50 protein-coding genes and 1 pseudogene (1 of these 51 running past the window's edge) are annotated in these 57671 nt (G+C 64.2%); 22 read left to right on the top strand and 29 right to left on the bottom strand.

Annotated features, from left to right (window positions below):
* The 9 genes and pseudogenes from E5X34_RS00255 to E5X34_RS00215 form a co-directional block, all read right to left on the bottom strand.
* A pseudogene (locus tag E5X34_RS00255) lies at positions 1-198 on the bottom strand (MocE family 2Fe-2S type ferredoxin); its annotated part reaches 111 nt to the left of the window's first position; the annotation flags it as partial.
* Between the two features lie 90 nt (positions 199-288).
* The gene (locus E5X34_RS00250; protein ID WP_292559525.1) at positions 289-1299 is read right to left on the bottom strand and encodes a sterol desaturase family protein; all 1011 of its coding nucleotides are present in this window, start codon (positions 1297-1299) and stop codon (positions 289-291) included.
* 8 nt (positions 1300-1307) lie between these two features.
* Positions 1308-2099 carry a 3-methyl-2-oxobutanoate hydroxymethyltransferase gene (locus E5X34_RS00245; protein WP_292559522.1) on the bottom strand — a complete coding sequence of 264 codons (792 nt, stop codon included), beginning with the start codon at positions 2097-2099 and terminating at the stop codon, positions 1308-1310.
* 74 nt (positions 2100-2173) lie between these two features.
* On the bottom strand, positions 2174-3178 hold the full coding sequence (locus E5X34_RS00240) for a LacI family DNA-binding transcriptional regulator (RefSeq protein WP_292560715.1): 1005 nt from the start codon (positions 3176-3178) through the stop codon (positions 2174-2176).
* 289 nt (positions 3179-3467) lie between these two features.
* Positions 3468-4295: a dipeptide ABC transporter ATP-binding protein gene (locus tag E5X34_RS00235; protein WP_292559518.1), complete on the bottom strand. Its 828-nt coding sequence runs from the start codon at positions 4293-4295 to the stop codon at positions 3468-3470.
* The gene (locus E5X34_RS00230; RefSeq protein ID WP_126062930.1) at positions 4292-5143 is read right to left on the bottom strand and encodes an ABC transporter ATP-binding protein; all 852 of its coding nucleotides are present in this window, start codon (positions 5141-5143) and stop codon (positions 4292-4294) included. Before E5X34_RS00230 ends, E5X34_RS00235 begins: the two co-directional genes overlap by 4 nt.
* Positions 5143-6051, bottom strand: a complete 909-nt coding sequence (locus tag E5X34_RS00225) for an ABC transporter permease subunit (protein ID WP_292559514.1) — start codon at positions 6049-6051, stop codon at positions 5143-5145. The genes E5X34_RS00230 and E5X34_RS00225 overlap by 1 nt, the downstream gene beginning before the upstream one ends.
* Positions 6052-7059 carry an ABC transporter permease subunit gene (locus tag E5X34_RS00220; protein WP_292559512.1) on the bottom strand — a complete coding sequence of 336 codons (1008 nt, stop codon included), beginning with the start codon at positions 7057-7059 and terminating at the stop codon, positions 6052-6054.
* 51 nt (positions 7060-7110) lie between these two features.
* Entirely contained in the window at positions 7111-8709 is a 1599-nt protein-coding gene (locus E5X34_RS00215; RefSeq protein ID WP_292559495.1) for an ABC transporter substrate-binding protein, read from the bottom strand.
* Between the two features lie 459 nt (positions 8710-9168).
* Between E5X34_RS00215 and E5X34_RS00210 the strand changes: the two genes are divergently transcribed.
* Together E5X34_RS00210 and E5X34_RS00205 are read left to right on the top strand one after the other, a co-directional pair.
* The gene (locus E5X34_RS00210; protein ID WP_292559492.1) at positions 9169-11115 is read left to right on the top strand and encodes a long-chain fatty acid--CoA ligase; all 1947 of its coding nucleotides are present in this window, start codon (positions 9169-9171) and stop codon (positions 11113-11115) included.
* Positions 11116-11186: 71 nt separating this feature from the next.
* Positions 11187-11819, top strand: coding sequence for a 50S ribosomal protein L11 methyltransferase (locus E5X34_RS00205; RefSeq protein WP_292560713.1), 633 nt, complete (start codon positions 11187-11189; stop codon positions 11817-11819).
* Here E5X34_RS00205 and E5X34_RS00200 read toward each other — a convergent pair.
* Both E5X34_RS00200 and pgi read right to left on the bottom strand, forming a co-directional pair.
* Positions 11816-12541, bottom strand: a complete 726-nt coding sequence (locus E5X34_RS00200) for an HAD family hydrolase (protein ID WP_292330150.1) — start codon at positions 12539-12541, stop codon at positions 11816-11818. The two genes, E5X34_RS00205 and E5X34_RS00200, sit on opposite strands and share 4 nt — an antisense overlap.
* Before the next feature lie 5 nt (positions 12542-12546).
* Positions 12547-14190 (bottom strand): glucose-6-phosphate isomerase, encoded by a 1644-nt coding sequence (pgi, locus tag E5X34_RS00195; RefSeq protein ID WP_292559488.1) that lies wholly within the window; start codon positions 14188-14190, stop codon positions 12547-12549.
* Between the two features lie 320 nt (positions 14191-14510).
* Between pgi and E5X34_RS00190 the strand changes: the two genes are divergently transcribed.
* Both E5X34_RS00190 and E5X34_RS00185 read left to right on the top strand, forming a co-directional pair.
* A complete protein-coding gene (locus E5X34_RS00190; RefSeq protein WP_292559487.1) occupies positions 14511-16004 on the top strand; it encodes a PLP-dependent aminotransferase family protein in 1494 nt (497 codons plus the stop codon).
* A 221-nt stretch (positions 16005-16225) separates the two neighbouring features.
* Positions 16226-17815, top strand: a complete 1590-nt coding sequence (locus tag E5X34_RS00185; protein ID WP_292559484.1) for a trimethylamine methyltransferase family protein — start codon at positions 16226-16228, stop codon at positions 17813-17815.
* 178 nt (positions 17816-17993) lie between these two features.
* Here the strand turns inward: E5X34_RS00185 and E5X34_RS00180 are convergent, their stop codons facing one another.
* Positions 17994-18392 (bottom strand): hypothetical protein, encoded by a 399-nt coding sequence (locus tag E5X34_RS00180; RefSeq protein ID WP_292559482.1) that lies wholly within the window; start codon positions 18390-18392, stop codon positions 17994-17996.
* A gap of 128 nt (positions 18393-18520) precedes the next feature.
* On the bottom strand, positions 18521-20326 hold the full coding sequence (locus tag E5X34_RS00175; RefSeq protein ID WP_292559479.1) for an IlvD/Edd family dehydratase: 1806 nt from the start codon (positions 20324-20326) through the stop codon (positions 18521-18523).
* A 150-nt stretch (positions 20327-20476) separates the two neighbouring features.
* Between E5X34_RS00175 and E5X34_RS00170 the strand changes: the two genes are divergently transcribed.
* Positions 20477-20926, top strand: coding sequence for a carbon monoxide dehydrogenase subunit G (locus E5X34_RS00170; RefSeq protein WP_042647051.1), 450 nt, complete (start codon positions 20477-20479; stop codon positions 20924-20926).
* A 16-nt stretch (positions 20927-20942) separates the two neighbouring features.
* Here E5X34_RS00170 and E5X34_RS00165 read toward each other — a convergent pair whose 3' ends face one another.
* A complete protein-coding gene (locus E5X34_RS00165; protein ID WP_292559477.1) occupies positions 20943-22115 on the bottom strand; it encodes an Mrp/NBP35 family ATP-binding protein in 1173 nt (390 codons plus the stop codon).
* Between the two features lie 243 nt (positions 22116-22358).
* Here E5X34_RS00165 and E5X34_RS00160 point away from each other — a divergent pair, with 243 nt between their 5' ends.
* Positions 22359-22739 carry a VOC family protein gene (locus E5X34_RS00160; RefSeq protein ID WP_292559474.1) on the top strand — a complete coding sequence of 127 codons (381 nt, stop codon included), beginning with the start codon at positions 22359-22361 and terminating at the stop codon, positions 22737-22739.
* A gap of 22 nt (positions 22740-22761) precedes the next feature.
* On the opposite strand, the gene E5X34_RS00155 is transcribed toward E5X34_RS00160, so the two are convergent.
* Positions 22762-23766, bottom strand: a complete 1005-nt coding sequence (locus tag E5X34_RS00155; protein ID WP_292559471.1) for an inorganic phosphate transporter — start codon at positions 23764-23766, stop codon at positions 22762-22764.
* 3 nt (positions 23767-23769) lie between these two features.
* On the bottom strand, positions 23770-24411 hold the full coding sequence (locus E5X34_RS00150) for a DUF47 domain-containing protein (protein ID WP_292559468.1): 642 nt from the start codon (positions 24409-24411) through the stop codon (positions 23770-23772).
* 160 nt (positions 24412-24571) lie between these two features.
* Here E5X34_RS00150 and E5X34_RS00145 point away from each other — a divergent pair, with 160 nt between their 5' ends.
* The 10 genes from E5X34_RS00145 (at position 24572) to E5X34_RS00100 (ending at position 34795) form a co-directional block, all read left to right on the top strand.
* On the top strand, positions 24572-25471 hold the full coding sequence (locus tag E5X34_RS00145; protein WP_126062944.1) for a LysR family transcriptional regulator: 900 nt from the start codon (positions 24572-24574) through the stop codon (positions 25469-25471).
* Positions 25472-25664: 193 nt separating this feature from the next.
* Positions 25665-26144, top strand: coding sequence for a formate dehydrogenase subunit gamma (locus E5X34_RS00140; RefSeq protein ID WP_292559465.1), 480 nt, complete (start codon positions 25665-25667; stop codon positions 26142-26144).
* Positions 26141-27697: an NADH-quinone oxidoreductase subunit NuoF gene (locus E5X34_RS00135; protein ID WP_292559462.1), complete on the top strand. Its 1557-nt coding sequence runs from the start codon at positions 26141-26143 to the stop codon at positions 27695-27697. Before E5X34_RS00140 ends, E5X34_RS00135 begins: the two co-directional genes overlap by 4 nt.
* A gap of 10 nt (positions 27698-27707) precedes the next feature.
* Positions 27708-30620, top strand: coding sequence for a formate dehydrogenase subunit alpha (fdhF, locus tag E5X34_RS00130; RefSeq protein ID WP_292559459.1), 2913 nt, complete (start codon positions 27708-27710; stop codon positions 30618-30620).
* Positions 30621-30623: 3 nt separating this feature from the next.
* Positions 30624-31454 (top strand): formate dehydrogenase accessory sulfurtransferase FdhD, encoded by an 831-nt coding sequence (fdhD, locus tag E5X34_RS00125; RefSeq protein ID WP_292559454.1) that lies wholly within the window; start codon positions 30624-30626, stop codon positions 31452-31454.
* A complete protein-coding gene (locus tag E5X34_RS00120) occupies positions 31444-31755 on the top strand; it encodes a formate dehydrogenase subunit delta (protein WP_292559451.1) in 312 nt (103 codons plus the stop codon). The genes fdhD and E5X34_RS00120 overlap by 11 nt, the downstream gene beginning before the upstream one ends.
* A 114-nt stretch (positions 31756-31869) precedes the next feature.
* Positions 31870-33423 (top strand): alpha/beta fold hydrolase, encoded by a 1554-nt coding sequence (locus E5X34_RS00115; protein WP_292559448.1) that lies wholly within the window; start codon positions 31870-31872, stop codon positions 33421-33423.
* 98 nt (positions 33424-33521) lie between these two features.
* The gene (locus tag E5X34_RS00110; RefSeq protein ID WP_292559446.1) at positions 33522-33995 is read left to right on the top strand and encodes a carboxymuconolactone decarboxylase family protein; all 474 of its coding nucleotides are present in this window, start codon (positions 33522-33524) and stop codon (positions 33993-33995) included.
* 79 nt (positions 33996-34074) lie between these two features.
* A complete protein-coding gene (locus E5X34_RS00105; protein WP_292559443.1) occupies positions 34075-34437 on the top strand; it encodes a nuclear transport factor 2 family protein in 363 nt (120 codons plus the stop codon).
* Between the two features lie 43 nt (positions 34438-34480).
* Positions 34481-34795 (top strand): hypothetical protein, encoded by a 315-nt coding sequence (locus tag E5X34_RS00100; RefSeq protein WP_127857839.1) that lies wholly within the window; start codon positions 34481-34483, stop codon positions 34793-34795.
* 101 nt (positions 34796-34896) lie between these two features.
* Here the strand turns inward: E5X34_RS00100 and E5X34_RS00095 are convergent, their stop codons facing one another.
* The 8 genes from E5X34_RS00095 to E5X34_RS00060 form a co-directional block, all read right to left on the bottom strand.
* Positions 34897-36324 carry a gamma-aminobutyraldehyde dehydrogenase gene (locus tag E5X34_RS00095; protein WP_292559440.1) on the bottom strand — a complete coding sequence of 476 codons (1428 nt, stop codon included), beginning with the start codon at positions 36322-36324 and terminating at the stop codon, positions 34897-34899.
* A gap of 102 nt (positions 36325-36426) precedes the next feature.
* Positions 36427-37242 carry an ABC transporter permease gene (locus E5X34_RS00090; RefSeq protein ID WP_292559437.1) on the bottom strand — a complete coding sequence of 272 codons (816 nt, stop codon included), beginning with the start codon at positions 37240-37242 and terminating at the stop codon, positions 36427-36429.
* Positions 37232-38137 (bottom strand): ABC transporter permease, encoded by a 906-nt coding sequence (locus E5X34_RS00085; RefSeq protein ID WP_292560710.1) that lies wholly within the window; start codon positions 38135-38137, stop codon positions 37232-37234. The genes E5X34_RS00090 and E5X34_RS00085 overlap by 11 nt, the downstream gene beginning before the upstream one ends.
* Positions 38138-38438: 301 nt before the next feature.
* The gene (locus tag E5X34_RS00080) at positions 38439-39437 is read right to left on the bottom strand and encodes an ABC transporter ATP-binding protein (RefSeq protein ID WP_292559434.1); all 999 of its coding nucleotides are present in this window, start codon (positions 39435-39437) and stop codon (positions 38439-38441) included.
* 174 nt (positions 39438-39611) lie between these two features.
* Positions 39612-40766, bottom strand: coding sequence for an ABC transporter substrate-binding protein (locus E5X34_RS00075; RefSeq protein WP_292559431.1), 1155 nt, complete (start codon positions 40764-40766; stop codon positions 39612-39614).
* Between the two features lie 173 nt (positions 40767-40939).
* Entirely contained in the window at positions 40940-41824 is an 885-nt protein-coding gene (locus E5X34_RS00070; RefSeq protein ID WP_292559428.1) for a class I SAM-dependent methyltransferase, read from the bottom strand.
* 89 nt (positions 41825-41913) lie between these two features.
* Complete coding sequence (locus E5X34_RS00065) at positions 41914-42819, bottom strand: LysR substrate-binding domain-containing protein (RefSeq protein WP_042645783.1); 906 nt, start codon at positions 42817-42819, stop codon at positions 41914-41916.
* 55 nt (positions 42820-42874) lie between these two features.
* Entirely contained in the window at positions 42875-43639 is a 765-nt protein-coding gene (locus E5X34_RS00060; protein WP_292559424.1) for a DeoR/GlpR family DNA-binding transcription regulator, read from the bottom strand.
* Positions 43640-44028: 389 nt separating this feature from the next.
* Between E5X34_RS00060 and E5X34_RS00055 the strand changes: the two genes are divergently transcribed.
* A complete protein-coding gene (locus E5X34_RS00055; protein WP_292559422.1) occupies positions 44029-44913 on the top strand; it encodes a phosphotransferase family protein in 885 nt (294 codons plus the stop codon).
* Positions 44910-47363, top strand: a complete 2454-nt coding sequence (locus E5X34_RS00050) for an FAD-dependent oxidoreductase (RefSeq protein WP_292559419.1) — start codon at positions 44910-44912, stop codon at positions 47361-47363. The genes E5X34_RS00055 and E5X34_RS00050 overlap by 4 nt, the downstream gene beginning before the upstream one ends.
* Positions 47364-47375: 12 nt before the next feature.
* On the opposite strand, the gene E5X34_RS00045 is transcribed toward E5X34_RS00050, so the two are convergent.
* The gene (locus E5X34_RS00045) at positions 47376-48008 is read right to left on the bottom strand and encodes a class I SAM-dependent methyltransferase (RefSeq protein ID WP_292559416.1); all 633 of its coding nucleotides are present in this window, start codon (positions 48006-48008) and stop codon (positions 47376-47378) included.
* Positions 48009-48108: 100 nt separating this feature from the next.
* Between E5X34_RS00045 and E5X34_RS00040 the strand changes: the two genes are divergently transcribed.
* On the top strand, positions 48109-49008 hold the full coding sequence (locus E5X34_RS00040) for a phosphotransferase family protein (protein WP_292559413.1): 900 nt from the start codon (positions 48109-48111) through the stop codon (positions 49006-49008).
* 15 nt (positions 49009-49023) lie between these two features.
* Here E5X34_RS00040 and E5X34_RS00035 read toward each other — a convergent pair whose 3' ends face one another.
* Positions 49024-49497: a DUF805 domain-containing protein gene (locus tag E5X34_RS00035; RefSeq protein WP_292559410.1), complete on the bottom strand. Its 474-nt coding sequence runs from the start codon at positions 49495-49497 to the stop codon at positions 49024-49026.
* 361 nt (positions 49498-49858) lie between these two features.
* On the opposite strand from E5X34_RS00035, the gene E5X34_RS00030 reads away from it, so the two are divergent.
* Positions 49859-50167 (top strand): antibiotic biosynthesis monooxygenase, encoded by a 309-nt coding sequence (locus E5X34_RS00030; RefSeq protein ID WP_127866429.1) that lies wholly within the window; start codon positions 49859-49861, stop codon positions 50165-50167.
* A 159-nt stretch (positions 50168-50326) separates the two neighbouring features.
* On the opposite strand, the gene E5X34_RS00025 is transcribed toward E5X34_RS00030, so the two are convergent.
* On the bottom strand, positions 50327-51250 hold the full coding sequence (locus tag E5X34_RS00025; protein WP_292559405.1) for a DMT family transporter: 924 nt from the start codon (positions 51248-51250) through the stop codon (positions 50327-50329).
* A gap of 391 nt (positions 51251-51641) precedes the next feature.
* On the bottom strand, positions 51642-52922 hold the full coding sequence (locus E5X34_RS00020; RefSeq protein ID WP_292559402.1) for an amidohydrolase family protein: 1281 nt from the start codon (positions 52920-52922) through the stop codon (positions 51642-51644).
* 176 nt (positions 52923-53098) lie between these two features.
* On the opposite strand from E5X34_RS00020, the gene E5X34_RS00015 reads away from it, so the two are divergent.
* Complete coding sequence (locus E5X34_RS00015; protein ID WP_292559399.1) at positions 53099-54853, top strand: ABC transporter ATP-binding protein; 1755 nt, start codon at positions 53099-53101, stop codon at positions 54851-54853.
* A gap of 193 nt (positions 54854-55046) precedes the next feature.
* On the opposite strand, the gene ilvD is transcribed toward E5X34_RS00015, so the two are convergent.
* Complete coding sequence (gene ilvD / locus E5X34_RS00010; RefSeq protein ID WP_292559398.1) at positions 55047-56891, bottom strand: dihydroxy-acid dehydratase; 1845 nt, start codon at positions 56889-56891, stop codon at positions 55047-55049.
* 246 nt (positions 56892-57137) lie between these two features.
* Between ilvD and E5X34_RS00005 the strand changes: the two genes are divergently transcribed.
* The gene (locus E5X34_RS00005) at positions 57138-57605 is read left to right on the top strand and encodes a VOC family protein (RefSeq protein WP_127303028.1); all 468 of its coding nucleotides are present in this window, start codon (positions 57138-57140) and stop codon (positions 57603-57605) included.
* Positions 57606-57671: the final 66 nt, after the last annotated feature.

The following is a 57671-nucleotide window of genomic DNA, read 5'->3' as shown; positions in this document are numbered from 1 at the left end:
TTTCGGGCATTCGACCTCGTAGTCTATGACCAGCCCATCGGCGATATGGACGGCCTCATGCGTGCAAAGGCCGTCAGTGCAGAACACCTCGTCATCGGGCGACCGGAAGACGGCGTAGGTCCGGCCTCCATGGTCGAAACGTCGGGCACCCTCCTGTTCGATGTCATCGAGGCCGCAAGCCCTGATCCAATTGGTCATTTTTCCCATCCGTAAAATTCGATCGCGGCGCAGCTCCGCATAGCCTTCATAGCCGCCCGGAGGCCCCGCACGCGGCTGTGCGTGCAGATGTCATTCGATTGCCGCCGCATTGGCGCGTGCCTTCTTCTTCTCGTAGCGCGCCTGCATGCGGGCCTCGCCTTCCTTGCTGCCGTCGTGGAAAGTGCCGAGCCAGCGGTCGAACGGAATCAGGCCGTCGCCGTAGTTCACCTCGAAATATCTGTGGTGGAGGTAGTGGATATAGGCGTGGCTATCGACGCCGGTGCCTTCGGCAAGCTCGATCTTGTCGAAGCCGACATGGCCGGGAACGGCACCGAAGCCGGCATAATGGAGCTGGTAGAGCGCCAGGAGCGGGTTCGACGGGATGATCAGGTGCCAGAAAGCGACGCCGAGATAGCCGAGCTGCTCCACCGGGTGCATCGACAGCGACGACCAGGGGGACGGGTTGACCGAATTGTGGTGCACCGAATGCACCCATTTGTAGAGGGGACCCCAATGGATTGCGCGGTGCAGCAGGAAGAAATGCGTCTCGTGGATGATCGGCACCACCAGCGTCAGGCAGAACAGGTAGACCGGATGCTCTGCGAAGGTCAGCCACGGTACATAGCCATTGGCGTAAGCGTAGAGGATCGCCACCTCGACCGCCGTCCAGATCGGCATGCCGGTGCCGAAGGTGCGCAGCATGTTGTCGATGTTCTGGTTCTCGAAGAAGAAGGCCTTGTTCTTCTGCTCCGAGGGCCATTTGCCGTTGTATTTGAAACGGTTGCCCTGGGCTCTCAGAATGTAGAGTCGAAGCTCGAACGCGCCGAAGAAAACCAGCAGCGCCACGCAGTTGACGAGGAACAGGCGCAGGATCCAGCCGGTGGAGAGCGTCTTCATCACCTCGACGTCGGGCAGCACGAAGCGCCACCATGCCACCGCCGAGAGGGCGAAAAGCAGATTATAGGGCAGGAAATAGCTCGGCAGCCATTTCAGCACCGCGAGCGGACGCGGCGGAAAGACGAACAGCGGCGCGGTACCGGCCGGTTCGTTCGGAGCCCAGTCGCCCCTTTTGTTGCGCGTGCCGAATTGCAGGTCATCCATGATGAGCCTCACAGAGACTGAGAGAGAGTGAGGAAGCGGTCATAGGCGGCATCATCCATGTCCACCTGGTGCTTGGCTTCGGGATAGCTGCCTTCGGCGACGTCGCGGCCGAAGGCGCGGAAGGCAGCGATGCGCTTTTCCTGCAGCTCGGCCTCAAGCGTGACGAAATCGGCATAGCGTTTGGCGTGGCGCGGATAGTGGCCGGTGTGGGTACCCAGCACATCGCAGGAGAACAGGTATTGTGTGTCGCAGGCGCTGCCGCAACCCATGCCCATGGTGATCAGCGGGGTCGAGCGCGTGATGTGATCGGCAAGTCGCACCGGCACCACCTCGACCTCGATGCAGGCGGCGCCCGCATTCTCGAGGTCCTTCGCCGCGCGCAGTACGTTGAGCGCTTCCTCGACGGTGCGGCCGACGGCGCGGAAATTCGTCCAGGTGGCGCGGTTAGGCACCAGGCCGACATGGCCGGTGACGGGAATGCCTTCCGCCGCCATGGCCTCGATGAAGCGCGGCGAGTGTGATGAATAGACCGCATCGGCGCCGCGCTTCATCATGGCGAAGCCCAGCCGCACTGCCTCCTCAGGCGAGGCGACCGCGCCATGCGGCATGCCGACGGAGAGGAACGCGTAAGGTGCCGCCCGTCGGATGGCTTCCAGATTGTGATCGGGCTCGCAGGAGAGGATGACGATATTGCAGGCCGCTGCGGCAGCGGCCTCGGCCGGCGTGTCGACATGGAGCTGCAGCCACTTACGGCTGCCTTTGGCGCTTTGCAGGTCGTATGTCGTCAGCCGCCTTGCCACTGGTCATCCTCCCGTTTCGCAAGGGGATAACACCGAGTGCTCGCTGGCGCCGCTTATTCCTTGATCAAATCAGATCAAACGTTTTCGGCCGTGAAGGTGATGAAGCGGATCGGCGGGTTTCCGACCGGCAGATCATGCAGGTTGAGCGCGGCGAGCACCAGGTCAATGGCGCGGCGCGCCTGCGCTTCTGGCGCCTGGTCGAGCACGACATCCATCGTGCCCTCGCGCAAGGCCTTGGTGCTGCGCTCGGTGAGTTCATGGCCGACGAAGAAGATATCGCGGCCTCTGCCGTGCTTGCGCAGCACCTTGTTCAGTGCGGTGTTGGCGCCGCCGGCATTGTAGAGGCCGGCGAGGTCGGGCCAGCGCTTCAGCGCCTCGTGCAACTGCTCGGCATTACGATCGCCATCGTCAAAGCCGAAAAGGGCCGCGACCGGTTCGAAGTCCCTGCCCTCCTTGATCAGATAGTCGAAGAAGCCGCGCACGCGGTCGCGGTGCACGCGGTAGATCTGACTATGGCAGATCGCAATCACCTTGCCCGGCCGCCGCTGCATCTTGGCCATGAGCAGCCCGGCCATGCGGCCAGCGGCGTAATTGTCGATGCCGACATAGGTGCTCTTGGTACGGGAGATCTGGGTGACGATCTGCACCGTCGGGATGTTCTCCGCCTCGAGTTTCCGCAAGGCGTCGCTGACCAGCGGATGGTCGGGCACGGCGAGAATGAGCGCCGCGCGGCGCAGATCCGGCTCCAGGATGCGTTTGGCGATCGCCGCCGGCTTCGCCTCGTCGAGAAAGGTACGGTGCACGGCGATAGAGCGGTCGAGTGTCGCGGCAATTCGCTCGAAGGCATCGGAAAGACGGGCGAAGAAGGTCGCGTCCGGCCTGACCAGGATCACCTCGATGCGAATGACGCCGCGATGCGCCTCCGGCAGCCGGCGCGGATAATCGAGCGAACGCGCCGCCGCCACCACCTTCTCGACGGTGTGCGGCCGAACCCCGCCCCTGCCGTTCAGCACGCGCTCGACCGTGGCCGTGCCAACACCGGCGCGGCGCGCAATATCAAGGAAGGTGGGCTTATGAATCTTGGTCCTCCGTTGCCTGTGCGCGGAAGCCTAGCCAGCCGCACATGCTTTTCCAAGACATGTGCCTCCCTTCGGCATCGAACGCGCGTGTGCGACCCCCAGCATAGTCAACCAAAATGTTTTCTTTCGGGGTGCGGTAACGGCCGCCTCGGTGGCCAAGATGAGGGGCGTTGCATCCCAATTTCAGACAGGCCAGTCGGTGATGCTGAGGGTGCGGCTGGATGCAGACCGGGAGCGCAGGAGGCCGCCATTCGCAGGCCGGCCTCACCTGAATCTCGACACGCCCGGCCTAAGCCGCCTTCTTCTTCGCCAGCCTCGCCTTGATCGAGGCAATGTCGGCGCGGGGCGTCGCGGCGAACAGGGTCTTGGTGTAGGCGTGCTTGGGGTCGGAGAAGACCTCGTCGCGCGGACCGTATTCGACCGCTTCGCCGAAATACATCACCATCACATCGTCGGCGATGTAGCGCACCACCGAGAGGTCGTGGCTGATGAAGACGTAGGTCAGCTGGAACTCGTCCTGCAGGTCGGCGAGCAGGTTGAGCACCTGCGCCTGCACAGAAAGGTCGAGCGCCGAAACCGGCTCGTCCAGCACCAAGAGGCTCGGGTTCAGCATCAGCGCGCGGGCGATGGCGATGCGCTGGCGCTGGCCGCCAGAGAACATGTGCGGATAGCGGTTGTAGTGCTCGGGTCCGAGGCCGACCTTCTTCAGCATCTTCATCGCCAGGTCGCGCCGTTCCTCGGCCGGCTTGTCGGTGTTGATCAGCAGCGGTTCGCCGAGCACATCGCCGATCTTCTGGCGCGGGTTGAGCGAGCCATAAGGGTTCTGGAAGACGATCTGCACCTTGCGGCGCATCTCCTTGGTGAGTCCGTCCCTGGCGATATCGACCTTGCTGCCGTCGATGAAAAGCTCGCCGGACGTGGCCGGATCGATGAGCGTGATGATGCGGGCGAGCGTGGACTTGCCGCAGCCGGACTCGCCGACGATTGCCAGCGTCTTGCCCTTCTCGACGCTGAAGGACACGCCCTTGACCGCATGCACGGTGCGCGCGCCACGGAACAGGCCGCCGCCGACATGGTAGTCGCGCTTGATGTCCTTGCCTTCGACGACCTTGGTCATGCGCCGGCTCCAGAGGGCGCAGCTTCGAACAGCATGTCGGTCACGGTCGGCAGCCGGTCGCCGACGGCGTTTTCCGGCAGTGCCGAGAGCAGCGCGCGCGTGTAGTTGCTCTTCGGCGATTCAAACAGCGACAGCACGTCGGCCTCTTCCATCTTGCGGCCCTTGTACTGGACGATGACGCGGTCGGCGGTCTCGGCCACAACGCCCATATTGTGAGTGATCATGATCAGGCCCATGCCGTATTTGGCCTGCAGCGAGACCAGCAGATCGAGGATCTGCTTCTGTATGGTGACGTCGAGCGCCGTGGTCGGTTCGTCGGCGATCAGCAGTTTCGGATTGCAGGCGATCGCCATCGCGATCATGACGCGCTGGCATTGGCCGCCCGACATCTGATGCGGGAAGGAGTTCAGCCGGTCGGCGGGATCCGGAATGCCGACCTGCTTGAAGAGCTCGATGGCGCGCGCACGGCGCTGGGCCTTGTCCATGCCCATATGGAAGCGTAGCACTTCCTCGATCTGGAAGCCGACGGTGAAGCAGGGATTGAGGCTGGCGATCGGCTCCTGGAAGATCATGGCGATGTCCTTGCCGATGATCTTGCGGCGGTCGGCCGGGCTGATCTTCAACAGGTCGCGGCCGTTGAACGTCATGCGGTCGGCGGTGACGGCGGCCGTCCATGGCAGGAGCCCCATCACGGCCAGCATCGACACCGACTTGCCGGAGCCGGATTCGCCGACGATGGCGAGCACCTCGCGCTCGTCGACATGGAGTGAGACGCCGTCGACGGCGCGGAACGGACCCGATGCGGTCTGGAATTCGACGACGAGGTTCTGGATGTCGAGCAGCGCCATCACGACCTCCTGAGCTTGGGATCTAGGGCGTCGCGCAGGCCGTCGCCGATCAGGTTGATGGCAAGCACGGTGATGAGGATGGCGAGACCCGGGAAGGTGACCACCCACCAGGCGCGCAGGATGAACTCGCGCGCCGAGGCGAGCATGGTGCCCCATTCCGGCGTCGGCGGCTGGGCGCCGAGACCGAGGAAGCCGAGCGCGGCCGCTTCGAGGATGGCGTTGGAGAAGGACAGCGTGCCCTGGACAATCAGCGGCGCCAGGCAGTTGGGCAGGATGGTGGCGAGCATCAGCCTGAGATGGCCGGCGCCGGCGACCTTCGCCGCAACGACATATTCGCGGCTCTTCTCGGCCATCACGGCGGCGCGCACCAGACGGGCGAAATGCGGCTGCAGCACCAGCGCAATCGCCAGCATGGCGTTGAACAGGCCGGGGCCGAGGATGGTGACCAGAACCAGGGCCAGCAGCAGCGACGGAAAGGCCAGGATCAGGTCCATGACGCGCATGATCGCGACGTCGACCCAGCCGCGGAAATAGCCGGCGAGCAGGCCGAGCGTGATGCCGCCGGTGAGCGCCAGCGTGACGACGACCGCGCCGATCAGCAGAGAGAAGCGCGCGCCATAGAGCAGGCGCGAGAGGATGTCGCGGCCCACCGGATCGGTGCCGAGCAGGTATTGCGTCGAGCCGCCCTCCTGCCACGCTGGAGGCCGCAGGAACGCGGTCTTGTCCTGGATGTCGGGCGCGTAGGGCGCGAGCAGCGGCGCGAACAGCGCGGCCAGCACCAGCAGGACGAAAACGAACAGGCCGATGACGGCGCCGCGGTTCACCGAGAAATAGTGCCAGAAAGTTTTCAGCCCGGTGAGGCGATCCGGACTTCCGGCGGCCATCGGAGCGATTTCGGTCTGGGTCATTTATGCCGCCCTGATGCGCGGGTTGATGACGGCATAGAGCACATCGACGATGAGGTTCACCGCCATGACGATGAGCGCGATCAAAAGCAGACCCGACTGCACGACGACATAGTCGCGCTTGAAGATGGAATCGACCATCCATTTGCCGATGCCCGGCCAGGCGAAGATGGTCTCGGTGAGGATGGCGCCGGCGAGCAGCGTGCCGACCTGCAGGCCGATGGTGGTGACGACCGGGATCAGCGCGTTGCGCAGCGCATGCACGCCGATGACGCGCGCCCCCGAAAGGCCTTTGGCGCGCGCGGTGCGGACATAATCCTCGCCCAGCACCTCAAGCATGGCCGAGCGCGTCTGGCGCGCGATCACCGCCAGCGGAATGGTGCCGAGCACGATCGCCGGCAGCACGAGATGGCTGAGCGCGGAACGGAACGCGTCCCACTTGCCGTAGAGCAGGCTGTCGATGGTCATGAAGCCGGTGATCGGCTTGAAGAAGAACTGCAGGCCGATGCGTCCCGAGACCGGCGTCCAGCCGAGATAGCCGGAAAAGAAGATGATGAGCAGAAGGCCCCACCAGAAGATCGGCATGGAGTAGCCGACAAGGGCGGTGCCCATAAGCGACTGGTCGAACCATGAGCCGCGCTTGACGGCGGCGAAGATGCCGGCGGGAATGCCGATGACCATGGCGAAGACCATGGCGAAGAAGGACAGTTCCAGCGTCGCCGGGAAGAGCGTCTTGAACTCCTCGAGCACCGGGCGCTTGGACGAGATGGAAACGCCGAAATCGCCGGTGGCGACCTCACCCACATAGCGAGCGTACTGCTCCCAGATCGGGAGATTGTAGCCGAACTGTTGCTTGAGCTCTTCGTAGCGGGCGGGGGCGACGCCATGCTCGCCGGCCATGGCCAGGATCGGATCGCCAGGCAGCAGCCGGACAAACGCGAAGGCGCAGATGGTGATGCCGACCAAGGTCGGGATCAGGAGGGCGATTTTATTGAGAAGATATCGGAGCATCGTCAAATGGAAGGGGGCGGCGCTGGAATTAGCGCCGCCCCGTTCGCAATATTATTCGGCCTTGTCAACGCCGTCGAAGCGATGAATGCCGAGCGGGTCCATCTTGAAGCCGCTGACATTATTGCGAACGACCGCATAAACCTGGCTGTGGGCCAGCAGGAAAGCCGGAGCCTGCTTGGCGAAGATCACCTGCGCCTGCTCGTAGAGCTTGCTGCGTTCGGCTTGGTCGCTGGTCTTCTTGGCCTTCTGGATCAGGTCCTCGAAGTCCTTGTCGCACCAGCTCGAATAGTTCGAGACGCCGATGGCGGAGCAGGCGAAGAGGGTGGCGAAGAAGTTGTCCGGATCGCCGTTGTCGCCGGTCCAGCCGATCTGGAAGGCGCCGGGACGGTCCTTCTTCTTGCCTTCCTCGCGATACTTCGTCCATTCGTAGTTGACGATGGTCGCCTTGACGCCGACCTTGGCCCAGTCGGCCTGGATCAGCTCGGCCGCACGCTGGAAGTTCGGGTTGTACGGGCGAACGCGGTCGGAAGCCCAGAGCTGGATTTCCTTCAGGCCGGCAGCCTCGAGCACCTTCTTGGCCTCTTCTGGATTATAGGCGTCGGTCTTCACGTCCTTGTCCCACGACCACATGGTCGGCGGGATCAGGTTTTCGGCGGGCGTCGCGCCGGCGTCCTGGAACAGCGACTTGATCAGCGCTTCCCGGTCGATCGCCTGGTTGAGCGCATGACGCACTTCAGGCTTGTCGAGCGGCGGGATCGTGGTGTTGTAGCTCATATAGCCGATGTTGAGGCCGGCCTGATCCATCAAGGTCACGTCCTTGTTGGCCTTGATGGTGGCGATGTCGGCCGGGTTCGGGTACGGAGCCACGTCGCACTCGCCGGCCAGCACCTTCTGGATGCGGGCGGTCGCGTCAGGCGTGATGGCGAAGACCAGATCGTCTATCTTTTCCTTGCCCTTGAAATAGTCCGGGTTGGCCGCATAGCGGATGACAGCATCCAGCTGATAGTCGACGAACTGGAACGGACCGGTGCCGATCGGCTTGGTCGAGAAGTCGGCCATCTTGCCGTCCTTCTCAAGCTGATCGGCATATTCCTTCGAGACGATGGAGGCGAAGTCCATGCCGAGATTGGCCAGCATCGGCGCGTTCGGCTCGGTCAGCGTCAGCTTGACGGTGAGGTCGTCGACCTTCTCCCACTTGGCGACATATTTCGGCATGTCCATGCCGGTGTAATAGTCCCAGGTGAGGTTCGGCAGATACTTGTCGCCGTTCCACGGATTCTGCTTGTTGAACTGGCGATCGAAGGAGAAGACGACGTCATCGGCGTTGAGGTCGCGCGTCGGTTTGAAATAATCGGTGGTCTGGAACTTTACACCCGGATGCAGATGGAAAGTGTAGACAAGGCCATCGTCGGAAATTTCCCACTTGTCGGCAAGACCCGGCTCGATCTCGGTGCCGCCATGCTTGAACTCGACCAGTCGCGAATAGACCGTGCGCGACGAAGCGTCGAAGTCGTTGCCGCCGGTCGTCGTGCCGGGGTCGAAATTGGCCGGCGACGCTTCCGAGCAATAAACGAGCGTCTTGGCACTGGCCATGCCGCTGAGGACGCTTGCAGCCAGCAACGCGGCTGCAAAAGTCATTGTCTTTTTCATTGAGCACTCCCTGATGTTCTCTCAAGCCCCTCTATCAGGCTCGCGAAGGGCGCATATAAGCACCGTTTCTTCGCCTTTGGAACACCTCGTATGCGTACCCCATGGGAAGCAGGAAAAGAATCTAGATTGTGCCCCAACAATAGAAAAAATGAGCATTATTTTCTGCTCACAACATTATTAACGACGGCATTTTTTTATTGATCGCCCGCTCTGGGAAACGAGCCGGTGAGGCCTCGCCGCCGGAGGTCCGCCTGCCCTCCAGGCATGACGCGGGAGGCCGTCGAGGAGTGGATTTCGACGGCAAATCTTTCCCGCCCTGCCGCAGGGGCAAGGCTTGCACGGTCGCAGATAGAGGCAATACATAGATGGTGGGCGGGATTTCCCGGAAAATCCGAACCGGCGTGGAGGACGCTTCTTGCGGAAGCGGGCGCCCAGACCGAAGGCGACAGGGAGAGACAGGTGGCAAAAGCAGCCAAGACGACAGGCCGGGCAAAAGCAAAAGCCAAGGCCGCTGAAAGCGATGCGCCCGAGGCTGCCAAGGCTGCCGCCGCGCCGAAGGTGAAGACGGCCGCGAAGGCAGCTCCCGCCAAAGCGGCAAAGCCGGCCGCCGCCAAACGCGCGGCGCCAAAGGCCAAGGCGGCAGCCGCGAAAGCAGCGGCCACGAAGCCGGCCACCGCCAAGCCTGCCTCGAAGGGCTTGCCGAAGGCAATCACCGAACTCACGGTCGGCCTGCCGGAAAAGCCGTGGCTGAAAAGCTATCCGAAGAACATGCCGGCGGAGATCGGCGCCCTACCCTACAAGTCCATCGGCGAGTTCCTGGTCGGCGCCTGCAAGCAATTCGCCGGGCAGCCGGCCTTCGTGTGCATGGGCAAGTCGATCACCTATACGGAGCTCGAGCGGCTGTCGGCCGCGTTCGGCGCCTACCTGCAGGCAAGAGGCCTGGAAAAGGGCGCGCGCGTGGCGCTGATGATGCCGAACGTGCTTCAATATCCGGTGGCGATGATGGCGGTGCTCCGCGCCGGCTACACGGTGGTGAATATCAACCCGCTCTACACGCCGCGCGAACTGGAACATCAGTTGAAGGATTCCGGCGCGCAGGCGATCGTCATCCTGGAAAACTTCGCCGGCACGCTGCAGGCGGTCATCGCCAGGACGCCTGTGAAGCATGTCATCGTCGCGTCGATGGGCGACATGCTGGGCGGCCTCAAGGGCGCCATCGTCAACCTCGTCGTGCGGCGGGTGAAGAAGATGGTTCCGGCATGGTCGCTGCCCGGCCATGTCAAGTTCAACGCCGTGCTCAAGACCGGCGGGTCCATCGCCTTCAAGCCGCCGACGGTGTCCGGCGACGACATCGCCTTCCTGCAATATACGGGCGGCACCACCGGCGTCTCGAAGGGTGCTGTGCTGCTGCATCGCAACGTGCTGTCGAACGTCGCGCAGAATTCGCTGTGGGTGGAGGACGCCTATACGGTGAAGCCCAAGCCGGCGCATCTCAACTTCATCTGCGCGCTGCCGCTCTATCATATCTTCGCGCTGACGGTGAATGCGCTGATGGGCATGCAGCAGGGGGCGCAGAACGTGCTGATCCCCAACCCGCGCGACATTCCGGGCTTCGTCAAGGAACTGGCGAAATACCCGATGCACATCTTCCCCGGCCTAAACACGCTGTTCAACGCGCTGCTCAACAATGAGGAGTTCCGCAAGCTGGACTTCAAGCCGCTGATCCTGACGCTGGGCGGCGGGATGGCGGTGCAGAAAGGCGTCGCTGAACGCTGGAAGGCGCTGACAGGCTGCCCGGTGAGCGAAGGGTACGGGCTCTCCGAAACATCGCCCGTGGCGACCGCCAACAAGTTCAGCTCCAGCGACTTCACCGGCACGATCGGGTTGCCGCTGCCTTCGACCGAGATCGCCATCCGCGACGATGACGGCAACAACGTGCCGCTCGGCGAGGTGGGCGAGATATGCATCCGCGGCCCGCAGGTGATGGCCGGCTACTGGAACCGGCCCGACGAGACCGCCAAGGTGATGACCAAGGACGGCTTCTTCAAATCCGGCGACATGGGCTTCATGGACGAGCGCGGCTACACCAAGATCGTCGACCGCAAGAAGGACATGATCCTCGTCTCCGGCTTCAACGTCTATCCCAACGAACTGGAAGAGGTGGTGGCGCATCACCCCGGCGTGCTGGAAGCAGCAGCGGTCGGCGTGCCGGACGAGCATTCCGGCGAAGTGCCGAAATTGTTCGTGGTCAGGAAGGATCCGGCGCTGACCGTCGAGGCGCTGATGGCTTATTGCCGCGAGAACCTGACCGGCTACAAGCGGCCGAGATACATCGAGTTCCGCACCGAGCTGCCGAAGACGCCGGTCGGCAAGATCCTGCGTCGCGCGCTGCGGGACCAGGCTTGAGCGATAGCACGGCCAGCCTGAGGCGAGAGCCGGCGAAGGTGCTCGATCCGGCGGAGTTCATCAAGGCGAATATGCGGCTGGCGCCGGTGCCGGCGCTGCCAGAGGTCCGGCTCTATCAGGCGCATCCGGGCAGCGGCCTGCGGCGGCTGCTCGAACCGGATGACGGTGACGAAGGCGGGGCAGAGCCGCAGCCGCCCTACTGGGCCTATGCCTGGGCCGGCGGCGCGGTGCTGGCGCGCTATGTGCTGGACCGTCCGTCGATCGTGGCCGGCAAGCGGGTGCTCGACCTCGGTGCCGGCTCGGGGCTGGTCGGCATCGCCGCGGCAAAAGCCGGAGCGCGCGCGGTGACCGCGGCGGAGGTAGACCGCAATGGTGTGGCGGCGCTCCGCCTCAACGCGGAAGCCAATGGCGTCGCCATCCAGATATGCGAGGGGGATGTCACCAACGGTCCGCCGCCGGCGGTCGAGCTGGTGCTCGCCGGCGATGTCTTCTATGCGCAGGATGTGGGGCAGCGGATGATGCCGTTCCTTGACCGCTGCCTGACCGCCGGCATCGACGTGCTGGTCGGCGACCCCGGTCGCGCCTGGCTGCCCCGACCGCGGCTTTGCCTGCTCGGCGAATACCAGGTGCCGGATGTCGGCGGAAACGGCGGCGGCGAGCCGAAGCCAAGCGCGGTGTTCGCGCTTGTGGCCGAACCCGGTTAGCCCGCAGGCACGCTCATCCGCGCCGCAAGAAAATCCGGCAGGTCGGCGACCGAGTCCAGGATGACATCGGCCATCGGCGCCAGCGAGTCGCGCGTGCCTGTGCCGGAAAGCACGCCCACCGCCAGGCCGCAGCCGCCGGCGCGCGCCATCTCCAGGTCATGGCGATTGTCGCCGACCATGGCGATCTCGCCCGGCTTCAGCCCGGTCAGATCGCAAAAGGCAATGACGGTGTCCGGCGCCGGCTTCGGGTTGGCCACGGCATCATAACCGAAGGCGGCGTCGAAGAGCTGTGCGATACCGAGCGTGGCGAGTGTCTTCTCGGCGCCGCTGGTGGAATCATTGGTGGCGACGCCCATGCGGTAGGATCGCGTGTGCAGCGCCCGCAGTGAATCGAGAACGCCGGGAAGCGCCACCGCCATCGACGAGCCCTGCACCGAGGTGATCTCGTTGAAGCGGGAAACGGCATGCATCTGGTCCTCGTCGGACAGACGCGGGAACCAGAGTTCGACGACGTCCATGTTCGAGCCCGAGGCAAAGATCGAGTCGGGCTTGAAGCGCTTGCTGACGAAGTCGAAGCCGGCGGCGGCGAGCAGGCGATCGGCCTTCCAGCGATCGCCTTCGGCGGCATCCATCGCCATGAAGTCCGCGACACCGAGCCAGGTTGCATTAAAGTCGACAAGCGTGCCGTCCTTGTCGAACAATATTCCCTTGATATCCGCCAATCCTTTTACTCCTTGCCGCGCAGTTGGTGGATATGAGCCACCAGTCCGGCAGTCGAGGCGTCGCGGTTTGCGGCAGTCTCCTTGCCCTCAACGACAGGCAGCAGGCCCGTCGCCAGTTCCTTGCCGAGTTCGACGCCCCATTGGTCGAAGGAATTGATGTTGAAGAGCGTGCCCTCGACGAAGACGCGATGCTCATAGAGCGCGATTATGCGGCCCAATGTGCGCGGATCGAGCTTGCGGTAGAGAATGGTGAGCGAGGGGCGGTTGCCCGAAAAGACGCGATGCGGCGCGATCCTGTCGACATCGGCCGGTTTCATGCCCTTGGCCAGCATCTGCGCGCGCGCTTCTTCCAGCGTGCGGCCCTTCATGAAGGCCTCCGACTGCGCCAGGCAGTTGGCGAGCAGGAGATCGTGCTGGTGCTTCAGTTCGGGCTCATGGCCGACGGCAGCGGCAAGGAATTCGACCGGGATGAAGTCGGTGCCCTGATGCAGAAGCTGGAAGAAGGCGTGCTGGCCGTTGGTGCCGGGCTCGCCCCAGACCAGCGGGCCGGTCGGCGTGGCGACCGCGGTGCCGTCCAGCGTGACGCTCTTGCCGTTCGATTCCATGTCGAGCTGCTGCAGATAGGCCGGCAGGCGCGACAGGCGCTGGTCGTAAGGGATGACGGCGCGGGCCGGATATTTGCAGACGACCCGGTGCCACCAGCCGATCAGTCCCAGAAGCACCGGCAGGTTCTTTTGCAGGGGTGCTGCGCGGAAATGTTCGTCCATCTCATGCGCGCCGTCGAGGAAGGCGCGGAAGTTGCGCGGGCCGACGGCGATCATCACCGGCAGGCCGATGGCGCTCCAGACCGAGTAGCGGCCGCCGACCCAGTCCCAGAAGCCGAAGACGCGGTCCTGCTCGATGCCGAACTTCGCCACCAGATCGAGGGCGGTCGAAACGGCGGCGAAATGCTTGCCGACCGCCTCCTTGCCAAGCGCCTTCTGCACCCAATCGCGCGCCGTCTCAGCATTCGTCATCGTCTCGACTGTGGTGAAAGTCTTGGAGGCGACGATGAACAGCGTCGTTTCCGCGGACAGGCCCTTCAGCGTGTCGTGGATATGGGCGCCGTCGACATTGGAAACGTAGTGCGCGCGCGGCCCGTCATGGTAGGGCGCCAGCGCCAGCGTCACCATCGCCGGGCCAAGATCCGAGCCGCCAATGCCGATGTTGACGATGTCGGTGATCTTCTTGCCGGTGGCGCCCGCAGCCTTGCCGGAGCGGATGGCGTCGGCGAAAGCGCCCATCGCGTCGAGCACGGCAATCACATCGGCCTTGGTGTCCTGGCCGTCGACCACGACGCTCTTGCCGGTCAGGTTGCGCAGCGCGGTGTGCAGAACGGCGCGGTTCTCGGTGATGTTGATCTTCTTGCCTTCGAACATGGCGGCGCGGCGTCCCGCGAGATCGGCGGCGTCCGCGAGCTTCTCCAGCATCGTCATGGTATTTGGGTCGACCGCGCATTTCGACCAGTCGAGCAGCAGGTCGCCGTCGGTGGCAGAGAACGTCTCGAAGCGCTTGGGATCGGCCGCGAACGCCTCGCGCATCGTACCCCTGGCCGCCGCGCGCTGATCGCGCAGGGCGGCAAGTTGCTTGTCGAAAGATGACTGATCCACTGGCGGGCTCCTGGCGGGTTTTTAGATTTATCTTAACAGGCCGGATGTTTCCGGCGCATGTCGTCGCGTGATTTTCGCATCATTCTATTGAGCCGATTTCCATTTCATTCAAGCGCGGCATTGCCGCAGTGCATCACGCTTTTATGATGCACTGCAGCATTGTTTTTACCGATCGCTAAATGAACCGCTTACGCGGCCAATAGATCACTGGCATAAATCCCAGCGATCAGAAAAATTGATTGGCGCAACCCCTTATGCCACCCATACACTCCACTGGTCCAGCCAAGTGAAAACAGCTGGCCATCCGAGGAAGATTCCCCATGCCACAGCGCAATGACACGGCCATATGGTCCGGCCTCTTCCGGATTTCGGCTGAATCCGGTCAAACCCTCCAGGCGCAGATCCGCCAAGCGATCGTCGCGGCCATTCTCGACCGACAGATCGCCGCTTCGATGCCTCTGCCGTCTTGCCGGATTCTCGCGGAAAAACTTGGGGTTGCCCGCGGCACGGTGGTGCTCGCCTTCCAGCAACTGGTCGACCAGGGTTTTCTCGTGGCGCGCGAACGGCGCGGCCATTTCGTCAACCCTGACGTGCTGGCCACTCCCGCCAAGCCGCACCAGAAGGCGCCCGACCAGCAGAACGAGATCGACTGGAAGGCGCGCAGACAGATTGCCGCAAGCGACATGCCGCCGCCGGCCAAGCACGACAACTGGATCAAGTCCTCCTACCCGTTCGTCTACGGCCAGTTCGACCCGGCGCTGTTCCCGACCGCCGAATGGCGCGAGTGCAACCGCATGGCGCTGGCCGTGCTGGAGATCCGCAACTGGGCGTCCGACATGGTGGACCGCGACGATCCGCTGCTGATCGAGCAGATCCAGGCCAGGCTGCTGCCGCGCCGCGGCATCTTCGCCAATCCCGACGAGATCATTGTGACGCTGGGGGCGCAGAACGCGCTCTACATGCTCGCCTCGCTCTTGATGACCAAGGGCTCGAAAGTGGCGATGGAGGATCCGGGCTATCCGGATGCACGCTCGATCTTCCGGCTGGCCGGCGCCGATATCCAGCCGGTGCCGGTCGACCAGCAGGGCATCGTCACCTCGTCGATCCCAAGCGATTCGGGCTTCGTCTTCGTCACGCCGAGCCACCATTGCCCGACCATGGTGCCCTTGTCGGCGGAACGCCGGCAGGATCTTCTGGCGCGCGCCAACCGCAACAACCAGATCATCATCGAGGACGGCTATGACAGCCAGCTGCTCGACGAGGCGCCGCAGCAGGCGCTGAAGAGCCTCGACCGCTCGGGCCGCGTCATCTATGTCGGCTCGATGTCGAAGACGCTGGCTCCGGGCCTCAGGCTTGGCTACATCGTGGCCTCGGCGGAGCTGATCGCCGAGCTTCGCGCGCTGCGCCGCTTCATGCTCAGGCACCCGCCGGCGAACAACCAGCGCGCTGTCGCGCTGTTCCTGTCGCTCGGCCATCACGAGGCGCTGGTGCGCAGGCTCTCGGCCGCCTTCGACGAGCGGCGCAAGCGTCTGGTCCATGCGATTTCCGCTTTCCTGCCAGAATGGCGCTCGACCGACTCGGCGGGCGGCACATCGCTCTGGCTGGAAGGACCGCGCGGCACCGATTCCCGCGGCCTGGCCGAAGCCGCCGCTTCGCGAAGCGTCATCATCGAGCCCGGCGACCGGTTCTTCGACCGCAGCGAAAAGCCTTCGCGTTTCATGCGCTTGGGCATCTCCTCGATCTCGCTGCAGCATATCGAGCCCGGCATCCGCGAGCTCGCCACCGCTGCCGGCCGCAGGCCCGCGGCCGCCTGATCCCCACGGACTTTCCAAAAAGAGCCGGCAGCCGCCGGCTCTTTTTGTTTGGGCGCATGCTCGCCGCTTTAGCACTCTGGCATATTCGACGGGATTGCTTGGCTCATAGGCTGCACCAATGCCGGCGGCATAGTCGGGGCCATAAGGGGACGAGGCAGGCCGATGGTGGACCAACCGCCGCGGACCGCGTCGCAAATAAAGACAAAAGGTGGAGTGCTTCCATGTCAGTGGCTCTCGAGAAGCAGGAAGCGTCGTCGGACCAGCGTTCGCGGCGTTCCGGCGGGCGCGAAGCGCGCCGCGCGATGCGGGCGGCGCCCTTGGCCGACGACATCCGTCCGGTGCGGCCGGGGCTTGAAGGCGGCAGCTACGGGCCATTGAGCCAGAACGACCAGGAACGCATCCACGAAGCGGTGCTGACGCTTCTGGAGACGGTCGGCTTCGCCAATGCCATCCCGTCCTGCATCGAAGCGTTGACCCGGGTCGGCGGCATTTATGGCGATGACGGTCGCATCCGGCTGCCGCGCGCGCTGGTGCTGGACACGATCAAAAGGGCGGCGCGCAACTTCACCCTCTACGGCCAGGATTCGAAGCACGACATGCTGATCCAGGGCAAACGCGTGCATTACGGCACGGCGGGCGCGGCGGTGCATCTGGTCGATGTCGAGAAGCGCGAATATCGCGAATCACTGCTGCAGGACCTCTATGACGCCGCCCGTCTCGTCGACGGACTGGACAACATCCATTTCTTCCAGCGCACCATGGTGCCGCGCGACATTCCCGACCCGCTCGATATGGATTTCAACACGCTCTATGCCTGCGTGATGGGGACATCCAAGCATGTCGGCACCTCGTTCACCGTGCGCGAGAACGTCAAGCCGGCGCTGGAGATGCTCTATGCGATCGCCGGCGGCGAGGAGAATTTCCGGGCACGGCCGTTCGTGTCGAACTCGAACTGCTTCGTCGTGCCGCCGATGAAGTTCGCCGAGGACGCCTGCGGCGTGCTCGAAGCCTGCGTCGAGGGCGGCATTCCGATCCTGCTTCTGTCGGCCGGCCAGGCCGGCGCCACCGCGCCAGCGGCGATTGCCGGCGCCGTGGTCCAGGCGGTGGCGGAAGTGCTGATGGGCCTGGTCTATGTCAACGCGATCAAGCCTGGACATCCGGCGATCTTCGGTACCTGGCCGTTCGTCTCCGACCTCAGGACAGGCGCCATGTCCGGCGGCTCGGCCGAGCAGGCGGTGCTGACCGCGGCCTGCGCGCAGATGGCGCAATATTACGACCTGCCCGGCGGCTCGGCCGCCGGCATGTCGGACTCCAAGCTGCCCGACATCCAGGCCGGCTACGAGAAGGGCATCACCAACGTCATGGCGGGGCTGTCCGGCCTCAACCTCGTCTATGAATCGGCCGGCATGCATGCCTCGCTGCTCGGCTTCTGCCTCGAAAGCCTGATCATCGACAACGACATGCTGGGACATTGCCTGCGCTGCGTGCGCGGCATCGAGGTGACCGACGACGCGCTGTCGATCGACACCATCGCCGAGGTCTGCCTCAAGGGCCCCGGGCATTATCTCGGCAACGACCAGACGCTGAAGCTGATGCAGACCGAGTATTTCTATCCGGCCGTCGGCGACCGTTTCTCGCCCAAGGAATGGAACGAAAAGGGTCGGCCCGACATCCTGTCGCGGGCGATCGCGGAGAAAAAGCGCGTGCTTGCGGAGCGTTTCCCGCGCCATATCCCGCGCCTGCTCGACGACAAATTGCGCGCCCGCTTTGGCGAGATGATCAAGCTGCCGCGCAGCGGCATGGGCGGCTAGGAGACATTGATATTCAGGTGAGGCCGGCCTGCAAATGGCGGTCTCCTGCGCTTCCGGTGCTCACGTACGAAAAGTACGCTCCGCTCCGGTTCTCGGAGACCACCTTGTTTGGTCGCTTCGCGCCCGTCTTCGACTCCGACTCGGCCTGACCTGAATCTCAACGTCTCCCAGCTGCCAGTCAATCGGCCCTCAACTCGTAGCGTTCAACCACTTCTGGATTGATCAGCTTGGCGTGCAGCGTCATCAGCACGATCTGCGCGTCGAAACTGTCGCCGGCCTCGAGCGCCGCCTCGATGCGGCGCTCGACCGCCAAGGTCGGTTCACGGCCATTGGCCTGCTCGAACACGTCCAGCCCGGCGACGCAATAGCCGCAAAGCTGCGCCACCGAGGTATAGGAGTCGGCCGGCGGCTCGTCCGGCCAGCGGTCGTGCATCAGATTGACGATGGTGAGTTTCACGCCTTCCGGCACCAGGGCAGGATGCAGGTCGGCCTTGCGCAACGCCTCATCCAGCTGTCGCAGGTCGCCAGAGCGGCCGAACATGCCGAGGAAGCCCAGGGAAGAACGCCGTTTCGCCACGATGATCCCCCCTTCGCGGCCTGCCGATCGACCTTATCTGTGGGCTGAGCGTGACCGAGACAAGGGGGCACGAAAAAGGACAGCCCGCCGTCGGCGAGCCGTCCTCGTGATTTGGTCGACTAACAAGATCAGTGATTGTCGCGCGGCACGCCGCTGGTGTGGGCGACGTCCTGATACTTCACCGCCGGCTTCAGCACCATGCCGGCCGAGAATTGGTCGACCATGCCGCGCTGGATCTCCTGCCACGGCGTCTGGTGCTTGGGATAGTGATAGCCGCCATTGCCTTCCAGCGCGGCGCGCCGCTTGGCGATCTCCTCGTCGCTGACGAGAATGTTGGCCGTGCCCTTCTTCAGGTCGATGCGGACGCGGTCGCCGGTCTTGAGCAGGGCGAGGCCGCCGCCGATCGCGGCTTCCGGTGAGGCGTTGAGGATCGACGGCGAGCCGGACGTGCCGGACTGGCGACCGTCGCCGATGCAGGCCAACGAATGGATGCCTTTCTTGATCAGGTAGGCCGGCGGCTGCATGTTGACCACCTCGGCGCCGCCCGGATAACCGACCGGACCGGCGCCGCGCATGAACAGGATCGTGTGCTCGTCGATGCCCTGCGCCGGATCGTCGATGCGGGCGTGGTAGTCCTCCGGCCCGTCAAAAACCATGGCGTTGCCCTCGAAGGCCTCGGGGTCGTTCGGATTGGAGAGATAACGCTCACGGAACTCCGGCGAGATGCCGCTCGTCTTCATGATGGCGGAATCGAACAGATTGCCCTTGAGATTGATGAAGCCGGCATTGGCCTTGAGCGGCTGGTCGGCGCTGCGGATGACCTCGTGGTTCTCGTTGACGGCATCCCGGCAATTGTCGCCCATCGACTTGCCGTTGACGGTGATCGCATCCGGATGCGGCAGGAGCCCCGCCTTCATCAGTTCGGCGACGACCGCCGGCACGCCGCCGGCGTGGTGATAGTCCTCGCCGAGATATTCGCCGGTCGGCTGCAGGTTGACGAGCAGCGGCACGTTGAGGCCGATCTTCTGCCAGTCGTCATTGTCGAGCGGCACGCCCAGATGGCGCGCGATCGCGTTGAGGTGGATCGGCGCATTGGTGGAGCCGCCGATCGCCGAATTGACGACGATGGCATTCTCGAAGGCCTGGCGCGTCATGATGTCGGAGGGCTTCAGGTCCTCATGCACCATGTCGACGATGCGCTTGCCGGTCTCGTAGGCGATCTGGCCGCGCTCGCGATAGGGCGCCGGGATGGCCGCCGAGCCTGGAAGCTGCATGCCGAGCGCCTCGGCCAGCGAGTTCATCGTGGTGGCGGTGCCCATGGTGTTGCAATAGCCGGTCGACGGCGCCGAGGAGGCGACGATGTCCATGAACTCGTCATAGTTGATCTCGCCGGCAGACAGGCGCTGGCGCGATTCCCAGACGATGGTGCCCGAGCCGGTGCGCTTGCCCTTGTGCCAGCCATTGAGCATCGGGCCGACCGACAGCGCGATCGCCGGAATGTTCACGGTGGCCGCCGCCATCAGCAGCGCCGGCGTGGTCTTGTCGCAGCCGATGGTGAGCACGACGCCGTCGAGCGGATAACCGTAGAGCACCTCGACGAGGCTGAGATAGGCGAGGTTGCGGTCGAGCGCGGCGGTCGGGCGCTTGCCGGTCTCCTGGATCGGATGGCACGGGAACTCGAAGGGGATGCCGCCCATCGAGACGATGCCTTCGCGCACGCGCTTGGCAAGCTCGAGGTGGTGGCGGTTGCAGGGCGAAAGATCGGACCCGGTCTGCGCGATGCCGATCAGCGGCTTGCCCGACATCAGCTCGGCGCGCGTCAGGCCGTAGTTCAGATAGCGCTCGAGATAGAGCGCCGTCATGCCTGGATTGTCGGGGTTGTCGAACCACTCCTGCGAGCGAAATTTCTTCTTCCTGGTGGGGGCGCCTGCCATGGTGGTCTCCGTATTTGTATGACAAATCGATAGGACAACGCGCGAGCGCAAGCAAGAGGCAGACGCAGCCGGGACCCGGACTTTGGTGCGATAGACTTGTTAGAGGCCGCGCGCTACGACCAATCGATAACAGCAATCCGGGAGGGTTTGATGGCTTTGGTGATCGAAGGCGAGGAGCGGATCGCCGCACCCGTCAAAAAAGTGTGGGAAGCCCTCAACGACCCGGAGATCCTGAAGGAAGCCATTCCGGGCTGCCAGAGCCTCGAGAAGAATTCGGACACCGAGATGGCGGCGACCGTGGTGCTGAAGATCGGGCCGATCAAGGCGACCTTCAACGGCGAAGTGACGCTGAAGAACCTCAAGCCGCCGCATTCCTACACCATCCAGGGCGAAGGCAAGGGCGGCATTGCCGGTTTCGCCAAGGGTGGCGCCGACGTGACGCTGACCGAGGACGGGCCAGACGCGACAGTCCTAAAATACGCCGCCAAGGCCGAAGTCGGCGGCAAGATCGCGCAGCTCGGCAGCCGGCTGATCCAGTCGACATCGAAGAAGCTCGCGGGGCAGTTCTTCTCGACGTTCGGCGAGAAGGTCGGCGCCTAGCGCCAACCGAGCAGGACTATTCGAACACGATGCTCGGCACGGCGGCTTCGGCCGCGCCGCGCTCTTGCTGGACCCGATCCCAGACCTTTGAGGCGATGTCGCGATAGATTTTCGCCTCGGCGCCCTCGGGCTTGGAGGCGACGACCGGGGCCCCGGCGTCCGAGCTTTCACGAATTCCCATTTCCAGCGGCACCTCGCCAAGGAAGGTGACGCCGAGGCGCTCGGCTTCGCGCCGCGCGCCGCCATGGCCGAAAATGTCGTAGCGCTTGCCGGTATCGGGCGCGAGGAAGTAGCTCATGTTCTCGACGATGCCGAGCAGCGGCACGTCGACCTTCTTGAACATGTTGAGGCCCTTGCGGGCGTCGATCAGCGCCAGGTCCTGCGGCGTCGAGACGATGACGGCGCCCGCGAGCGGCACCTGCTGGGCCATGGTGAGCTGGGCGTCGCCGGTGCCGGGCGGCATATCGACCACCAGCACGTCGAGCGGACCCCATTCGACCTCGCGCAGCATTTGCGTCAGCGCCGACATCACCATCGGGCCGCGCCAGATCATCGGCGTCTCCTCATCGACGAGGAAGCCCATCGACATCACCTTGAGGCCGTAATTCTGCATCGGCTTCAGGATCTTGCCGTCGACGGTCTGCGGCCGGCCGTGGATGTTGAGCAGCCTGGGCATCGACGGCCCGTAAATGTCGGCGTCGAGCACGCCGACCTTCAGCCCGTAGGCCGCAAGGCCAAGTGCCAGGTTGACCGCGGTGGTCGACTTGCCGACGCCGCCCTTGCCGGAAGCGACCGCGATGATGGCGTCGATGCCGGGCACCCCGCGCCTGCCCTGGCTGTGCGAAGCTGACGCCTGTGGCGCGGGACGCTGTGAGGGCTGCGGGGTTGCGGGCCTCGGCGCTGCCGGGCGCGCCGGAACGGGCGCTTCCATGCCGCCGCCCTTCTTCTCGGCCGTCAGCGCGACGACGGCGCTGGCGACGCCAGGGATGGCCTTCACCGCGCGCTCGGCCGCGGCGCGCAGCGGCTCCAGCTCCTGGGCGCGCGCGGCGGGAACGGTGATCGAGAAGAACACTTTGGAATCGGCGATGAAGATCTCCGAGACCATGCCGAGGTCGACGATGTTGCCGGTGAAGTCCGGTCCGTTCACCGTCTTCAGGCGCTCGACGACGGATTCCTTGGTAACGGTCATGATCTCTTTCCCGGGGTGTTTGCCGGGTCAGATAATGCAGTCGCGGGCGAGAACCAAGCTTCGGAGCGACATATGCGGCGACATGCCTTCAAAAACTTGCACGCGCCTGTCGGGTTTCGCGAGCGCCCTTCGTCTTCCAGACAGATGCATCCGACTGCAGTCGCCGGAAGACGGCGCAACCCTATCTTCCCGGTTTCTGGCGCGGCGGCCAAAACGGAACACCCACAAAGAAAGGAGAAATCCATGCTCGCAAACAGCAACGCCACTGCCAATCTCGCGGTGAAAGACCTGGAAAAGGCCAAGGCTTTCTACGAGGGTACGCTCGGCCTCAAACAGGTCGACGACATGGGCGGCGAGCTCGTCGTCTACAAGAGCGGGGACACGCTCATCAACGTCTACCATTCGCAATTCGCCGGCACCAATAAGGCGACGGCCGTAACCTGGGCAGTCGGCGACCAGATCGAGCCGATCGTCGAATCGCTGAAATCGAAGGGCGTCACTTTCGAGCACTATGAAATGCCCGGGCTGACGCTGGAGGGCGACATCCATGTCGGCCAAGGCATGAAGGTCGCCTGGTTCAAGGATCCCGACGGCAACATCCTGAACCTGGTGAGCGAATCGTGACACGGCGGCGATCTCGGCCGCATCATGCGGCCAGTCGCGTCGCGAGATAGGTCAACGCCGAGATCGCGGCCGTTGCCGGCAAGGTGATCACCCAGGCGACGACAATGTTGCCGGCAATGCCCCAGCGCACGGCGGAGACGCGGCGGGCGGCGCCCACGCCGATAATGGCGCCGGTGATGGTGTGAGTGGTCGAGACCGGAACACCGAGCCAGGTGGCGGCGAACAGCGTTATGGCGCCGCCGGTCTCGGCGCAAAAACCCTGCATTGGGTTCAGCCGCGTGATCTTCGATCCCATCGTGTGCACGATGCGCCAGCCGCCGAGCAGCGTGCCCAGCGCCAGCGCCGACTGGCAGGTGAGGACCACCCACAGCGGCACGTAGAAGCTCTGGCCGAGCATGCCTTGCGAATAGAGCAGCACGGCGATAATGCCCATGGTCTTCTGCGCGTCGTTGCCGCCATGTCCCAGCGAATAAAGCGAGGCGGAAAAGAACTGTAGCACGCGAAACGTGTTGTCGACGGCGAACGGCGTCTGGCGCACGAACAGCCAGGAGACGACGAGAACCAGGACGAGCGCCAGCACGAATCCGGTCGCCGGCGAGAGCACGATCGCCGCGACCGTCTTGCCGAGCCCCGACCAGACGATGGCGCCGGTTCCGGCCTTGGCGACGCCGGCGCCGACCAGCCCGCCGATCAGCGCATGCGAGCTGCTCGACGGAATGCCGGCGACCCAGGTGACGATGTTCCAGACGATGGCGCCGACAAGTGCCGAGAAGATCACCGCCGGCGTGACGATGCTGGCGTCGACAATGCCTTTCCCCACCGTCTCGGCGACATGCAGGCCGAAGAACAGGAAAGCGATGAAATTGAAGAAAGCCGCCCAGAACACCGCGTAATGCGGCCTGAGCACACGCGTGGAGACGATGGTGGCGATCGAATTCGCGGCATCGTGCAGGCCGTTGAGGAAATCGAAGAACAGGGCCACGGCGACGAGGCCGATCAGCAGCGGGAAAGCGATCGTGGCGTCCATCGCCTAAACGTTCTCGATCACGATGCCGCTGATCTCGTTGGCGACGTCCTCGAAGCGGTCGACCACCTTTTCCAGCTGGCTATAGATTTCCGAACCGATCAGGTAAGCCATCGGGTCGCTGCCGCCATGATGCCTGAACAGATCCTTGAGGCCCTGCTCGTGCAGGTCGTCGGCGCGGCCTTCGACGCGCATGACCTCCTCGGCGATGGCGTTGAGGCGCGCTGCGTTGGCGCCGACCTTGCCGAGCAGCGGGATCGCCTCCGCGACGAGCCGGGCAGCCTGGACGATGACGCCGCCCATTTCCCGCATCAGCGGATCGAACTCCTTCACCTCGAACAGTTTCACCGTCTTGACAGTCTTGTGCATCATGTCGATGGCGTCATCCATCGACTGGATCAAATCCTTGATGTCGCCGCGATCGAAGGGGGTGATGAAGGAGCGCCTGACCGCAAGCAGGACCTCGGCGGTGATGCCGTCGGCCTCGTTTTCGAGATCGACGATCTTCTGGCACCAGCGGTCGATGTCGTTGCCGCCGAGAAGCTGCTGAAGGGCTTCGGCACCGCCGACCACGGTGCGCGAATGCCGCTCGAACAGATCGAAGAAGCGATCCTCGCGCGGCAACAGCTTGCGAAACCAGCCCAGCATGTCGTCCTCCTCAATCCGCCCTACCCCCACATAGCGCCATGTGCGGCGTGGGAAAACAGATAGCCGGCTCAAAAATGTGGACGAGGTCCGATTGCGCGCGCGTCTTGCGAAGCTATGCGATTTCCCCGACCTTGGGCTAAACCGCGTTGGATTGGATCGCATGATCGACAAACTGGAGTTCTTCCTGGCGCTGGCCAAGGAAGAGCATTTCGGCCGGGCGGCGGAGGTGTGCGGCGTCACCCAGCCGACTTTGTCGGCCGGCATCAAGCAGCTCGAGGAGCAGCTCGGCGTCATGCTGGTGCTGCGCGGCTCCCGCTTCCAAGGGCTGACGCCGGAAGGCAGGCAGGTGTTGGGCTGGGCGCGACGCATCGTCGGCGACACAAGGACGATGCGCGAAGAAATGCGGGCGGCGCGCCACGGCCTTGCCGGCCGTATCCGCATCGCCGCCGTTCCCACGGCGCTGGCCATGGTGGCGCGGCTGACGACGCCGTTTCGCGAAAAGCATCCGGGCGTAACCTTCTCCATCCTGTCGCGGACCTCGATCGAGGTGCTGTCGCTGCTCGGCAATTTCGACGTCGATGCCGGCATCACCTATCTCGACAACGAGCCGCTCGGGCGCGTCATCAGCGTGCCGCTCTATGACGAGCGCTACCAACTCATCACCGCGATCGGGAACCCCTATTCCGATCGCGACAAAGTGACGTGGGCCGAGATCAGCCAGCTGCCGCTCTGCCTGCTGACGCCGGACATGCAGAACCGGCGCATCATCGACCAGCATCTGGCGGAGGCCGGCGTGCAGGTGCGGCCGACGCTGGAATCCAACTCGATGATCGTGCTGTTCTCGCATATCCGTACAGGCAAATGGTCGTCGATCATGCCGCTCAACCTCGCGGAAACATTCGGCTTTTCCGAGCCGATCCGGGCCATTCCGATCGTCGAGCCGGACGCCAGTCACACGGTCGGTCTGGTGGCCGCGCCGCGCGAGCCGCACACGCCGCTGGTGCAGGCGCTGCTGGACGAGGCGATGGCGCTGGCAGACGATTTCCGTCGTCATCGCTAGGTTAGAGAATGCGAGCCGCCGCTTTTTGATAGAAAATTTCTATCGATCGACGGGAGCGCTTTATTGATTTCGGAGGTTTCCTCTGATTTCGTAAGGACTTAGCGATATTGCGCCCTATGCATGTCGTTGCCCCGAAACCGCTCTATATCCAGGGGTGACATACATTGGCCGCCACGACCAGGGAGGGCGCTGCGTGACCATGCAGGCCGCAAGTACCGAGATCGCGTCGCGCACGGCGGCGATCATTGACGAGATGAAGGGCCTCGAAGGCCCGCTGCTGCCGATCCTGCACAGCATACAGGACGAGTTCGGATACGTTCCGAAGGACGCGCTGCCGGTGATCGCCGATGGGCTGAACCTTTCCCGCGCCGAAGTGCATGGCGTGGTCAGCTTCTATCACGATTTCCGCGCCAAGCCCGCCGGACGGCATGTGCTCAAGCTCTGCCAGGCGGAAGCCTGCCAGTCGATGGGGTCGGATGCGGTCGCGGCCAAGGTCAAGCAGCTGCTCGGCATCGATTTCCACGAGACCACGCGCGACGGATCGGTTACACTGGAGCCGGTCTACTGCCTCGGGCTTTGCGCCTGCTCGCCGTCGGCGATGCTCGACGGCGAAGTCATCGGCCGGCTCGATGACGAGAAGATCGGAGAGATCGTCGCGGAGGTGCGTTCATGATCCCGCGCATCTATATCCCTGCAGATTCCGGTGCGCTGGCCCTCGGCGGCGAAAAGGTCGCCAGGGCGATAGAGAAAGAGCTCAAGGAGCGCGGCGTCGAGGCCAAGATCGTGCGCAACGGCTCGCGCGGCGCCTATTTCCTCGAACCAATGGTCGAAGTGGCGACCGACAAGGGCCGCGTCGCCTACGGGCCGGTCAAGCCATCCGACGTCAAGAGCCTGTTCGACAGCGGTTTTCTCACCGGCGGTCACCACAAGCGCTGGCTGGGCGCGCCCGACAAGATTCCCTTCTTCGCCAAGCAGACGCGGCTGACCTTCGCGCGCTGCGGCATCAACGACCCGCTGTCGCTCGACGCCTATAAGTCGCTGGGCGGCCTGAGCGGCCTGCAGAACGCCGTCGCCATGGCGCCGGCCGATGTCGTCAGCCAAGTTACCGAGTCCGGCCTTCGCGGCCGCGGCGGCGCCGGCTTCCCGACCGGCATCAAGTGGAAGACGGTGCTGGATACGGCGGGCGACCAGAAATACATCGTCTGCAATGCCGACGAAGGCGACAGCGCCACCTTCGCCGACCGCATGATCATGGAAGGCGATCCCTTCGTGCTGATCGAAGGCATGGCGATCGCCGGCATCGCCACCGGCGCGACCAAGGGTTTCGTCTATATCCGCTCGGAATATCCGCATGCGGTGGCGACGATGAACAAGGCCGTCGCGATCGCCCGCAAGGCCGGCGTGCTGGGCCTCAACGTGCTGGGCTCGCCCAACGCCTTCGACATGGAGATCCGCGTCGGCGCCGGCGCCTATGTCTGCGGCGAGGAAACCTCGCTGCTCAACAGCCTCGAAGGCAAGCGCGGCGTGGTGCGCGCCAAGCCGCCGCTGCCGGCCATTCAAGGCTTGTTCGGCAAGCCGACGGTGATCAACAACGTGATCAGCCTGGCCTCGGTGCCTGTAATCATGGATAAGGGCGCGGCCTACTACAAGGATTTCGGCATGGGCCGCTCGCGCGGCACGATCCCGATCCAGATCGCCGGCAACGTTAAGCATGGTGGCCTGTTCGAGACGGCCTTCGGCCTGACGCTCGGCGAAATCGTCGACGAGATCGGCGGCGGCACGGCTTCCGGTCGCCCGGTGAAGGCGGTGCAGGTCGGCGGACCGCTCGGCGCCTATTTCCCGCGCGCTCTGTTCGACACGCCCTTCGACTATGAGGAATTCGCCAAGCGCGACGGCCTGATCGGCCATGCCGGCATCACCGTGTTCGATGACACGGCCGACATGCTGAAGCAGGCGCGCTTCGCCATGGAATTCTGCGCCATCGAAAGCTGCGGCAAGTGTACGCCCTGCCGCATCGGCTCGACGCGCGGCGTGGAGGTTCTGGACAAGGTCGCGGCCGGAATCGAGGCGGAGAAGAACCTCGCTCTGGTTACCGACCTCTGCAACACGATGAAGTTCGGATCGCTCTGCGCGCTGGGCGGCTTCACGCCCTACCCGGTGATGAGCTCGATCACGCATTTCCCCGAGGATTTCAAGCCCGCGCCGGCGCGCGTGGCGGCTGAATAGGAGCTGGCAGATGAACATCAAGGCCGACTTCCCGACACTCATCCAGGAGATCGACTACGGAACGCCGGAGTCGAAAGCCACCAAGCAGGTCACCCTGACCGTCGATGGGCAGAGCATCACCGTGCCGGAAGGCACCTCGATCATGCGCGCGGCTATGGAAGGCGGGGTCGAGATCCCGAAGCTCTGCGCCACCGACATGCTGGATTCCTTCGGCTCCTGCCGCATCTGCCTAGTCGAGATCGAAGGGCGCGGCGGCACGCCCGCCTCCTGCACGACGCCGGTCGGCGAAGGCATGGTGGTGCGCACGCAGTCGGACCGGCTCGACGCCATCCGCCGCGGCGTCATGGAACTCTATGTCTCCGACCATCCGACCGGCTGGCACGAGAAGGCCGGTACCGGCGCCAGCGAATTCGACGCGGTGGCGAAGTCCGTTGGCCTCACCGAGAACCGTTACGGCACAGAAGGCCGCAACCACGTCAAGGAAGAAGGCGGCGTGGCGCCCGGCCATGGCTCGTTGGCGGTGGACTATATCGCTCGCGACGAATCCAACCCCTATTTCACCTACGACCCGGCGCAGTGCATCGTCTGCTCGCGCTGCGTGCGCGCCTGCGAAGAGGTGCAGGGCACCTTCGCGCTGACCATCGAGGGCCGCGGCTTCGAGTCACGCATGGTCGCCGGCATGCATGAGAATTTCATCGCTTCGGAATGCGTGTCCTGCGGCGCTTGCGTGCAGGCCTGCCCGACCGATGCGCTGCGCGAGAAGACGGTGCTGGAAAAAGGCATGCCGGAGCGCTCGGCTGTCACCACCTGCGCCTATTGCGGCGTCGGCTGCTCCTTCAAGGCCGAGGTCAAGGATGACGAGGTCATCCGCATGATGCCCTACAAGGACGGCAAGGCGAACCACGGCCATAGCTGCGTCAAGGGCCGCTTCGCCTATGGCTATGCCACGCACAAGGACCGCATCCTGTCGCCGATGATCCGCGAGAAGATCTCCGATCCATGGCGCGAAGTGACATGGGAAGAGGCGATCGCCCATACGGCGAAGGAATTCCGCCGCATCCAGTATCAGTACGGACGCACCGCGATCGGCGGCATCACCTCCTCGCGCTGCACCAACGAGGAGACCTATCTCGTCCAGAAGCTGGTGCGCCAGGGCTTCCGCAACAACAATGTCGACACCTGCGCCCGTGTCTGCCATTCGCCGACCGGCTATGGCCTCGGCCAGACCTACGGCACCTCGGCAGGCACGCAGGATTTCGATTCGGTCGAATACACCGACGTCGCCGTCATCATCGGCGCCAATCCGGCGTCCGCCCATCCGGTCTTCGCCTCGCGGCTAAAGAAGCGGCTGCGCCAGGGCGCCAAGCTGATCGTGCTCGATCCGCGCCGCACCGAGATGGTCAAGTCGGCGCATATCGAGGCCGACTATCACCTCCCGCTGAAGCCCGGCACCAATGTGGCGGTGCTGACGGCGCTGGCGCATGTCATCGTCACCGAGGGCCTCTACAACGAAGCCTTCGTGCGCGAGCGCTGCGACTGGGCGGAGTTCCAGGACTGGGCGTCCTTCGTTGCGCTCCCGGAAAACAGCCCGGAGACGGTCGGCAAGCTGTCGGGCGTCGACCCCGAACTGATCCGCGGCGCGGCGCGCATGTACGCCAAGGGCGGCAACGGCGCGATCTATTACGGCCTCGGCGTCACCGAGCACAGCCAGGGCTCGACCACGGTGATGGCGATCGCCAACCTCGCCATGGCTACCGGCAATATCGGCCGTCCGGGCGTCGGCGTGAATCCGCTACGCGGCCAGAACAATGTGCAGGGCTCCTGCGACATGGGCTCCTTCCCGCATGAACTGCCGGGCTACCGCCACATCTCGGGCGAAGCGGTGCGCGACATCTATGAGAGTCTGTGGGGCGTGAAGCTCGACGACGAGCCGGGCCTGCGCATCCCCAACATGCTGGATGCCGCCGTCGACGGCTCGTTCAAGGGCATCTACATCCAGGGCGAGGACATCCTGCAGTCCGATCCCGACACCAAACACGTGGCCGGCGGCCTCGCCGCGATGGAATGCGTGGTCGTGCACGACCTCTTCCTCAACGAGACGGCGAACTACGCGCATGTCTTCCTGCCGGGCTCGACCTTCCTCGAGAAGGACGGCACCTTCACCAATGCAGAGCGCCGCATCAACATGGTGCGCAAGGTGATCGAGCCGAAGGCGCGCTATGCCGACTGGGAAGCGACGCAGGAGCTTGCCCGCGCCATCGGGCTCGACTGGAACTATACCCATCCGTCTGAGATCATGGACGAGATCGCCAAGACGACGCCGAGCTTCGCCGGCGTCTCGTTCGAGCTGCTCGACCGCGTCGGCTCGGTGCAGTGGCCCTGCAACGAGAAGGCGCCGCTCGGCACGCCGATCATGCATGTCGACGGCTTCGTGCGCGGCAAGGGCAAGTTCATCCGCACCGAATATGTGGCGACGGACGAGCGCACCGGCCCGCGCTATCCGCTGCTGCTTACCACCGGCCGCATCCTGTCGCAGTACAATGTCGGCGCGCAGACCAGGCGCACCGAGAACGTCGCGTGGCATGCCGAGGACCGGCTGGAGATCCATCCGCATGACGCCGAAGTCCGCGGCGTGCGCGAAGGCGACTGGGTGCGGCTGGCCAGCCGCTCCGGCGAAACCACGCTGCGCGCGCTGATCACCGACCGCGTCTCGCCGGGCGTCGTCTACACGACCTTCCACCACCCGGACACGCAGGCCAATGTGATCACCACCGACTTCTCGGACTGGGCGACCAACTGTCCGGAATACAAGGTCACCGCCGTGCAGGTGGCGCCGTCGAACGGTCCGACCGACTGGCAGAAGGACTATAACGAACAAGCGCGCCAGAGCCGCCGCATCGCCCCGCTGGAAGCGGCGGAGTAGTCCTTGGGCGCGCGCCGCAAAGCGACGACGCAAATTACGCGGCTCGCGCATCGCGCCGGCGGGACCGCGGCCGCGAACCGCATGGTGCCGGAAGAGACGCCGGTGGCGTTCTCCTTTGCCGGCACCACGCATGCGGTGATGATGGCGAGCCCCGCGGATTTCGAGGATTTCGCGCTCGGCTTCTCGCTGACCGAGGGCATCATCGCCGACCCCAAAGAGATCGAGGCGATCGAGGTCGAGGATCTCGGCGCCGGCATCGACATCCAGATCCGGCTGAAGGACCAGGCCAACACACGCTTCCAGGCAAGGCGTCGGCGGCTGGCTGGGCCGGTCGGCTGCGGCTTGTGCGGTATCGAATCCATCGAGGAAGCGATGCGCTCGGTCGACGCAGTTGGTGCGTCACGACTTACGCTTCAAGCGGAAGATATAACGAGCGCCGTCCGCCTGCTGTCGAAGCAGCAGCCGTTGCATTCGGAGACCGGCGCGGTGCATGCCGCGGGCTTCTACGTCCCCAGCAAGGGCATCGTGATGGCGCGCGAGGATGTCGGCCGCCACAACGCGCTGGACAAGCTCGCCGGCGCGCTGGCCAAAGTCGGCATCGATGGCGCGAGCGGCGCTGTCGTGGTGACCTCGCGCGTCTCGGTTGAGATGGTGCAGAAGACGGCCGCCATCGGCGCTTCGATCATCATGGCGGTTTCGGCGCCGACGGCGCTTGCCATCCGCACGGCGGATGCCGCCGGCATGACGCTGGTGGCGCTGGTGCGCGGCGACGATTTCGATATTTTCACCCACCCCGAACGGGTGGCTTCCGGAGTTGCCAAGCATGTCGCATGACGAAGACCACATCGCCAGCACCAGGGAAAAGCTGGTGCGCATGGCCAACCAGATCGCCACCTTCTTCCATTCGAAGCCGCGCGAAGAAGGCATTGCCGGGCTGGCCGAGCATATCAACAAATTCTGGGAGCCCAGGATGCGGCGGCAGTTCTTCGAACTGCTCGACGGCGACGCGGAGGATTTCGACGAACTGGTGATCGCCGCCTCGGCCAAGATCAAGCGGCCGATCTCCCCTGCGGAGGCCGACAGGAAGCTTGGACTCACAGCCTTTCCGGCCGATATCGCGGCTTCGCAAAAATAGCCGCGACGACCGAACGACCTTATATTTCTTTCCGCTAAAGTTTAAGCTGCCGCTATCGGCGCGGCTCTGCTATGGTCGGCGACAGGAAATCGTCTGGCCGGCGGGGTAGTTTGCGTGAGGCCGATCGAGACCAGATACGCCCGTAGCGGGGATGTGCGGATCGCCTATCAGGTGGTCGGCCAAGGTTCGTTCGATCTGGTCTTCGTGCCGGGCTTCATCTCCAATCTCGACCTGCAATGGGAAGACGAAGGTTACAGCCGTCTCTTGAAGCGGCTTTCCGCCTTCTCGCGGTTGATCCTGTTCGACAAACGCGGCACCGGGCTGTCCGACCGCGTCGATCCCCATCGCCTGCCAACTCTCGAAACCCGCATGGACGACGTGCGCGCCGTCATGGACGCCACCGGCAGCGGCCGCGCGGCGATCCTGGGTGCGTCGGAAGGCGCGCCTATGGCAATGCTGTTCGCCGCCACCTATCCGGAGCGGACGCGCGCGCTGGTGCTTTACGGCGGCTATGCGCATTTCCACAAATGGGTGATGCCGCCGGAACGGCTGGAGGCCTTCATCGAGGCGGCGGGGACGTCCTGGGGCACCGGCGCCACATTGCCCAATTTCGCGCCGGGCCGGGTCGACGATACCCACTTCACCCACTGGTGGGCCCGGTTCGAGCGGCTGTCGGCCAGCCCGACGGCCGCGGCCGCGCTTGCCCGCATGAATGCCGGCATAGACGTGCGCGACATGCTCGGGACGATCAACGTGCCGACATACCTGATCCATCGCCGCAACGACGCCCGTGTCGACCCCGACGCCAGCCGCTTCCTGGCCAGGAAGATCCCCGGCGCCCGCCTGGTCGAGATTTCGGGGCGCGACCACCCGATCTGGACTGGCGACGTCGATCGCGTGGCCGACCTGATCGAGGAATTCCTGACCGGAGAACCGGCGGTAGCCGATGTGGAACGGGTGCTCGCAGCGCTGCTGGTGACGCGCATCTACGACACTGCGCGGCTTGGCGACCGCTTGTGGAGCGAACGCAGCCTGCGCTTCCAGGAGAACTGGCGCACGCTGGTGGGACGTCATGGCGGCCGCATCGCCGGAACGCATGGCGAGCTGATGATCGCGCGTTTCGACGGCCCGGCGCGTGCCGTACGCTGCGCGGCGCTGCTGCGCGAGGCGGCGCAGGAGATCGGCGTGGCGAGCGCGCAAGGGGTGCATGTCGGCGAGGTCGAGATGCGCGGGCCACCGGCGGGGCTGACAGCGCGTGTGGCCATGCAGCTTGCCGCCCATGCCGAGCGGGGCAACATCCTCTGCTCAAGGCTGGTGGCCGAGCTGGCGGCGGGCTCCGGGCTGCATTTCATCGATGCCGGGCGTATCAGCCTCGACGAATTGGACGAGCCGCTGGCGCTGGTGCAGGTGACCGCCGAACAGCACCTGGAGCCGGCCTGCCGCCCCAAGCCCAAGCCGGCCGAACCGGCAACGCTGACGGCTCGCGAGAGCGAGGTGGTGAGCCTGATTGCCGACGGCAAGAGCAATGCCGCGATCGCCGCCGAACTCGACCTCAGCGAGCACACGGTCAAGCGGCACGTCGCCAACATATTGCTCAAGCTCGACCTGCCGTCGCGGGCGGCTGCGGCGGCCTTCTCGGCCAGGCACGCTGGCCCGGACGGGCCATGAGAGCCATGGCGCTTTCGGGCGAAGCGGTCGGGACGGCGTAAGAGGTATCAATTCTCCCCATGCAGGCAGCCAGGAAGGCACTGCGAATGGAGGATGAAATGCTGAAACTCAATCGCAAGATCGGATTGCTGGCATTTGCCGCGGGCGCATTGCTGGCCGTCACCCCGGGGCGGGCCGAAGACGCTTCGGCGACCGCCGCCTACAAGGACATCCAGGCCACGCTCGGCACGGTGCCGGATATGTTCAAGACGCTGCCGGATGTCGCGGTGGCCGGCGCCTGGGCCGAGATCAAGGGCGTGCAGCTCAATCCGAATACCGCCCTCAACGGCAAGACCAAGGAACTGATGGGCCTCGCGGTCGCCTCGCAGATCCCCTGCCAGTACTGCATCTATTTCCACACGCTGGCGGCCAAGGCGAATGGCGCGAGCGACGAGGAGATCAAGGAGGCCATCGCGATGGCGGCGATCGTGCGCCACTGGTCGACGATGCTCAACGGCAGCCAGGTAGACCTCGCCACATTCAAGAAGCAGACCGACGACCTGTTCGCGGCAGTCAAGGCCAAGTCGCAGTGAGGAGCTCCCTGCCCGGCGATGTTCGCTGGGCAGGGCTTCGCCCATATATCGCCTGAAGAACGGGCACATGGAGGATGAAATGCTGATTAAGACACAAACAGTGGACGGCGCCGCGATCAAGAGAGCGATCGAAGGCCGCGACGGCAAGATGCTATCGAGCTTCTACAACGATGATGCGGTCGTGCGGGTGATCGACCGCAACAATCCGCCGAGCAAGCCGCGCGAGATCCGCGGGCGTGCGGCCATCAGCACTTTCTGGGACGACATCTGCAGCCGGGCGATGATCCACAAGGTCGATACCACCATCGCCGAGGGCGACAGCCTCGCCTTCACCCAGGCCTGCGCCTATCCGGACGGCACGAAGGTGTTCTGCGCGGCGATGCTGGAGCTGAAGAACGGCCGCATCTCACGGCAGACGGTCGTGCAGGCCTGGGACGAGTAGGTCAAGAGCGGACTTTATCTGCGAAACAGAGAGGAGAACCAAGATGTTCAGCGCCAGATGGCAGATCGACGCCAGGTTCGGTCACAAGCAGACCGCGCTCGAGCTGATGCGGAAATGGGAGCGCGAGATCGGCTCGCAGGTCGGGCTCGCCGACCTGAAGTTCCAGCTCATGACCGGTTCTGTCGGCGCGCGCGAAGCGACGATCGAGGCCCATCATCAGGTCGAAAGCCTGGCCCAGTTGGAGGCGTTCTTCGCCAAGATCGCCAAGATCGACGCGCACGCCAAATGGGGCAAGGAGCTGGAGCCCTATGTCGTGTCGGGCACCAGCCTGTGGAATATCTACCGCATCGTTGAGTAGTGGTCTGCATTCTTCTGGGGAGAAGATGCCGGCATGCAGATGAGGGGCGGAGCCAGGTTCCGCAAAGTTGGCGCTGTCCCTCATTCGGCCCTTCGGGCGCGCTATCCGTGCGCGACCATCACGTGGCGAACGGCGGTGTAGTCTTCCAGCGCGTAGAGCGACATGTCCTTGCCGTAGCCTGACTGTTTCAGGCCGCCATGCGGCATCTCGTTGGTCAGCATGAAGTGCGTGTTGATCCAGGTGCAGCCATATTGCAGACGGGCGGCGGTCGCCATGGCGCGCGCGACGTCCTTGGTCCACACCGATGAGGCAAGGCCGTAGTCGCTGTCATTCGCCCAGTTCACCGCCTCGTCGACATCCGAGAAGCGGGTGATCGAGACGACCGGGCCGAACACCTCGCGGCGCACGATCTCGTCTTCCTGCAGCGCCCCGGCGACCACCGTCGGCTGGTAGTAGAAGCCTGAGCCCTCGCCCGGCTTGCCGCCGGTGGTGATCTCGATGTGCTTCAGTTCGGAAGCGCGCTCGACGAAGCTCGACACGCGGTCGCGCTGGCGGCGCGAGATCAGCGGGCCGATCTCGTTCTCGGTGTCGTCCGGCTGGTTGTATTTGATCGTCGAGACCGCCGAGGAGAGATCGGCGACCAGCCTGTCGTAGATCTTCTTGCCGGCATAGATGCGGCAGGCGGCAGTGCAATCCTGGCCGGCATTGTAATAGCCGAAGGCGCGCAACCCGTTGACCACGGCGCCGAGATCGGCGTCGTCGAAGACGATGACCGGCGCCTTGCCGCCGAGCTCCAGATGCGTGCGCTTGACCGATTTGGCGGCCGCCTGCAGCACCTTCTTGCCGGTGGCGACATCGCCGGTGATCGAGATCATGTTGACCTTGGGGTGGTTGATCAGCGTGTTGCCGACGCTGTCGCCGCGGCCGAGCACGACGTTGACCACGCCCTCGGGCAGGATTTCGGCGAGGATCTTCGCCAGCTTGAGCGATGTCAGCGGCGTCTGTTCCGATGGTTTGAAGACGACCGTGTTGCCGCCGCCGATCGCAGGCGCCAGCTTCCAGGCCATCATCATCAGCGGATAGTTCCAGGGCGCGATCGAAGCGACGATGCCGATAGGGTCACGGCGCACCATCGAGGTGTGGCCGGCAATATATTCGCCGGCCACCTGGCCGGGCATTGAGCGCACCGCACCGGCAAAGAAGCGGTAGCAGTCGACGATCGCCGGGATCTCGTCATTGAGCACGGCATTGATCGGCTTGCCGCAATTCAGCGCCTCGAGCGCCGCGAACTCGTTGGCTTCCGCCTCGATGCGGTCGGCGATCTTGAGCAGATAGCCGGAGCGCTGCGCCGGCGTGGTGCGCGACCAGGTGACGAACGCCTGTTCGGCGGCACTGACGGCCGCCTCGATCTGGGCCGGGCTTGCTTCCGGCAGGTTGAGGATGGTTGCCCCGGTCTTTGGATTAAGGATCGGCTCCTCGGTTTCGGTGCCCTTCTCGAATTTCGAGCCGATGAGCATCTGGGTGTCCATTGGGTTTCTCCCTGATTAGGAGCGAATAGGGAGTAGCGAATAGCGAACAGGGAGATCGACAGCTGAACCCTATTGGCTACTCGCTATTCGCTACTCGCTGTTTCATTTTCCACTCCCCGCGATCTGGTCGCCGTCGCGGGTCAGGTAATAGGCAAGCAAGATCGGCAGCAGCGTCACCAGCACGACGACCATGGCAACGACATTGGTGACCGGGCGCTGGCGCGGACGGATCAGCTCCTCCAGCATCCAGATCGGCACGGTCTGCTGCTGGCCGGCGGTGAAGGTGGTGACGATGACCTCGTCGAAGGACAGCGCGAAGGCGAGCATGCCGCCGGCGAGCAGGGCGGTCGCAATGTTGGGCAGCACGACATGCCGAAAAGTCTGGAAACCGTCGGCGCCGAGATCCATCGAGGCCTCGATCATCGATCCCGAGGTGCGGCGGAAGCGAGCGACGGCGTTGTTGTAGACGACGACCACGCAGAAGGTGGCGTGGCCAAGCACGATCGTCCAGAACGAGAACGGGATATCGGCCAGCGAAAAGGCCGAGCGCAGCGCGATGCCGGTGATGATGCCGGGCAGAGCGATCGGCAGGATGACCAGCAGCGAGATGGCCTCGCGGCCGAAGAAGCGCGTCTGTGAGACGGCGGCGGCGCAGAGCGTGCCGAGCACCAGCGCGATGGCGGTGGAGATGGCGGCGACGCGGACCGACAGCGACAACGCCTCCCAGACGTCCGGGCGGTTCCAGGTGACGGCGAACCACTGCGTGGTGAGGCCCGGCGGCGGCCAGACGAAGCTCTTCTCTTCGGTCGTGAAGGCGTAAACGAAGATCAACAGGATCGGCAGGTGCAGGAAGAGCAGACCGCAGGCTGCGGCGATCTTCAGGCCGAGCGGAGCACGTTGGCCACGGTCAGAGCGCATCGAAAGCCCCCATGCGCTTGGCACCCCAGAGGTAGAAGCCCATGATGACGATGGGCACGACGGTGAAGGCTGCCGCGAGCGGAATGTTGCCGGCGGTGCCCTGCTGCGAATAGACGGCCTGGCCGATGAAGAGGCGCGAGGTGCCGATGATCTGGGGGATGATGTAGTCGCCCAAGGTCAGAGAAAAGGTGAAGATCGAACCGGCGACGATGCCGGGCAGCGCCAGCGGGAACAGCACGTTGCGGAAGGTCTGCCCGGGCGAGGCGCCGAGATCGGACGAGGCCTCGACCAGGTTGCCGGGCACGCGCTCCAGCGCGGCCTGAACGGGGAGGATCATGAAGGGCAGCCAGACATAGACGAAGACGATGAAGGTGCCGGTGAAAGAGACCGACAGCGAGTTGCCGCCGACGATCGGCAGCGACAGCCAGGCGTCGAGCAGCCAGAGCAGGTTCAGCTTGGCCAGCAGCCAGGTGAGGATGCCTTCCTTGGCGAGGATCAGCTTCCAGGCGTAGATCTTGACCAGGTAGCTCGACCACAGCGGCAGCATGACGCCAAGATAGAACAGCGCCTTCCAGCGGCCGCGCGCGTATCGCGCCGCGTAATAGGCGATGGGGAACGCGATGATCGCGGAGGCAAGCGTGACCAGCGCCGCCATCGTCACCGTGCGCAGGATGATGTCGAGGTTGGCGGCCTGCAGCAGATCGCCATAGGTCTTCAGCGTGAACTCGCGGTTGATGAGGCCGGAGAACTCGTCGATCGAGAAGAAGCTCTGCGCCAGCAGGGCAAAGAGCGAGCCGATATAGACGATGCCGAGCCACAAAAGCGGCGGGGCGAGCATCAGGGTGAGCAGGAATTTCGGGCGGCGCCAGAAGAGGTCGGAAAGCGCGCCGCGCATGCCGCCGCTGCCGGGCAGGATGGCGGGGGTGGGGTCGGATTGAACAGCGGCGATGGTCATGGCGCCACCGTGTTTTCGCGGGGATTACCCGAAAGGCCTCGTTCCTTCGCGCCCCCCTCTGGCCTGCCGGCCATCTCCCCCACAAGGGGGGAGATCAGCCGTCGCCTGCGATTTCGCCAGTCACCAACGTCGGAGCACCGAAACTGCCAATCTCCCCCCCAGTGGGGGAGATGGCCGGCAGGCCAGAGGGGGGCGCCGTAGAGCGCCTCGCCTGCTCGACTGGCCACCATCTCAAGCGCGATCACGCCGTCTCGTCCATCAAATGCAGGCTGTCGCGGTTGAAGGTCAGCATCACCGCCTCACCTTCGGCCGGCAGCGATGTTCCCGCCGGCACCACCGCGTGCAGCCTCAACCCCTCGGCATCGAGCGCCAGCCTCGTCGTGGCGCCGAGATAATTGGTGCCGACCAGGCGCGCGGCGACGCCGTCGCCACTGGTCGCGCTTGATACGCGGATGGACTCCGGGCGCAGGCTTCCCCAGCGATGCTGGCCGGAATAGCGCTGGACGAAATCCGGCGGCAGCACGTTGGACGAGCCGACGAAATCGGCGACGAAGCGCGTGTTCGGCCGCTGGTAGATATCTTCCGGCGTGCCGACCTGCATGATCCTGCCGTCGTTGAAGACGGCGACGCGGTCGGCCATGGAGAGCGCCTCGCCTTGGTCGTGGGTGACGAAGACGAAGGTGATGCCGAGCGCCTTCTGCAGCGACTTCAATTCCTCCTGCATGTTCTCGCGCAGCTTGAGGTCGAGCGCGCCGAGCGGCTCGTCGAGCAGCAGCACCTTGGGCTGGTTGACCAGCGCGCGGGCGAGCGCGACGCGCTGGCGCTGGCCGCCGGAAAGCTGGCCTGGGCGGCGCGCGCCATACCCCGGCAGGCGCACCAGCGACAGAGCTTCTTCCGCCGCCTTCAGCCGCTCGGCCTTGCCGACGCCCTTGACCATCAGGCCGTAGGCGACGTTGTCGAGCACGTTCAAATGCGGGAACAGGGCATAGTCCTGGAAGACGGTGTTGACGTTGCGGCGATAGGGCGGAACGCCTTCGGCGCGCTCGCCGAAGATGAAGATCGAGCCCGCCGTCGGCTGTTCGAAGCCGGCGATCAGGCGCAGACACGTCGTCTTGCCGGACCCGGACGGCCCCAGCATGGCGAAGAACTCGCCCGGCGCGATCTCCAGATCGACCGCGTCGACCGCGCGCACGCTGCCGAAATGGCGTGAGACTTGTTTGAAGGAAACGGCAGAGGTCATGGGCCTGTTCGTTTCGTTGCCGGTTTAGAGAGAACGCACCACGCCTACCTCCCCCTCGATGGGGGAGGTCGCGGCGAAGCCGCGGGTGGGGGTGACTGGGGCGAACCTATCAGACTGCCCCCACCCCGACGCTCAAGCGTCGACCCTCCCCACAGAGGGGGAGGGTAAAGAGCGTTACCGCCCGCCGATAACGCCGATATAATCCGACACCCAGCGGTAATAGGGCACGCACTGGTCGTTCTGGCTGGCGCATTTCGACACCGGCGTCTTCCAGAACTTGATCTTGTCGAAATTGTCGTAGCCGTTGGTCTTGCAGCCTTCGTCGCCGAGCAGCTCATTGCCCTTGCAGGCGGCGGGCACGACCGGCAGCGAGCCGAACCAGGCCGAAACGTCGCCCTGGACCTTCGGCGAGAGCGAATGCTCAAGCCACATATAGGCGCAGTTCGGATGGGCGGCGTCGGCTTCCATCATGGTGGTGTCAGCCCAGCCGGTGACGCCTTCTTCCGGCACGGTCGAGGCGACCGGCTTCTTGGCGGCGACCAGCGTGTTGACCTGATAGGGCCAGGAGCCGGACGCGACCACGCCCTCGTTCTGGAAGTCGTCGACCTGGATCGCGGCATCGTGCCAGTAGCGGCCGACCAGCGTGCGCTGCGTGCGCAACAGATCGAGCGCCGCCTTGTACTGATCTTCGTTGAGCTCGTATGGGTCCTTGATGCCAAGCTCCGGCTTGTGGAACATCAAATAGTTGGCGGCATCCGCGATGTGGATCGGGCCGTCATAGGCCTGGACACGGCCCTTGTTCGACTTGCCGTCGGGCAGCTTCATTTCCTCGAAGACGACGTTCCAGCTCTTGGGCGCTTCCTTGAAGACATCGGTGTTGTACATCAGGATGTTCGGGCCCCACTGGTAGGGAACGCCGTAATGCACCTTGTCGACGGTGAACCAGGGCGCATCCTTCAAGCGGTCGTCGACTGTCTTCCAGCTCTTGATGAGATCGGTGTTGATCGGCTGCACGCGCTTGCCGGCGACGAGGCGCAGCGATGCATCGCCCGAAGCGGTGACCAGGTCGAAACCGCCCTCGTTCATCAGCGAGACCATCTCGTCCGAGGTGTTGGCGGTCTTGACGTTGACCTTGCAGCCGCTTTCCTTCTCGAAAGCCGTCACCCAGTCATAGCCCTTGTCGGTCTCGCCGCGCTCGATGTAGCCCGGCCAGGCGACGATGTTGACCTCGCCCTCGCCCTTGCCGAGTTCCTTGACCTGGGCCATGGCCTGACCGGAAAAAGTCAGCGCGACAGTCAGCGCCGTGCACGACTTCAGGAATGTATTCATCATCGATCTCCCATTTTGGCGCATGACCCCGAAACCAGTTCGGCTTTCGGAAAGGATCATGCGCAAACTGCAAAGGGTCGGAGCTTCATGCTCCGACGGCAGCGCTCTCAGGGCGCGGCTTTGTTCCCTGAGCGAAAGGTGCTGTGAAAAATCCGGTTTCGCAAATTCATTTATCAGAAAGCCGATATCGGTTTTTCCGATATCAAAATACCTTCAGGCCAACGCCGTGACCAGCCAGCACGCGGCAATGAAATGAGCCTCCCGTCCGCCACGAAAGGCTTGAATGCAGCAGGCAAGGCCGCGGTGATTTTTTCGGCCGTCGCCTGGTCAGCTTCCCGCAACGCAGCGCCGATCGGCCCTAGCCGGGTGGCATATGTCATTAGATGGCTTTCGGCGATCTGACACGGGACGTCCGCCTGTTCGACCTTGACTGACGACCAGCCGCTCGCCTCAAGAATCCGCCTCACCCTGGCGCCGTCGGCAAAGGCAAACTGTCCCGGCGCATCGGGGTCCGGCGCGGGCGCCTGCGGCAGGAAGGGCGCGGCCGCTCGCGCGGCGGTCGTCATGAAATCATTCTCGCGCGGACCGCGCCAAGCGACAAAGGCAAGTTTGCCGCCGCGCCTTGCTGCCTGCCTTATGTTGGTGAACGCCGCCACGGGATCGTCGAAGAACATGACGCCAAAGCGCGAGACAGCGGCATCGAAGCGCCCGGTGGCGAACGCATATGCCTGGGCATCGCCGACTTCGAAACTTGCGTTTGCCACTTCTTCCACCCGCGCGCGCTCCCTGGCCAGGGCGACCAGCGGCCGCGAGATGTCGAGCCCGACACATCGGCCGCCATTGCCGACGCGGCGCGCCATCGCCAGGGTCGTGGCGCCGGCGCCGCAGCCGATGTCCAGGACGTTGCCTCCCTTTCCGGGATAGCCGGCATCCACCACCAGGCTTGCGAACGGCGCCAGCATGCCGTCGAGGATGGGCTGCATGTCGACCCAGGCCTTTCCGCTGGCGTCGTTCCAAAGAGCGGCTTGCTGTGTGTTCGGCTGCGCGGATTGCGGCATGGCGGACCTCGCTTTCAGTTGCCCTTATCGATCGCTGTGGGCACTCTACGAGTTCAAGCCGACCGTTTCACACTTTTCCTGGAATTGCTTCAGCGGCGCACCATGCGTTGCGACTGGGCGAGGCCGATGAAGTCGCGCGCGGCCTGCGGCAGGCCGGAGCCGCGGCGCCAGACGGTGCCGACCTGGACCACCGGCAGCGAGCCGGAAATGTCGCGCGATTCGATGCGGTCGCCTTCCAGAGACCAGGGCCGGTAGACGAGGTCGGGCAGCAGCGCCACGCCGGCGCCGGTGGCGACCAGGCTGCGCACCGCTTCCACCGAACGCGTGCGGAAGGCGACATGGGGTCTCGCACCGATCGCCGACAGCAGCTTGCCGGTGTTCTCCTCGATCTCGTCGACGGTAAGCATGATCAACGGCTCGGACGCGATGTCGCCGATCGAGATGATGTCGGCGCTGGCGAGCCTGTGGCTGAGCGGGATCCACAGCCGGTAGGCCGAGACTTCCAGGATTTCCGACTGCAGCGCCGTGCGGTCGCGCAGGTTGGACGTGACCATGACGGCAATGTCGAGCTTGCCGCCGACCAGAAGGTGCTCAAGATAGTCGCCATTGTCCTCGATGGCGGAGACCTCGACGCCGGGATAGGCGCGACGGTAGCGGGCGAGCAAATCCGACAGAACATAGCCGGCGACCAGCGAGGTGACGCCGAGCTGCAGGCGGCCGCCGGCGACAGCCTGCTCGCTGGAGAAAGAACGGCGCGCATCCGAGACATCGGCCAGTATCTTGGTCGCATGGCGCAGGAACTGGTGGCCTTTGTGGGTGATGTTCAAGCCGCGCGGATGGCGCTCGAATAGCTCGACGCCGAGATCGCTCTCCAGCTCCTTGATTGCCTCGGTGACCGAGGACTGCGAGATCGACAGATTCTGCGCGGCGCCCGAGACGGTGCCCTGCTCGGCGACGGCGACGAAGAACTGGAGCTGGCGGATTGTGAAAGCCATGGCCGGACTAAACACCGGCGCGCGCGGGAAGGAAAGCAGGCTTTGTCCGCGGCGGCTAGGCCGCCGCGATGCTGAGCCGCGCTCCGGCCCGGCTCAGCGCGGCGGCTATGTCGGGCGGCGGCGGCTGGTCGGTTGCGAGTTCGGAAAAGCCGTCGAAGCCGCACACCCTGACCAACCCCTGGCGGCCGAACTTGGTGTGGTCGGTGACGACCAGCGAGCGCTGGCCGCGCGACAGCACCATGCGGGCGAACTCCGCCTCCTCCAGCTCGTAGTCGGTCAGGCCGGCGTCGGCGTCGACCGCGCCGATCGAGATCACCGCATGATCGACCGAAAAGCGGCTGACGAACTCGATCGCCGAAATGCCGAAAGCAGCACCCGAATCGCTGCGCAACTCGCCGCCGGCCATATAGACCTTGTTGCCGTTCACCGTCGCCAGCGTGCGGGCGATGTCGGAGGAATTGGTGACCACCGTCAGCCGGCGGTGGCCGAGCAGCTCGCGCGCGAGGAAGGATGTGGTCGTGCCGGTGTCGAGCATGATCGCCTCGCCATCCCGGATCGTGGCCGCGACCATCCTGGCGATCAGGCGCTTGGCGTCGGCATTCTCGCGCATGCGCCGCTCGAACGGCGCCTCGCCCGCCATCGAGGCAAGGCCGACGGCGCCGTGCATCTTCAGCACCGACCCCTCATCGGCGAGCGGCTTGACGTCGCGTCGCACCGTTTCCTGCGAGACGCCGAGACGTTCGGCAAGGCTGGCTATGCTGATCGTGCCCTCCTCGTTGAGGAGCCGCAGGATTTCGCCATGCCGTTTCGAATGGATCATGTGGAATGCCCGGCATTTTGACCGAATTTAAGGCTTTGACAACGCTTTGAAAGGAGTTGCTTATATTTTCGGGCAAAACACCCAAAAAAAGTCACAGCTTTTGATTGACAGCTCTGCCAACACCGCATGAGAGTGGTTGTAAGTGACAGGGCTCGGAACTGCTACGGGAGGGTGATGGCAGAGCCGCAACCTGGTGAACAGATCGTCTGGAACCAGTCAGGCGTGAGCTTTTATCGAATCCGCGGGGGCGGATGCCGGGATCCTGAACCTGGCCAAGGGGCTCGTCGGTGCGGTGCGGGATACCGATCCTGGCGTCTCGCACCGACGAGGCTTTTTTGTTTTGTCCCATCGTCATTTTCCGTGGGACCGGTTGAGGCCGGAGCGCAGCCGTGAGCGCCGAAGACCGCATCCGCGCCTTGCCGTGCTGGAACGGCAGCATCGAGATCGAGCCGTTGCCGGGCGGCCTCAGCAACGCCAATTTTGTCGTCACGGATGCCGCGGGGCGGCATGTCGTGCGCTTCGGCCAGGACTTTCCGTTCCACCACGTCTTCCGCGAGCGCGAGGTGATGACGGCACGGGCCGCGCATGCCGCTGGATTCGCGCCAGCCGTGCATTATGCCGAGCCCGGCATCCTGGTGACGGCGTTTCTCGGGGCGAAGACCTTTCTCGCCGAGGATGTGCGGGCCAATCTGGGCCGCGTGGCGGCGCTGCTGCGCGGCTTCCATCGCGAGATGCCGAACCATGTCTCCGGCGCCGGCTTCATGTTCTGGGTGTTCCACGTCATCCGCGACTATGCGCGCACGCTGGACGAAGGCGGCAGCCGCAAGAAGGATCAGTTGCCGCGCTACCTTTCGCTGGCCGACGAGCTAGAGCGGGCGCAAAAACTGCTGCCGATCGTCTTCGGCCACAACGATCTTTTGCCGGCCAATATCCTGGACGACGGCAAGCGGCTGTGGCTGATCGATTTCGAATATGCCGGCTTCAACACGGCGATGTTCGATCTCGCGGGCGCCGCCTCCAACGCCGGCCTGAGCGATGAGGAGTCCTTCGCCTTCCTGACCGCCTATTTCATGAAGGAGCCGGACAGCGAGATCCGCCGCTCGCATGCCGCCATGCAATGCGCCTCGCTGTTGCGCGAAGCGATGTGGAGCATGGTCTCCGAGCTTTATCTCGACGCGCCCGGCATCGACTATGTCGCCTATACCGAGGAAAACCTCGTCCGGCTCGACGCGGCGCTGGACAACTACCGGACGAAATACGGGACCAAGCCATGACCTTGCCCAGCCATGCCGAAATCGTCGTCATCGGCGGCGGCATCATCGGCTGTTCCACCGCCTATCATCTGGCGCGCGACCACAAGGCGGACGTGGTGCTGCTCGAGCAGGGCAAGCTGACCTCGGGCTCGACCTGGCACGCCGCCGGCCTGGTCGGGCAGTTGCGCTCGTCGGCCTCGATCACGCGCGTGCTCAAATATTCGGTCGAGCTCTACAAGGGCCTCGAGGCCGAGACCGGCCTGGCGACCGGCTGGAAGATGACCGGCTGCCTGCGGCTGGCGACGAACACCGACCGCTGGACCGAGTTCAAGCGGCTGGCGACCACGGCCAAAAGCTTCGGCATGGACATGCAGTTGCTTTCGCCGGCGGAAGTGAAGCGCATGTGGCCGCTGATGGAAACGGGCGACCTGGTCGGCGCCTCGTGGCTGCCGACCGACGGGCAGGCAAGCCCCTCCGACATCGCCCAGTCGCTCGCCAAGGGCGCGCGCATGCATGGCGCGAAACTGTTCGAGGACGTGCGCGTCACCGGCTTTACGATGAAGGACGGCCGCATCACGGCGGTGAAGACCTCGAAGGGCGACATCGCCTGCGACAAGGTGGTGAACTGCGCCGGGCAGTGGGCAAGGCAGGTCGGCGCGATGGCCCGCATCAACGTGCCGCTGCAGCCGGTCAAACACCAGTACATCATCACCGAGAGGATCGAAGGGCTGGCCAACGACGCGCCGACGATCCGCGACCCCGACCGCCGTACCTATTTCAAGGAGGAGGTCGGCGGACTGGTGATGGGCGGCTATGAGCCGAACCCGCAGGCCTGGGCAACTGGGCTTGCCGGCGGCGACGTGCCCAACGACTGGGAGTTCCGCCTGTTCGACGACGATTACGATCATTTCGAACAGCATATGAGCCAGGCGATTGCGCGTGTGCCGGCCCTCACGCATGTCGGCGTCAAGCAGATGATCAACGGGCCGGAAAGCTTCACGCCGGACGGCAACTTCATCCTCGGCGTGGCGCCGGAATGCGCCAACATGTTCGTCGGCGCCGGTTTCAACGCCTTCGGCATCGCGTCGGGCGGCGGCGCCGGGTGGGTGCTGGCGCAATGGGTGGTCGATGGCGAGGCGCCGCTCGACCTGTGGGTGGTCGACATCAGACGTTTCTCCAGCCTGCACCGCGACCGCGACTGGGTCCGCGACCGCACGCTGGAAGCCTATGGCAAGCACTACACGATCGCCTTCCCGCACGAAGAGTATCTCTCGGGCCGGCCGCGCATCGTCTCGCCGCTCTATGAGCGGCTGAAGACGCATCGCGCCGTGTTCGGCTCCAAGCTTGGCTGGGAGCGGCCGAACTGGTTCGCGCCCGATGGCGCGGCCGCCGAGGACGTCTATTCGATGGGCCGCCAGAACTGGTTCGGCCCGGTCGGCGACGAGCACCGGCACGTGCGTGAGAAGGTCGGCATCTTCGACCAGTCCTCCTTCGCCAAATATGAGCTGACCGGCACGGACGCGCTGAAGGCGCTCGACTGGATCTGCGCCAACGACGTCAACAAGCCGGTCGGGCGGCTGACCTACACGCAGCTTCTCAACACGCGCGGCGGCATCGAGGCCGACCTCACCGTGTCGCGGCTGGGCGAGGAGCGGTTCTACATCGTCACCGGCACCGGTTTCCGCACGCATGACCTGTCCTGGATAAGCGACCATATCGGCTCCGGCCTTGATGCCAGGCTGGAGGACGTCACGGAGGAGTACGGCACGCTGTCGCTGATGGGACCGCGCGCCCGCGACGTGCTGTCGGCGGTGACCGATGCCGATGTCTCGAACGCCGCCTTCCCCTTCGGCCATGCGCGCGAGATCGCAATTGCCGGCCACACGGTGAAGGCGCTGCGCGTCACCTATGTCGGCGAGCTCGGCTGGGAGCTGCATGTGCCGATCGCGGCCACCGGCGAGGTCTTCGATGCGCTGATGGCGGCAGGCAAGGCGCACGGCGTTCGGCCCGTCGGCTACCGGGCGCTGGAATCGCTGCGGCTGGAAAAAGGTTATCGCGCCTGGGGTTCCGACATCACGCCGAACGACACGCCGCTGGAGGCGGGACTCGGCTGGGCGGTTAAGCTTCGCAAGAACACCGACTTCGTCGGACGCAAGGCGCTGGAGAAAGCGACCGGTAAGGCGCCGACGAAGCGCTTTGCCGGCTTCACGGTGGACAACCCGGAGGTCGTGCTGGTCGGGCGCGAGACGATCCTGCGCAATGGCGAAGCTGTCGGCTACCTCACAAGCGGTGGCTACGGCTACACGGTGGAGAAGAACATCGGCTACGGCTATGTGCGCAATGCCGACGGCGTCGGCGACGAGTTCCTCGCCTCCGGCGACTACGAGCTGGTCGTGGCGATGGAACGCACGCCGGCAAAGATCCATCTCGAGCCGCTGTATGACCCGGCCGGCGCGAAGATAAAGGCTTGACCGCCGCGCCGGTCAGTTGACGCGCAGCACCAAGCCCCGGCTCGGCACGGTATCGGTTTCGCCGGGCATCGAGGCGTAGGGCCGCGTCTCTTCGAGACGGCTTATCGCGCCGCACGCTTCCAGGCCGGCGATCCGCTCCGCAAAGCCGGCATCCCACAGCGTGTTCTTGACGGTCAGCACGATGACGCCACCTGGACGGCAGATGCGGATCAACTCGTCCAGGCCCTCGACGCCGACATGGCCCGAGGTGAAGACGCCCGCCGAAATGATGCCGGCATAGGCGCCGTCGGCGAAGGGCAGCGTTTCGCCCATCGCCAGGCGATGCAGCGCCGTGTAGACGCCCTTGGCGCCGGCCTTGTCCAGCATGCCTTGCGAGATATCGAGCGCCTCGACCCGCGGATAGCCGGTGATGGCCAGCCATTCACCGATCAGGCCGGTGCCGGCGCCGGCGTCGAGCAAGGGCTCGGCGCCGCGCGGCAGGTGGCGGGCAAGCAGCGCCAGGCAGATCGTCGGATGGCGATAGCCGGCGGCCGACATGTCGGCATCGTAGGTCTCGGACCAGCTGTCATAGATCGCGGCCACTTCCTCAGGCCGCTTCGCCGCATAAGCGGCGCCCAGCGCGCTGTTGTGCTTGCTGTCCGTCATTGCCGCTCCCGACGCCCGATTCTCGTTCAACCGATGATAGCCAAGCCGCTAAAATTGTGGAACCGTCAGAACGACAACAATGGCGTGAAGGGGACACGACATGACCGACGAGCTGCGCTCGGCGCTCGCGGCCGTTCCGGTGCTGGCGGGCTATGAGGGACCGCTGGAGCGCTTAGGCGGCCTGACCAACAGAGTCTACAGGGCGGGTGATGTGTGCCTGCGCATTCCCGGCAAGGGCACGGAGGAATACATCAACCGCGCCAACGAGGCGGTGGCGGCGCGCGAAGCGGCCAAAGCCGGCGTCAGCCCGCAGGTGCTCTATGCCGATCCGGCGTCCGGTGTGATGGCGATGCGCTTCATCGCCGGCGCCGAGACGATGTCGCCCGAAAAATTCAAGGCGCGGCCGGGCAGTCCGGCGCGGGCTGGCGAGGCCTTCCGAAAGCTGCACTCTTCGGGTGCCGTGTTTCCCTTCCGCTTCGAGCTGTTCGCGATGATCGACGACTATCTCAAGGTCCTGTCGACCAAGGGCGTGGCGCTGCCGGCCGGCTATCACGACGTGGTGCGCGAGGCAGGCGTGGTGCGCGCGGCGCTTGCCGCGCACGCCATCCCGCTTGCCGCATGCCATTGCGATCCGCTGTGCGAGAATTTCCTCGATACGGGCGAGCGGATGTGGATCGTCGACTGGGAATATTCCGGCATGAACGATCCGCTGTGGGATCTCGGCGATCTCTCGGTCGAGGGCAGGTTCGATGCCGCCCAGGACGAGGAACTGATGCGCGCTTATTTCGGCGGCGAGGCGCGGCCGGCGGAGCGCGGCCGCGTCGTCATCTACAAGGCGATGTGCGACCTCTTGTGGACGCTGTGGGGCTTGATCCAGCTTGCCAACGACAATCCGGCCGACGATTTCCGTGCCTATGCCGACGGGCGCTTCGCCCGCTGCAAGGCGCTGATGGAGACGGCGGAATTTTCGCGGCATCTGGCGGCTGTACGCCTTGGCTAGAGCCATCCCAACAGGTTACCTGAAAACCCTTTGTATCTCGTTCAATGACCCTGTTTCGTCGGATTTTTTGCAATACCAGATGAGCAGCGCGATGGTGCCGATGGGGAAGAATCCCGCAAGCAGCTGATGCCAGCCGCTTCTGTTGATGTCATGCAGCCGACGCGCGGTCATGGCAAGTGTCGGCAGAAGGACGGCAAGATTCCAAAGCGACGAGACGGCTTCGTTTCCGACAAAGATATCGACTATACCCATAAGAACGGCGACGATGATTATGAAGAGGTAGGAATACCAGAACTCCGAGCGACTGGCCCTGCCGGAAAAGTTCACATAATTTCGGAAAAAGCTTGCAATCGCTTCACCAAAATTCATCGACGGCGGGGTGTCACCGAAACGATTGACGCCGGCTGGCGGCGTCCTCAAGACAAACAACAACGGCAAGCCGATAATGATCAGAACTATCAGCCAATGCCATATCGAGAAACTGCCCATGATTTCCCCCCAATAGCGCAATTTTCCGGGCCATAGATATCCTGCCGGTCTCGCCGAAATCAATCGCAGATTGCACCCGGCAGGCGATTTGCACCCGTAAAATACTTTCGTGAATCGCGTTGGTGCGTTTGACCGTTTCAGCGAAAACGACGAAACGTCCTATCTCTTTGTTTTTAGCGGATTCCGGACGGATGATAACGCGCCTCGAGCGGTGTATCCGTCAAGTTGGCGCAACACGAAAGAAATAAAAAAGCTCACCAAGGATCAATCTCTGGCGCCAGGAATTATTTGTCTGAGGGGTCATGACACGAAGCCGATTGGTGGCGACAGACATTTCCGAAGATCAAAGCAGGAGAGCAGAATGACAAAGTTCGCGCTGTACGTTCCGCTGGAAGCAAAGCCCGGCAAGGAGAAGGAGGTTGCGGACTTCCTGCAGTCGGCGGTTCCTTTGGTGAACGCCGAACCCGGAACGATCTCATGGTATGCGATCCAGGAAGGACCTTCCTCTTTCGCAATATTCGACACATTCGACGACGAAGCGGGACGCGATGCGCATCTCAACGGCAAGGTCGCTGCGGCGTTGATGGAGAAGATCAACGCAGGGGATCTGTTCGCCAAGACACCGGAAATCCATAAATTGGGTATCATCGCGGACAAATCGGCCAAGTGAAGGGTGCGGCCATCTCTCCGGTAGCGACCGCGTGGTTAGCGCTCCCGCACCACGACATTCTGGTCACCCGACGCGTCATTTCGCAGCGATGCGGCAATCCAGCGGCATTTGACGCCAAGCGGAGCGGTCGAAGGCCCGTCTGATCTATGAGTTCACGGCCTAGTTCACGCCCTTCGGCACGTTCTCGGGCGGCACCGCGGTTTCCACCACCTTCTGGCGATGGAAGATGAAGATGCCGGCAAGCACCACGATCGCGGAGCCGGCCAGGATGCGCGGGCTCGGCATATCGCCGAAGAAAACCAGGCCAAAGACAATGGCCCACAGAAGCAGGCTGTAATGCAGCGGCGCCAGCGTCGAGGCCGGCGCCAGCTTCAGTGCCCTTGTGATCATCAAATGGGCCGCGCAGGAAACGATGCCAAGCAACAGCATGGCGCCGAAATCGAGCGCCGACGGCGTGCGCCAGGCGCCGGTGGTCAAAGCGGCGCCGACAATCAGCGTGCCGATCGTCTGCCAGGTTACCAAAGTCGTGTCGCTGGTGCCGCGCAGCAGGCGGCCGAGGATGATGGCGAAGCCGAAGGCGATGCTGCCGACCAGCGCGAAGCCGGAGGACATGGAGAAGGCGGCCGAGGACGGTTTCAAAATGATGAGCACGCCGCAGAAGCCGACCAGGATCGCCAGCCAGCGCCGCCAGCCGACCTTTTCGCCAAGCAAAAGGTGCGACAACGCCGCAACGTAGATCGGCCCGGCCATGTAGAAGCTCATCACGTCGGCCAGCGGCAGGTAGACGACCGCGGCGTAGAAGAGCCCGGTGTCGGTGGTGGTGGCCACGACGCGCAGGAGCTGCAAGAGCGGACGGTCCATGTGGAACAGCTTGCCCGCGCCCTGGTTGGCGATCATCGGCCCCAGCACGATGAAGGCGCCAATCGAGCGGATCAGCACAACCTGGCCGACCGAGAAGGAAGCGACCAACCATTTGCCCATCGCGTCGTTCAGCGCGAACATGAAGTCGCCGGCCAGCATCAACAGGATGCCGGCGAGCAACATGTTCCTGATCGTGAAATTGCGGGCGATGGTCTGAGCCATGGCGCTCCCTAGCCGCAGGCCGCCGGTTTGACGAGGGAAATCGGTAAGACCAGCGCCGGGAATCAACGTTGGCCGAAGCGCCGGAATTTCGTCATCCACGGGCGGAGCAAGGAGCGAAGCGACGCGCGCAGACCCGAGGATCCATGCCGTGACCTCGCGCAAAGAGCGAAGGCGGCGCAAGACAAAGGTCTTTTGCATCGCTGCGGGGCTTAGAAGTAACGGCATGGATTCTATGGTCTGCGCGTCGCTTCGCTCCTTGCTTCGCCATAGAATGACGAAGTTAGAAGCGTTCCGGCCAATCGCGAACGGTTAATGGTGCTTCGCCCTGGGCGAGGTAAATCGCTGACTTTGGCGATTGGCGGACGCGCGCTGTCAGCCGGGGGTACGTGACCTACGCCGTCTTGTGCCGCCGGTTCACTTGCACCGGACGTCCTGAAATCGACAGCCGCGTTTCCTGCTTCGTCCGCTCGGCCACCACCTTGCCCCTGGCGATGACGCAGAGGCGCTCGGGGCGCAAACGAACGGCCTCGATCGCATTGCCGGCGTCGAGCACGACAAGGCTGGCGCGCTTGCCGACGGCGAGGCCAAGGTGGTCAAGCCCCATGATCGCGGCGTTGACGTTGGTGACCATGTCGAAGCAGCGCGCCATATCGGCCGGGCTCGACATCTGCGCGACATGCAAACCCATGAAGGCGACGTCGAGCATGTCGGCGGTGCCCAGCGAATACCAAGGGTCGAGCACGCAATCCTGGCCCCAGCCGACGCGGATGCCGAGCGACAGCATCTCCTTCACCCTGGTCAGGCCCCGCCGCTTCGGGAAAGTATCATGGCGCCCCTGCAGCATGATGTTGATCAGCGGGTTGGGGATGGCCGAGACACCGGCTTCGGCGATCAGCGGCAGGAGCTTCGAGACGTAGTAATTGTCCATCGAATGCATGGAGGTGAGGTGCGAGCCGGCCACCCTGCCCTGCAGGCCGAGACGCTGCGTTTCGTAAGCGAGCTGCTCGATATGGCGCGACAGCGGATCATCGGTCTCGTCGCAGTGCATATCGACCATCAGGCCGCGTTTCGCCGCGATTTCGCAAAGCTCCGTCACCGAGCGGGTGCCATCGGCCATGGTGCGCTCGAAATGCGGAATGCCGCCGACGATGTCGACGCCCATGTCGAGCGCCCGGATGGTGTTCTTGAGCGCCGTCGGCGAGCGATAGAGGCCGTCCTGCGGAAACGCCACCAGTTGCAGGTCGATATAGGGCGCGACGGTTTTCTTGACGTCGAGCAGGGCTTCCACCGCGAGCAGCCGGTCGTCGCAGACATCGACATGGCTGCGGATGGCGAGCAGGCCCATCGACACGGCCCAGTCGCAATAGGCGAGCGCGCGATCGCGCACGGCCACATGCGTCAGCAGCGGCTTCAGCTCGCCCCAAAGCGCGATGCCCTCGAGCAGCGTGCCAGACGCGTTGATGCGCGGAATGCCGTAGGACAGGGTGGCGTCCATGTGGAAATGCGGATCGACGAAGGGCGGCGAAACAAGGTTGCCGCGCGCGTCGATCTCGGTCGGCGCCGATCCTGTCAGCTTCTGCTCGATCGCGCGGATGGTTTCGCCGGCAATCCCGATATCGGCAATCCTGCCGTCCGGCAGCATGCCGCCGCGCACGATGAGGTCGAAATCCATCTGTCGTTACCCTCTCCAAGTATCGGAACTCAACGTGGCCGAAAAGACAGCCTCGCGCAGCCTTTTCTTTCCCCGGCAGCCGAAAGGTTCCATCGCGCCGCAACTCGCTCTATAAGCCGCCTCGCGCCCTCGTGGCGAATCCGAAATCCTTTACAAGTCAGATACAGGATCGGCCGTTGTTTCGCTTCTTCCGCTCCACAGAGAACCAGCGCCTTGTCGCGAGGCTCGTGAGGGAATCCTTCCAGGAGCACAAATTCGGCTATGGCGCCGCCATCGTGTCGATGCTGGTGGTGGCCGCCATGACCGGCGCCAGCGCCTGGATCCTGCGTGAGATCACCAACGAATTCGTCGTCTTCAAGAGGCTCGACCGCGTCAATTTGATCGCGGCCGGCGTCGCGGGGATCTTCTTGCTCAAGGGCCTCGCCACCTTCGTCCAGGCCTATTTCATGAGCCGCGTCGGCAACGCCATCATCGCCGACCGGCAGCGCAAGATCTACGATCGCATCCTGGAACAAGGCATCGAGTTCTACCACTCGACCTCGTCGGCCGATCTGATCGCCCGCATGACCAACAACGCGCAGGCGGCGCGCAGCGTGCTCGATCTCGTCGTGACGTCCTATGTGCGCGACCTGGTGACGCTGGCCGTGCTGGTCGGCGTCATGATCTGGCAACAGCCGGCGCTGTCGCTGATCTGCTTCGTCGTCGGGCCGGTGGCGATCTACGGCGTCAACCGCATCCTGAAGCGCGTCCGCAACATCGCCGCCATGGAGTTCCGCTCGCTTGGGCAGATCGTTCATGTCATGCAGGAGACGGCGATCGGCGTACGCGTCGTCAAATCCTTCAACCTTGAAGGCGCGATGCGCAAACGCATGTACCAGGCCGTCTCCGACGTCGAGAACCGAGCCAACAACATCGCCACGCTGGAGGCAGCTACCAGCCCGGTGATGGAAACCATTGCCGGCCTGGCAATCGCCGGCGCGGTCTTCATCAGCGGATTCCTGGTGCTGCAGGGCGGGCAGATGCCGGGCAACATCATGGCCTTCATCGCATCGCTGCTGCTCGCCTATGAGCCGGCTAAGCGCCTGGCCCGCGTTCGCATCTCGCTCGAGACCGGGATCGTCGGCGTGCGCATGATGTTCCAGCTCGCCGACCGGCCGCTGACGCTCGCGGAAAAGCCTGGCGCGAGGCCGCTGCAACCCGGACCGGGCGAGATCCGCTTCGACAATGTCAGCTTCGCCTATCCGGAAAGCCCGCCGGTGTTCGAGGGCCTCAACCTGACGCTCGAGGCCGGCAAGATGACGGCGCTGGTCGGGCCGTCGGGCAGCGGCAAGTCGACGATCCTCAACCTGATCATGCGCATGTACGACCCGCAGACCGGCAGGGTGATGTTCGACGGCCAGGACATCTCCTTCGCGACGCTCGATTCGCTCAGGAAGAAGATCGCCTATGTCAGCCAGGACACGTTCCTGTTTGCCGGCACGATCATGCACAATATCCGCCTCGGCCGTGAGGATGCGACCGATGAAGAGGTGATCGCCGCCGCCAAGGCCGCCAATGCGCATGATTTCATCAGCGCCATGGCCAAAGGCTACGAGACGGAGGTCGGCGAGAACGGTTCGCTTTTGTCCGGCGGCCAGCGCCAACGCATCTCGATCGCGCGCGCCATGCTGCGCAATGCCGAGATCCTGCTGCTCGACGAAGCAACCAGCGCGCTCGACGCCGAATCGGAAGCGCTGTTCCGCGACGCGCTGCAGCAGCTGACGGTCGGACGCACGACGATCGTCATCGCGCACCGGCTGTCCACAGTGCACCAGGCCGACACCATCGTGGTGCTGGAAAACGGCAAGGTGCAGGAGAGCGGCCCGCACAAGACCCTGCTCAAGCAGGGCGGGCTGTATCAGAAGCTCTATGAGTATCAGCTGATGCCGTAACGCCGGCGCCCTCCTTCTCCCCTTGCGGGAGAAGGTGGCCGCGAAGCGGCCGGATGAGGGGTGTTCCAGCTTGGCGGCGCCGTTTATCCAGTCGGAATTCGCCAGCGTCTCACTCCGCTGGAACACCCCTCATCCGTCTCGGCGCTGCGCGCCGATCCACCTTCTCCCACAAGGGGAGAAGGAGAAGCGCTCGTTACTCCGGCACCTTCCTGACAGCGCCCTTGTCGGCGCTGGTGGCGAAGGCGGCGTAGGCGCGTAGCGCGGTCGTCACCTTGCGCTTGCGCTTTTCGGCCGGCTTCCAGGCGTCCGGGCCCTTGGCGTTCATCGCCGCGCGGCGCGCTTCGAGCTCGGCATCGCTGACGGCAAGCCGGATGGTGCGGTTGGGAATGTCGATCTCGATCGTGTCGCCTTCCTGGACCAGGCCGATCGCGCCGCCCTCGGCGGCTTCCGGCGAGACGTGGCCGATCGACAGGCCCGACGTGCCGCCGGAGAAGCGGCCGTCGGTGATCAGCGCGCAGGCTTTGCCGAGGCCCTTCGACTTCAGGTAGCTGGTCGGGTAGAGCATCTCCTGCATGCCGGGGCCGCCACGCGGCCCCTCATAGCGGATGACGACGATGTCGCCGGCCTTGATCTCGTTGCCAAGGATCGCCTTGACGGAAGCGTCCTGGCTCTCGAAGACGCGGGCCGGACCGGTGAATTTCAGGATCGACTCGTCGACGCCGGCGGTCTTCACGATGCAGCCGTCGAGCGCCAGATTGCCCTTGAGCACGGCAAGGCCGCCATCCTTGGAGAACGGCGTCTTGGCCGAGCGGATCACGCCCTTCTCGCGGTCGAGGTCGAGCTCGTCCCAGCGGCGGTCCTGGCTGAAGGCGACCTGGGTCGGCACGCCGCCGGGGGCGGCGCGGAAGAAGTCGCGGACATTCTCGGCCGAGCTGCGGGCGATGTCCCAATGGTCGAGCGCCTCGCCGAGCGTAGCGGTATGCACAGTCGGCAGGTCGCGGTTGATCAGGCCCGCCTGGTCGAGCTGGCCGAGGATCGCCATGATGCCGCCGGCGCGGTGGACGTCCTCCATGTGCACGTCGGACTTGGCCGGCGCCACCTTGCAGAGCACCGGCACTTTCCGCGACAGCCGGTCGATGTCTTCCATGGTGAAGTCGACCTCGCCCTCATGGGCGGCGGCGAGGATGTGGAGCACCGTGTTGGTCGAGCCGCCCATGGCGATGTCGAGCGCCATGGCGTTCTCGAAAGCGCCCTTGGATGCGATGCTGCGCGGCAGCGCGCTTTCATCGTCCTGCTCGTAATAGCGCTGGGCGAGATCGACGGCGAGATGGCCGGCCTCGACGAACAGGCGCTTGCGGTCGGCATGGGTGGCCAAGGTCGACCCGTTGCCCGGCAGCGACAGGCCTAGAGCCTCGGTCAGGCAGTTCATCGAATTGGCGGTGAACATGCCCGAGCACGAGCCGCAGGTCGGGCAGGCCGAGCGCTCGATGACCTTGACGTCCTCGTCGGATATCTTGTCGTCGGCGGCAGCGACCATGGCGTCGACGAGGTCGAGCGCCTGCGCCTTCCCGGCCAGCACCACCTTGCCGGCCTCCATCGGGCCGCCGGAGACAAAGACGGTCGGGATGTTGAGGCGCAGCGAGGCCATCAGCATGCCGGGAGTGATCTTGTCGCAATTGGAAATGCAGACCATGGCGTCGGCGCAATGCGCGTTGACCATGTATTCGACCGAGTCGGCGATCAGCTCGCGCGACGGCAGTGAATAGAGCATCCCATCATGGCCCATGGCGATGCCGTCGTCGACGGCGATGGTGTTGAACTCCTTGGCGACGCCGCCGGCCTTCTCTATCTCGCGCGCGACGAGCTGGCCGAGATCCTTCAGGTGCACGTGGCCGGGCACGAATTGAGTGAAGGAATTGACCACCGCGATGATCGGTTTGCCGAAATCACTGTCCTTCATGCCGGTGGCGCGCCACAGGCCGCGGGCGCCGGCCATGTTGCGGCCATGGGTGGTGGTGCGGGAACGATAGGCAGGCATTGCATTGTCCTTGCTGGCTGGCCGCGCCGATGCGCGGCGGGCGGCGCTCAAATTTTGGTCGGCAGCGGTTATAGCGACCATGATCCGGCCTTGCCACAATTTTGCGCTGCGCCAGGATTCTTCAGGAAAATGCGAAATCGCTGTCGGATAGCGCCCTATCGATCCGTCCTTGAGGCAAACGGTTTGAACGGCACAAATCGCCGACTGCCGTTGACGATGTAACAACATAAGTCCGAGGAGCACGATATGCAAAAGATCACCACCTGCCTGTGGTTCGACGGCCAGGCCGAGGAGGCGATGAACCACTACATCTCCATCTTCAAGAACTCGAAGGTGCTGAGCGTTTTGCGCTGGCCCGCGGGTCACCCCGATGAGGGCAAGGTGCTAATGACCACGTTCGAGCTCGACGGCGTGCCGTTCCAGGCGCTCAATGGTGGTCCATACTTCAAGTTCAACGAAGCGATGTCGCAGTCGATCGACTGCAAGACGCAGGAGGAGGTCGACTATTTCTGGGAGAAGCTCACCGAGGGTGGCGAGCCCGGCCAGTGCAGCTGGCTGAAAGATAAATTCGGCGTCTCCTGGCAGGTCGTGCCGGAGCAGTTGCCGAAACTGCTTCTGGATCCGGACAGAGCGAAGGCCGGTCGTGTGATGTCGGCGATGATGCAGATGGGCAAGATCGATATCGCCAAGATCGAGGAAGCGGCGAAGGGGTGAGCGCGACTTTCCCTTCTCCCCTTGTGGGAGAAGCGCAACCATTAGCTTAGGCGGCGTGGTTTGCGG

The organism is Mesorhizobium sp., from assembly GCF_004963255.1.
Lineage (GTDB): Bacteria > Pseudomonadota > Alphaproteobacteria > Rhizobiales > Rhizobiaceae > Mesorhizobium.
Note: the sequence above shows the minus strand (reverse complement) of the source record. Positions and strands in the feature narration are given on the sequence as shown.

Excerpts from the sequence above, each read along its gene's own strand:
- E5X34_RS00095 (WP_292559440.1), bottom strand. The coding sequence starts at position 36,324 with ATGGACACCCAGATGCTCATCGGCTCGAAATTCGAGAAGGGCACCGAA.
- fdhF (WP_292559459.1), top strand. The coding sequence starts at position 27,708 with ATGAACATCAAGGCCGACTTCCCGACACTCATCCAGGAGATCGACTAC.
- E5X34_RS00155 (WP_292559471.1), bottom strand. The coding sequence starts at position 23,766 with ATGGACGCCACGATCGCTTTCCCGCTGCTGATCGGCCTCGTCGCCGTG.
- E5X34_RS00025 (WP_292559405.1), bottom strand. The coding sequence starts at position 51,250 with ATGGCTCAGACCATCGCCCGCAATTTCACGATCAGGAACATGTTGCTC.
- E5X34_RS00175 (WP_292559479.1), bottom strand. The coding sequence starts at position 20,326 with ATGGCAGGCGCCCCCACCAGGAAGAAGAAATTTCGCTCGCAGGAGTGG.
- E5X34_RS00070 (WP_292559428.1), bottom strand. The coding sequence starts at position 41,824 with ATGCCGCAATCCGCGCAGCCGAACACACAGCAAGCCGCTCTTTGGAAC.
- E5X34_RS00120 (WP_292559451.1), top strand. The coding sequence starts at position 31,444 with ATGTCGCATGACGAAGACCACATCGCCAGCACCAGGGAAAAGCTGGTG.
- E5X34_RS00225 (WP_292559514.1), bottom strand. The coding sequence starts at position 6,051 with ATGACCCAGACCGAAATCGCTCCGATGGCCGCCGGAAGTCCGGATCGC.
- E5X34_RS00040 (WP_292559413.1), top strand. The coding sequence starts at position 48,109 with ATGACCGACGAGCTGCGCTCGGCGCTCGCGGCCGTTCCGGTGCTGGCG.
- E5X34_RS00020 (WP_292559402.1), bottom strand. The coding sequence starts at position 52,922 with ATGGATTTCGACCTCATCGTGCGCGGCGGCATGCTGCCGGACGGCAGG.
- E5X34_RS00160 (WP_292559474.1), top strand. The coding sequence starts at position 22,359 with ATGCTCGCAAACAGCAACGCCACTGCCAATCTCGCGGTGAAAGACCTG.
- E5X34_RS00205 (WP_292560713.1), top strand. The coding sequence starts at position 11,187 with ATGCGGCTGGCGCCGGTGCCGGCGCTGCCAGAGGTCCGGCTCTATCAG.
- E5X34_RS00100 (WP_127857839.1), top strand. The coding sequence starts at position 34,481 with ATGTTCAGCGCCAGATGGCAGATCGACGCCAGGTTCGGTCACAAGCAG.
- E5X34_RS00235 (WP_292559518.1), bottom strand. The coding sequence starts at position 4,295 with ATGACCAAGGTCGTCGAAGGCAAGGACATCAAGCGCGACTACCATGTC.
- E5X34_RS00190 (WP_292559487.1), top strand. The coding sequence starts at position 14,511 with ATGCCACAGCGCAATGACACGGCCATATGGTCCGGCCTCTTCCGGATT.
- E5X34_RS00050 (WP_292559419.1), top strand. The coding sequence starts at position 44,910 with ATGACCTTGCCCAGCCATGCCGAAATCGTCGTCATCGGCGGCGGCATC.
- E5X34_RS00215 (WP_292559495.1), bottom strand. The coding sequence starts at position 8,709 with ATGAAAAAGACAATGACTTTTGCAGCCGCGTTGCTGGCTGCAAGCGTC.
- ilvD (WP_292559398.1), bottom strand. The coding sequence starts at position 56,891 with ATGCCTGCCTATCGTTCCCGCACCACCACCCATGGCCGCAACATGGCC.
- E5X34_RS00165 (WP_292559477.1), bottom strand. The coding sequence starts at position 22,115 with ATGACCGTTACCAAGGAATCCGTCGTCGAGCGCCTGAAGACGGTGAAC.
- E5X34_RS00145 (WP_126062944.1), top strand. The coding sequence starts at position 24,572 with ATGATCGACAAACTGGAGTTCTTCCTGGCGCTGGCCAAGGAAGAGCAT.
- E5X34_RS00085 (WP_292560710.1), bottom strand. The coding sequence starts at position 38,137 with ATGCGCGGCGCGCTTTCCGACCTCTTCTGGCGCCGCCCGAAATTCCTG.
- E5X34_RS00110 (WP_292559446.1), top strand. The coding sequence starts at position 33,522 with ATGCTGAAACTCAATCGCAAGATCGGATTGCTGGCATTTGCCGCGGGC.
- E5X34_RS00220 (WP_292559512.1), bottom strand. The coding sequence starts at position 7,059 with ATGCTCCGATATCTTCTCAATAAAATCGCCCTCCTGATCCCGACCTTG.
- E5X34_RS00060 (WP_292559424.1), bottom strand. The coding sequence starts at position 43,639 with ATGATCCATTCGAAACGGCATGGCGAAATCCTGCGGCTCCTCAACGAG.
- E5X34_RS00135 (WP_292559462.1), top strand. The coding sequence starts at position 26,141 with ATGATCCCGCGCATCTATATCCCTGCAGATTCCGGTGCGCTGGCCCTC.
- E5X34_RS00045 (WP_292559416.1), bottom strand. The coding sequence starts at position 48,008 with ATGACGGACAGCAAGCACAACAGCGCGCTGGGCGCCGCTTATGCGGCG.
- E5X34_RS00005 (WP_127303028.1), top strand. The coding sequence starts at position 57,138 with ATGCAAAAGATCACCACCTGCCTGTGGTTCGACGGCCAGGCCGAGGAG.
- E5X34_RS00250 (WP_292559525.1), bottom strand. The coding sequence starts at position 1,299 with ATGGATGACCTGCAATTCGGCACGCGCAACAAAAGGGGCGACTGGGCT.
- E5X34_RS00170 (WP_042647051.1), top strand. The coding sequence starts at position 20,477 with ATGGCTTTGGTGATCGAAGGCGAGGAGCGGATCGCCGCACCCGTCAAA.
- E5X34_RS00230 (WP_126062930.1), bottom strand. The coding sequence starts at position 5,143 with ATGGCGCTGCTCGACATCCAGAACCTCGTCGTCGAATTCCAGACCGCA.
- E5X34_RS00035 (WP_292559410.1), bottom strand. The coding sequence starts at position 49,497 with ATGGGCAGTTTCTCGATATGGCATTGGCTGATAGTTCTGATCATTATC.
- E5X34_RS00065 (WP_042645783.1), bottom strand. The coding sequence starts at position 42,819 with ATGGCTTTCACAATCCGCCAGCTCCAGTTCTTCGTCGCCGTCGCCGAG.
- E5X34_RS00185 (WP_292559484.1), top strand. The coding sequence starts at position 16,226 with ATGTCAGTGGCTCTCGAGAAGCAGGAAGCGTCGTCGGACCAGCGTTCG.
- E5X34_RS00080 (WP_292559434.1), bottom strand. The coding sequence starts at position 39,437 with ATGACCTCTGCCGTTTCCTTCAAACAAGTCTCACGCCATTTCGGCAGC.
- E5X34_RS00090 (WP_292559437.1), bottom strand. The coding sequence starts at position 37,242 with ATGCGCTCTGACCGTGGCCAACGTGCTCCGCTCGGCCTGAAGATCGCC.
- E5X34_RS00075 (WP_292559431.1), bottom strand. The coding sequence starts at position 40,766 with ATGAATACATTCCTGAAGTCGTGCACGGCGCTGACTGTCGCGCTGACT.
- E5X34_RS00105 (WP_292559443.1), top strand. The coding sequence starts at position 34,075 with ATGCTGATTAAGACACAAACAGTGGACGGCGCCGCGATCAAGAGAGCG.
- E5X34_RS00030 (WP_127866429.1), top strand. The coding sequence starts at position 49,859 with ATGACAAAGTTCGCGCTGTACGTTCCGCTGGAAGCAAAGCCCGGCAAG.
- E5X34_RS00150 (WP_292559468.1), bottom strand. The coding sequence starts at position 24,411 with ATGCTGGGCTGGTTTCGCAAGCTGTTGCCGCGCGAGGATCGCTTCTTC.